This is a genomic window from Bacterioplanoides sp. (assembly GCF_965219715.1).
GTDB lineage: Bacteria > Pseudomonadota > Gammaproteobacteria > Pseudomonadales > Oceanobacteraceae > Bacterioplanoides.
In genome coordinates this window covers 2,391,715-2,449,385 of record NZ_OZ244785.1, presented here as the reverse complement: position 1 = coordinate 2,449,385, position 57,671 = coordinate 2,391,715, and the positions used below count along the sequence as shown (strand labels likewise).

52 protein-coding genes and 1 tRNA gene (2 of these 53 only partly in view) are annotated in these 57,671 nt (G+C 48.9%); 25 read left to right on the top strand and 28 right to left on the bottom strand.

The annotated features are described in order from the left end of the window. On the top strand, window positions 1–526 hold the 3' portion of the coding sequence (locus ACOQOZ_RS11585) for a substrate-binding periplasmic protein (protein ID WP_420588325.1). 230 nt of this gene lie to the left of the window's left edge; the window shows 526 of its 756 coding nt (coding positions 231–756); its start codon lies beyond the left edge, outside the window; the stop codon is at window positions 524–526. Between the two features lie 7 nt (window positions 527–533). Here the strand turns inward: ACOQOZ_RS11585 and ACOQOZ_RS11580 are convergent, their stop codons facing one another. Further along, complete coding sequence (locus ACOQOZ_RS11580) at window positions 534–983, bottom strand: YaiI/YqxD family protein (protein WP_420588324.1); 450 nt, start codon at window positions 981–983, stop codon at window positions 534–536. Window positions 984–1,177: 194 nt separating this feature from the next. On the opposite strand from ACOQOZ_RS11580, the gene ACOQOZ_RS11575 reads away from it, so the two are divergent. Beyond that, window positions 1,178–2,110 carry a metal-dependent hydrolase gene (locus ACOQOZ_RS11575; RefSeq protein WP_420588323.1) on the top strand — a complete coding sequence of 311 codons (933 nt, stop codon included), beginning with the start codon at window positions 1,178–1,180 and terminating at the stop codon, window positions 2,108–2,110. Between the two features lie 253 nt (window positions 2,111–2,363). On the opposite strand, the gene ACOQOZ_RS11570 is transcribed toward ACOQOZ_RS11575, so the two are convergent. The 6 genes from ACOQOZ_RS11570 to ilvD form a co-directional block, all read right to left on the bottom strand. Next, window positions 2,364–4,019, bottom strand: a complete 1,656-nt coding sequence (locus ACOQOZ_RS11570; protein WP_420588322.1) for an LruC domain-containing protein — start codon at window positions 4,017–4,019, stop codon at window positions 2,364–2,366. Window positions 4,020–4,027: 8 nt separating this feature from the next. Continuing rightward, on the bottom strand, window positions 4,028–4,486 hold the full coding sequence (locus ACOQOZ_RS11565; protein WP_420588321.1) for a hypothetical protein: 459 nt from the start codon (window positions 4,484–4,486) through the stop codon (window positions 4,028–4,030). Between the two features lie 166 nt (window positions 4,487–4,652). After that, window positions 4,653–4,898: a TIGR02647 family protein gene (locus ACOQOZ_RS11560; RefSeq protein ID WP_420588320.1), complete on the bottom strand. Its 246-nt coding sequence runs from the start codon at window positions 4,896–4,898 to the stop codon at window positions 4,653–4,655. Window positions 4,899–5,042: 144 nt separating this feature from the next. After that, window positions 5,043–6,275 carry a phosphatidylinositol-specific phospholipase C domain-containing protein gene (locus ACOQOZ_RS11555; protein WP_420588319.1) on the bottom strand — a complete coding sequence of 411 codons (1,233 nt, stop codon included), beginning with the start codon at window positions 6,273–6,275 and terminating at the stop codon, window positions 5,043–5,045. 282 nt (window positions 6,276–6,557) lie between these two features. After that, window positions 6,558–8,180, bottom strand: a complete 1,623-nt coding sequence (locus ACOQOZ_RS11550) for a hypothetical protein (RefSeq protein ID WP_420588318.1) — start codon at window positions 8,178–8,180, stop codon at window positions 6,558–6,560. 128 nt (window positions 8,181–8,308) lie between these two features. Next, a complete protein-coding gene (gene ilvD / locus ACOQOZ_RS11545; RefSeq protein WP_420588317.1) occupies window positions 8,309–10,144 on the bottom strand; it encodes a dihydroxy-acid dehydratase in 1,836 nt (611 codons plus the stop codon). A 587-nt stretch (window positions 10,145–10,731) separates the two neighbouring features. Between ilvD and ACOQOZ_RS11540 the strand changes: the two genes are divergently transcribed. After that, a complete protein-coding gene (locus ACOQOZ_RS11540; protein ID WP_420588316.1) occupies window positions 10,732–12,882 on the top strand; it encodes an ATP-binding protein in 2,151 nt (716 codons plus the stop codon). Then, window positions 12,882–14,270 carry a hypothetical protein gene (locus ACOQOZ_RS11535; RefSeq protein ID WP_420588315.1) on the top strand — a complete coding sequence of 463 codons (1,389 nt, stop codon included), beginning with the start codon at window positions 12,882–12,884 and terminating at the stop codon, window positions 14,268–14,270. Before ACOQOZ_RS11540 ends, ACOQOZ_RS11535 begins: the two co-directional genes overlap by 1 nt. A 28-nt stretch (window positions 14,271–14,298) precedes the next feature. Here the strand turns inward: ACOQOZ_RS11535 and ACOQOZ_RS11530 are convergent, their stop codons facing one another. Further along, window positions 14,299–15,450, bottom strand: coding sequence for a restriction endonuclease (locus ACOQOZ_RS11530; protein ID WP_420588314.1), 1,152 nt, complete (start codon window positions 15,448–15,450; stop codon window positions 14,299–14,301). A 19-nt stretch (window positions 15,451–15,469) separates the two neighbouring features. After that, on the bottom strand, window positions 15,470–16,543 hold the full coding sequence (locus tag ACOQOZ_RS11525) for a DNA cytosine methyltransferase (RefSeq protein WP_420588313.1): 1,074 nt from the start codon (window positions 16,541–16,543) through the stop codon (window positions 15,470–15,472). 29 nt (window positions 16,544–16,572) lie between these two features. On the opposite strand from ACOQOZ_RS11525, the gene ACOQOZ_RS11520 reads away from it, so the two are divergent. Continuing rightward, window positions 16,573–17,046, top strand: coding sequence for a very short patch repair endonuclease (locus tag ACOQOZ_RS11520; protein ID WP_420588312.1), 474 nt, complete (start codon window positions 16,573–16,575; stop codon window positions 17,044–17,046). Here ACOQOZ_RS11520 and ACOQOZ_RS11515 read toward each other — a convergent pair. The 5 genes from ACOQOZ_RS11515 to ACOQOZ_RS11495 all read right to left on the bottom strand — a co-directional run bounded on the left by ACOQOZ_RS11515 (window position 17,043) and on the right by ACOQOZ_RS11495 (window position 21,282). Then, a complete protein-coding gene (locus ACOQOZ_RS11515) occupies window positions 17,043–17,369 on the bottom strand; it encodes a branched-chain amino acid transporter permease (protein ID WP_420588311.1) in 327 nt (108 codons plus the stop codon). The two genes, ACOQOZ_RS11520 and ACOQOZ_RS11515, sit on opposite strands and share 4 nt — an antisense overlap. Further along, the gene (locus ACOQOZ_RS11510) at window positions 17,366–18,085 is read right to left on the bottom strand and encodes an AzlC family ABC transporter permease (RefSeq protein WP_420588310.1); all 720 of its coding nucleotides are present in this window, start codon (window positions 18,083–18,085) and stop codon (window positions 17,366–17,368) included. The genes ACOQOZ_RS11515 and ACOQOZ_RS11510 overlap by 4 nt, the downstream gene beginning before the upstream one ends. 121 nt (window positions 18,086–18,206) lie before the next feature. Then, window positions 18,207–19,022, bottom strand: a complete 816-nt coding sequence (locus ACOQOZ_RS11505; RefSeq protein ID WP_420588309.1) for a nitrate- and nitrite sensing domain-containing protein — start codon at window positions 19,020–19,022, stop codon at window positions 18,207–18,209. After that, the gene (locus tag ACOQOZ_RS11500) at window positions 19,019–20,188 is read right to left on the bottom strand and encodes a methyl-accepting chemotaxis protein (protein WP_420588308.1); all 1,170 of its coding nucleotides are present in this window, start codon (window positions 20,186–20,188) and stop codon (window positions 19,019–19,021) included. The genes ACOQOZ_RS11505 and ACOQOZ_RS11500 overlap by 4 nt, the downstream gene beginning before the upstream one ends. Window positions 20,189–20,403: 215 nt before the next feature. Continuing rightward, window positions 20,404–21,282 carry a YicC/YloC family endoribonuclease gene (locus ACOQOZ_RS11495; RefSeq protein WP_420588307.1) on the bottom strand — a complete coding sequence of 293 codons (879 nt, stop codon included), beginning with the start codon at window positions 21,280–21,282 and terminating at the stop codon, window positions 20,404–20,406. 167 nt (window positions 21,283–21,449) lie between these two features. On the opposite strand from ACOQOZ_RS11495, the gene rph reads away from it, so the two are divergent. Continuing rightward, a complete protein-coding gene (gene rph / locus ACOQOZ_RS11490) occupies window positions 21,450–22,166 on the top strand; it encodes a ribonuclease PH (RefSeq protein ID WP_420588306.1) in 717 nt (238 codons plus the stop codon). A gap of 118 nt (window positions 22,167–22,284) precedes the next feature. Here rph and ACOQOZ_RS11485 read toward each other — a convergent pair whose 3' ends face one another. Further along, window positions 22,285–23,058, bottom strand: coding sequence for an exodeoxyribonuclease III (locus tag ACOQOZ_RS11485; RefSeq protein WP_420588305.1), 774 nt, complete (start codon window positions 23,056–23,058; stop codon window positions 22,285–22,287). A gap of 71 nt (window positions 23,059–23,129) precedes the next feature. On the opposite strand from ACOQOZ_RS11485, the gene pyrE reads away from it, so the two are divergent. The 7 genes from pyrE to ACOQOZ_RS11450 all read left to right on the top strand — a co-directional run bounded on the left by pyrE (window position 23,130) and on the right by ACOQOZ_RS11450 (window position 30,468). Continuing rightward, window positions 23,130–23,774 carry an orotate phosphoribosyltransferase gene (gene pyrE / locus ACOQOZ_RS11480; RefSeq protein WP_420588304.1) on the top strand — a complete coding sequence of 215 codons (645 nt, stop codon included), beginning with the start codon at window positions 23,130–23,132 and terminating at the stop codon, window positions 23,772–23,774. 3 nt (window positions 23,775–23,777) lie between these two features. After that, complete coding sequence (locus tag ACOQOZ_RS11475; RefSeq protein ID WP_420588303.1) at window positions 23,778–24,449, top strand: hypothetical protein; 672 nt, start codon at window positions 23,778–23,780, stop codon at window positions 24,447–24,449. 187 nt (window positions 24,450–24,636) lie between these two features. Next, entirely contained in the window at window positions 24,637–26,322 is a 1,686-nt protein-coding gene (gene argS / locus ACOQOZ_RS11470; protein ID WP_420588302.1) for an arginine--tRNA ligase, read from the top strand. A gap of 172 nt (window positions 26,323–26,494) precedes the next feature. Beyond that, window positions 26,495–27,031 (top strand): SPOR domain-containing protein, encoded by a 537-nt coding sequence (locus ACOQOZ_RS11465; RefSeq protein WP_420588301.1) that lies wholly within the window; start codon window positions 26,495–26,497, stop codon window positions 27,029–27,031. Between the two features lie 155 nt (window positions 27,032–27,186). Next, a complete protein-coding gene (locus ACOQOZ_RS11460; RefSeq protein WP_420588300.1) occupies window positions 27,187–29,187 on the top strand; it encodes a RecQ family ATP-dependent DNA helicase in 2,001 nt (666 codons plus the stop codon). Window positions 29,188–29,223: 36 nt separating this feature from the next. Continuing rightward, window positions 29,224–30,096, top strand: coding sequence for an alpha/beta fold hydrolase (locus tag ACOQOZ_RS11455; RefSeq protein WP_420588299.1), 873 nt, complete (start codon window positions 29,224–29,226; stop codon window positions 30,094–30,096). A gap of 204 nt (window positions 30,097–30,300) precedes the next feature. Continuing rightward, complete coding sequence (locus ACOQOZ_RS11450; protein WP_420588298.1) at window positions 30,301–30,468, top strand: hypothetical protein; 168 nt, start codon at window positions 30,301–30,303, stop codon at window positions 30,466–30,468. A gap of 10 nt (window positions 30,469–30,478) precedes the next feature. On the opposite strand, the gene ACOQOZ_RS11445 is transcribed toward ACOQOZ_RS11450, so the two are convergent. From ACOQOZ_RS11445 to ACOQOZ_RS11430, 4 genes are all read right to left on the bottom strand, one after another. Next, window positions 30,479–30,985 carry a GAF domain-containing protein gene (locus tag ACOQOZ_RS11445; RefSeq protein ID WP_420588297.1) on the bottom strand — a complete coding sequence of 169 codons (507 nt, stop codon included), beginning with the start codon at window positions 30,983–30,985 and terminating at the stop codon, window positions 30,479–30,481. A 255-nt stretch (window positions 30,986–31,240) separates the two neighbouring features. Continuing rightward, window positions 31,241–31,975 (bottom strand): nucleotidyl transferase AbiEii/AbiGii toxin family protein, encoded by a 735-nt coding sequence (locus tag ACOQOZ_RS11440; protein WP_420588296.1) that lies wholly within the window; start codon window positions 31,973–31,975, stop codon window positions 31,241–31,243. A gap of 411 nt (window positions 31,976–32,386) precedes the next feature. Continuing rightward, window positions 32,387–32,962 (bottom strand): recombinase family protein, encoded by a 576-nt coding sequence (locus ACOQOZ_RS11435; RefSeq protein WP_420588295.1) that lies wholly within the window; start codon window positions 32,960–32,962, stop codon window positions 32,387–32,389. Window positions 32,963–33,203: 241 nt separating this feature from the next. Next, window positions 33,204–33,983 carry a rolling circle replication-associated protein gene (locus ACOQOZ_RS11430; RefSeq protein WP_420588294.1) on the bottom strand — a complete coding sequence of 260 codons (780 nt, stop codon included), beginning with the start codon at window positions 33,981–33,983 and terminating at the stop codon, window positions 33,204–33,206. Between the two features lie 115 nt (window positions 33,984–34,098). On the opposite strand from ACOQOZ_RS11430, the gene ACOQOZ_RS11425 reads away from it, so the two are divergent. Continuing rightward, window positions 34,099–35,097, top strand: coding sequence for a phage integrase (locus ACOQOZ_RS11425; RefSeq protein WP_420588293.1), 999 nt, complete (start codon window positions 34,099–34,101; stop codon window positions 35,095–35,097). Here the strand turns inward: ACOQOZ_RS11425 and ACOQOZ_RS11420 are convergent. The 7 genes from ACOQOZ_RS11420 to ACOQOZ_RS11390 form a co-directional block, all read right to left on the bottom strand. Then, on the bottom strand, window positions 35,078–35,572 hold the full coding sequence (locus tag ACOQOZ_RS11420) for a DUF3060 domain-containing protein (protein WP_420588292.1): 495 nt from the start codon (window positions 35,570–35,572) through the stop codon (window positions 35,078–35,080). The genes ACOQOZ_RS11425 and ACOQOZ_RS11420 overlap by 20 nt on opposite strands. 116 nt (window positions 35,573–35,688) lie before the next feature. Continuing rightward, window positions 35,689–35,764, bottom strand: a tRNA-Phe gene (locus ACOQOZ_RS11415). An 84-nt stretch (window positions 35,765–35,848) separates the two neighbouring features. Beyond that, a complete protein-coding gene (locus ACOQOZ_RS11410) occupies window positions 35,849–36,127 on the bottom strand; it encodes an oxidative damage protection protein (protein ID WP_420588291.1) in 279 nt (92 codons plus the stop codon). A 12-nt stretch (window positions 36,128–36,139) separates the two neighbouring features. Further along, window positions 36,140–37,186 (bottom strand): A/G-specific adenine glycosylase, encoded by a 1,047-nt coding sequence (gene mutY, locus ACOQOZ_RS11405; RefSeq protein ID WP_420588290.1) that lies wholly within the window; start codon window positions 37,184–37,186, stop codon window positions 36,140–36,142. A 72-nt stretch (window positions 37,187–37,258) separates the two neighbouring features. Then, entirely contained in the window at window positions 37,259–39,670 is a 2,412-nt protein-coding gene (locus tag ACOQOZ_RS11400; protein WP_420588289.1) for an EAL domain-containing protein, read from the bottom strand. A gap of 271 nt (window positions 39,671–39,941) precedes the next feature. Continuing rightward, window positions 39,942–40,562, bottom strand: coding sequence for an MlaC/ttg2D family ABC transporter substrate-binding protein (locus ACOQOZ_RS11395; RefSeq protein ID WP_420588288.1), 621 nt, complete (start codon window positions 40,560–40,562; stop codon window positions 39,942–39,944). 123 nt (window positions 40,563–40,685) lie between these two features. Next, complete coding sequence (locus ACOQOZ_RS11390) at window positions 40,686–41,087, bottom strand: acetyl-CoA sensor PanZ family protein (protein WP_420588287.1); 402 nt, start codon at window positions 41,085–41,087, stop codon at window positions 40,686–40,688. A gap of 97 nt (window positions 41,088–41,184) precedes the next feature. On the opposite strand from ACOQOZ_RS11390, the gene hisB reads away from it, so the two are divergent. From hisB to ACOQOZ_RS11370, 4 genes are all read left to right on the top strand, one after another. Beyond that, window positions 41,185–41,793: an imidazoleglycerol-phosphate dehydratase HisB gene (hisB, locus tag ACOQOZ_RS11385; protein ID WP_420588286.1), complete on the top strand. Its 609-nt coding sequence runs from the start codon at window positions 41,185–41,187 to the stop codon at window positions 41,791–41,793. 3 nt (window positions 41,794–41,796) lie between these two features. Then, complete coding sequence (gene hisH, locus ACOQOZ_RS11380) at window positions 41,797–42,444, top strand: imidazole glycerol phosphate synthase subunit HisH (protein WP_420588285.1); 648 nt, start codon at window positions 41,797–41,799, stop codon at window positions 42,442–42,444. A 240-nt stretch (window positions 42,445–42,684) separates the two neighbouring features. Continuing rightward, window positions 42,685–43,473, top strand: a complete 789-nt coding sequence (gene hisF / locus ACOQOZ_RS11375; RefSeq protein ID WP_420588284.1) for an imidazole glycerol phosphate synthase subunit HisF — start codon at window positions 42,685–42,687, stop codon at window positions 43,471–43,473. Window positions 43,474–43,742: 269 nt separating this feature from the next. Continuing rightward, the gene (locus tag ACOQOZ_RS11370) at window positions 43,743–45,992 is read left to right on the top strand and encodes a TonB-dependent receptor plug domain-containing protein (protein ID WP_420588283.1); all 2,250 of its coding nucleotides are present in this window, start codon (window positions 43,743–43,745) and stop codon (window positions 45,990–45,992) included. A 91-nt stretch (window positions 45,993–46,083) separates the two neighbouring features. Here the strand turns inward: ACOQOZ_RS11370 and serA are convergent, their stop codons facing one another. Then, window positions 46,084–47,313 (bottom strand): phosphoglycerate dehydrogenase, encoded by a 1,230-nt coding sequence (serA, locus tag ACOQOZ_RS11365; protein WP_420588282.1) that lies wholly within the window; start codon window positions 47,311–47,313, stop codon window positions 46,084–46,086. Window positions 47,314–47,594: 281 nt separating this feature from the next. Between serA and ACOQOZ_RS11360 the strand changes: the two genes are divergently transcribed. Together ACOQOZ_RS11360 and ACOQOZ_RS11355 are read left to right on the top strand one after the other, a co-directional pair. After that, window positions 47,595–48,998 carry an FAD-binding oxidoreductase gene (locus ACOQOZ_RS11360; RefSeq protein ID WP_420588281.1) on the top strand — a complete coding sequence of 468 codons (1,404 nt, stop codon included), beginning with the start codon at window positions 47,595–47,597 and terminating at the stop codon, window positions 48,996–48,998. Between the two features lie 109 nt (window positions 48,999–49,107). Next, on the top strand, window positions 49,108–50,247 hold the full coding sequence (locus ACOQOZ_RS11355; RefSeq protein WP_420588280.1) for a PilT/PilU family type 4a pilus ATPase: 1,140 nt from the start codon (window positions 49,108–49,110) through the stop codon (window positions 50,245–50,247). A 39-nt stretch (window positions 50,248–50,286) separates the two neighbouring features. On the opposite strand, the gene ACOQOZ_RS11350 is transcribed toward ACOQOZ_RS11355, so the two are convergent. After that, entirely contained in the window at window positions 50,287–52,806 is a 2,520-nt protein-coding gene (locus tag ACOQOZ_RS11350; RefSeq protein WP_420592388.1) for a penicillin-binding protein 1A, read from the bottom strand. Window positions 52,807–53,017: 211 nt separating this feature from the next. Between ACOQOZ_RS11350 and ACOQOZ_RS11345 the strand changes: the two genes are divergently transcribed. The 5 genes in view from ACOQOZ_RS11345 to pilQ are tightly spaced (at most 5 nt apart) and all read left to right on the top strand, a layout consistent with a single transcriptional unit that may run on beyond the window. Further along, window positions 53,018–54,079 (top strand): pilus assembly protein PilM, encoded by a 1,062-nt coding sequence (locus tag ACOQOZ_RS11345; protein ID WP_420592414.1) that lies wholly within the window; start codon window positions 53,018–53,020, stop codon window positions 54,077–54,079. Next, window positions 54,079–54,639: a PilN domain-containing protein gene (locus ACOQOZ_RS11340; protein ID WP_420592387.1), complete on the top strand. Its 561-nt coding sequence runs from the start codon at window positions 54,079–54,081 to the stop codon at window positions 54,637–54,639. Before ACOQOZ_RS11345 ends, ACOQOZ_RS11340 begins: the two co-directional genes overlap by 1 nt. A 1-nt stretch (window position 54,640) precedes the next feature. Then, window positions 54,641–55,279, top strand: coding sequence for a type 4a pilus biogenesis protein PilO (locus ACOQOZ_RS11335; protein ID WP_420592386.1), 639 nt, complete (start codon window positions 54,641–54,643; stop codon window positions 55,277–55,279). A 5-nt stretch (window positions 55,280–55,284) separates the two neighbouring features. Then, window positions 55,285–55,812 carry a pilus assembly protein PilP gene (locus ACOQOZ_RS11330; RefSeq protein ID WP_420592385.1) on the top strand — a complete coding sequence of 176 codons (528 nt, stop codon included), beginning with the start codon at window positions 55,285–55,287 and terminating at the stop codon, window positions 55,810–55,812. A 3-nt stretch (window positions 55,813–55,815) separates the two neighbouring features. After that, window positions 55,816–57,671: the 5' portion of a type IV pilus secretin PilQ gene (gene pilQ, locus ACOQOZ_RS11325; protein ID WP_420592384.1), read on the top strand. It continues 244 nt past the right edge of the window; only the first 1,856 of its 2,100 coding nucleotides appear in the window; the start codon lies at window positions 55,816–55,818; its stop codon lies off the right edge, out of view.

The window sequence follows — 57,671 nt, the reverse complement described above, 5'->3', positions numbered from 1 at the left end:
CGGCAACTGTGACGTAATTTCTGAATTATATTTTGATCCGGAGCGTAAACACTGGGCTGACTTCAGTGATGCTTACGGCGATTTATCCATGACGCTGTTTGCCCGCAGTGACCGCAATCTCCGTTATCAACAACTCAGCGATCTGACTCAATACCGTGTTGGTTTATTACGTGGCGCGAATATTTCGCCGGAATTTCATCGTACCGAAGGCATGCAGCTGGTGCCGCTGAAGTCGGTTAAGCAGGGTCTGAAGCTGGTGTATTCTGGTCGCATCGATGCTTTTGTCACCGGCGAAAAAGCCATCCGTTATGCCATGTATAAATTGCAAAACGAATTGCCGGAAATTTCCAACGTACTGGTGCCGGTCTACCCGGCGATCCACACTAACGAGTTGTTCCTCGGCTTTAACAAACTGGGCAGCAACAATCAGGAATGGCGCCAGCGTTTTAATAAAGCGTTGCAACAGCTGAAGGCATCCGGCCGTTATCAGCAAATCCTGCAGGAACAACACCTGGTCTTTAAATAGCGCTCTGCTATTTCTGTTTTGCCAGCCAGCGATCCAGTGAGTTAGCGAAACTTTGTTTATCGCGATCTGAAAACGGTGCCGGGCCACCACTCTGAATGCCACTGGAGCGCATCGTCTCCATAAAATCACGCATGTTCAGTTTCTGGCGAATGGTTTCTGGTGAATAGGGTTCGCCACGGTTATTAATGGCTTCTACCTGATTTTCCATTACCTCAGCCGCCAGAGGAATATCCTGGGTGATGACCAGATCTGACTGGCCTGCCTGCTGCACAATAAAATTGTCGGCGACATCGAACCCGGCTTCGACCTGTATACATTTGATAAACGGCGACGGTGGCAGCGGAATCACGTGGTTGGCAACAAAGCGGGTAGTGGTTTCGGTGCGAATCGCAGCACGACAGATAATTTCCCGGACAGCTTTCGGCGTCGCATCTGCATCAACCCAGATGGTGGTCATAGTGGTGCCTGTTTCAATTAAGGATGCGCGGCAATGTACCTGACGGCAGCGCGGCTGTCACAGTCTGGCGCGAATTCACCCGCAATTTTTGTCCTGATACCACCTGTGCTTTTACTGGCGCCGGGAGCATAGTGCGCAACAATTAAAGAACAATAAATCCGAACCTGAAGAACAATAAGTCCGAGGACGTAACCATGGCTCACACATCTGATCTGGGTGGTAAGGTCGACATCAAACCACGTCGTATGTCGTTCCCATTTAAAAACATGCGTGATCGTTTTTTCTATAAAGGCAATTCGGTGATCTCTGCGTTTGGTGCAGCGTTATCGTCTACCTTTCCGCCGGGTGAAGCTGAATTTATTGCTTCGGTGCGTTTATATCGCGACAAAGTAAAAGACGAGCAACTGTTACAACAGATCCGTGGTTTTATTGGTCAGGAAGGTCATCACAGTCATCAGCATAAACGAGCCAATCAGGTACTGACCGATTTAGGTCTGGATGCGGTGCGACTGGAAAAACACCTGGAAAAAGACATTAAGAAATACATCGGCCGCAAACACGTGACGCCGAAATTCCGCTTAGCGATGACGGTGGGCATGGAACATATCACCGCAATTATGGCGGAGTTTATTCTGAATAATCCGGAAGTTCTGGAGCCGATGGAAGAGTCGGCGCGTGAACTGCTCTACTGGCACGCCGTGGAAGAGATTGAACACAAAGCCGTCGCGTTTGATGTGTTTATGTTGTGTGAAAACGACCAGAAATACCTGCGCCGTGTTTTACGTCTGGTAACGGCGATGTTCACCATCCGGATTTTCTTCTACATGATTGCTTTGTTGTGGTGGTCACGCAGCATGCCAAGCTGGCAGGAATTAAAAGGTTTCTACCGCTTTATGTGGGGCAATAAAGGTGTGATTACCAATATCCGTAAGCCTTACCGCGATTACTTTAAAGAAGGTTTCCATCCTTGGGATCATGCCAACCAGGAGCTGGTGGATAAATGGAAAAATGAAATGTACCGCCCGGAACATGATCTGGGTGTTCAGAAAGCTCAGGAAAAAGCCGGTGCTGACAACCCGCACGGCGATAACCAGAACGACGGCGATCTGAAGGGTGCATTAGCCTGAGATTAGTACCGAACATTTTACTGAATTGACTTAGAGTGCTATGTCACGTTCGCCGGGATTTATCCCGGCTTTTTTATGCCTGGAATATGGGCGTCTGGGCTTTAGGTGTTTGGAATAGAGGGGCTGGTGTTTGGATTGAGCTGTTGTTGTCAGTGCAAGGTGATCATCAGATAAAAAAACACCGCCTTGGTGCTTCCTTCCCGGAAGCAGGCGGTGAACCAGAGGGTGCAGTTTTAATCTTTTATGCTGTTTATTACTCGCCTATGTATACCCGGTTGGAGTTGTAGTTTTTGGTGTACCAGTCGGTCGAGGTTAAGCCGCCACTCTCTGCCCATTGGCGATAATCGTTGTATACATTAACAATGTTGTCGCCGGAGGTTGGGTGCAGCCAGCTGTATGGCATGTTCAGTGCCCATGGCAGATTGGTCGCCGTTTCATAGGTTTTGCTGAAGTCGAATAAATTCGAGTCGTCGTCGCCACTGCCGAAGCGGTTCTGGTCAGCCCGGGCGGACGGACGATGGTTTGGCAGGTGCACTTCACGGCCACGGTCGAAGGTCGCAAAAATATACGGATTGTACGGTGCGTTGCCGGTCTGGCTGCGGGTTTTCGCCGCATCAAAAGTAATGCTCAATGTTGCCGGTATTTCCGGGCTGGTCGGACAGTCGGAGTCGGTATTGTAGAACTGACATCCAGCCGGTGTTGGCATCAGAGTTTCAGTGTTTTCCACCACCACAAAGTTGAGGTGCGAGCTTTGCTCATCACTGACGATGGTTTCGCTGTCGCCACCATTAACTGTGCGACTGGCGGTGTAATTGGTGGTTGCCAGAATATTATTCAGCGCCATGGCAAAACCGTTGGCACGTGATGCACCCCGGGCGGTAAAGGTGTAATCAACGTTAATGTCTTTAATACGGCCTAAGCTATTACGGGTTTCTTTGTAGCGGTATTTCACCACCAGATCGTTTAAATCGTAATCGCCTTCTACCGGCCAGTTATCTTCGAATGCCAGGGTTCCCTGACCTTCTTCACTGGGATAATAAACATCAAAGGCACGTTCGCTGTCGTTGGGGTAATCGTCGTTAGCATCCAGAACACCGTCGCCATCGGTATCCAGATTTTCAGGAAGAATGGTCATATTGGTATTGTCGATGGCGGTAGACGGATTGGCCGACACCATAAAAATCACGTCGTTAAAGTCGTGGTCACAACCGGCGTTGGTGCGCAGAATATCTTCCAGGCCCAATACGATGTTGCCGCTTTCATCGTCGTACAGCATCACGGTGTGGGCTTTTAATTCATCGTCATTTTCGGCATTTAAATCTTTAACTGTGTAGAACACCCAGTCATCACTTTGCCACGGTTTAATACCGTAGTTAGGATAAAAGCCGTTCGCTATGACGAAGAAACCAATTTTAGTACCGGCCGTGTGGGTACCCAGACTGACGGTATCACCAACGCGCATACCGTTGCTGTCGCCGCCGCTGTTGAAGAAAGAAGCGTTAGGAATTAACACAATTTCGTTAATGTCATCGCGGCTGGTGGGCTCGTCACCGGTGTAAGTAAAATAACCAAAACCGTTACGGTAGCCTGCACCTTCATGTAAAAAGGTGACAAAAACTTCACCGGTCTCTTTGACCGTAATGTTCGCCCCGGCATCGTTGGTGATGTAATCCGGATTGGTCAGAGTAACGTTACGGCTTTCTGGCAATGCGGTGGATATTTTATTTAATAAATCCGATGACACAGCCACGTCATCCGCCATGCTTAACGGAATACCGCCATAACTGTAATTGCTGTTGTAGTCACCCAGTGCATACGTCCAGGCCTGACTGTTAGTTGCTGTCAGCGACAGGCTGGCCGCTAATAATGCCGGGCATAATTGTTTTGCAGATGGTTTAAACATGGTCATGGCCAACCTCACTTAAATTCGTGGAAAATGGTGTCGGTATTTATTTCCAGCTCGGCGACGTTATGAATGCCAAGCTGAGATACCTGAACTTTTAAATGAGTCAGATGGCCTGGCAGGCGAATCTGCTGTTCGAAAAAACCCTGACTATCGGTTTGACCACGACTGATTAAATCCGGTAACGGTGCCGCCGCCGGTGTTGCCTGGTCCGCTTCCGACAGTTTGAAATTGTCAGGCTGGTAAACCTGAACGCCCACCTGTTTTCCCGGGTTACCGTTGTGGTCAAGTACCTGAACCCGCAACGTGATATCGCGGTTCATGTTGTAATCAAAGCCGTCAGGCACCACCAATGGCTTGGTTTGCTGGGTGGCGTTTTTATCAGTGGCATCCGATTTAGCGGAATCTTCACCACAGCCGCTAAGTAATAAAGCAGCGCTGCAAATCAGTAGGGGAGCGTTTCTGAATTTCACAACCAATCTCCGACGAGGAACTCTGTTGTGGTTTTTGCAGGCTTCGTACCAGTTTTTTAAGTCGCTGATTTATAAGGGAAAGGAGAGATTTTCAGGCGTTGTGTAGCAATTTTGAGATTGCATTCTGCAATTGCAGCGGCGCTGTCTGCAGAATGCAAAGGAAGAATCAGGCGGGGACAATATCCAGCGCACTGACCAGCTCATGTGCGCGTTCGGCCAGTTCTACACCACGGTCGGTTAAATAGCCGCCGTCGGTTTGAGTCGTCAGACCTTTATCAAATAAACGTTTGGCCGCAGCAACCATTTCCGGTGCGGCGTCGTGATGCACTTTAATACCGGTTTGCATACTGGAGTGACGATCAAACTTCACCAGCAGGTTCAGTTCATCAACAATGTCAGCGCGATAGGGCATAGCAACTTCCTTTTTTAGTGGGAATATCCAGACTACTCCGGCCTGCCCGGTGCAGCAACGAAAAAGCGGGCCAGCAAGGCATAAAAAAAGCCGGTTATGACTCAGGTCATAACCGGCTTTTTTATTCAGGTTTTAACGGGTTGTTTAATGAACCACCCAGGTACCTTCATTGCTGCGGTCAGAAGCGTTCAGCCAAACGTGAGTGATACCACCTTTCGCCGCTTTCAGCGCTTCGTTATCTTTGCTGTTGGTTGGTGCCGCAAACTTATAGTTGCCTAACTGGGCACAAGCCTGAGCGCCGCCGGTCCACTGACCTTTATAGGTAGAGATGTTCCAGCTGCCGTCAGAATTGCTCTTACAGGCGAAGTGATGGCTTGAACCACAACCTGCGTCATCCCAGCGACCATTGCCCCACTGAACAGCACAGTCCTGATTGCCGCCCCAGTTGTTCGGCTCATTTCTGTCCCATGACCAGATAGCGGCTTCGATGCGGCCATCGTTATAGGTCATATCATCCAGATTGACGATGTTGCCGCCGTTCTTAAACGCCTGAGTAACATCCGCTGCTTCAATCTTTTTCACTTTACCGCCGGTGAAGAAGGCACCAATAGCACCTACCGCTGTACGGTCTTCCCAGATACGGTCGATTTTGCCTAAGCCGGTGAAGGCCAGATTTTTCATGCCGGTGTTACCGGAACAGCCGCCGTCTTTCCACAGCACAATCTGTTTACCAGCAGCACGCACCTGCGCTTTGGTCAGGCTGTCGGGAATGTTTTTACAGCCGTTAGAGGCGTAAATTTTGCCGGACAGTTTATCGTTAATAACGTTTAACAGTTCCTGATGATGGCCATCGGTGTGATCTTCAAAATACAGAATAATCACTTCATTCGGGTTTTCGTTCAGCCAGTTACGTACTTCCTGCAGACCGTCTTTTACGAAACGATCTGTCAGGCTACAACCAACGTGCAGGTCACCAACGGATTTACCAATACCGGAGTGACACAGCAGCAGATCCGGACCCCATTCCCAGAACTTGGCACCGTGGGTTTGTGCTGTCCAGTGAGCATCCAGTTCGATAAAACGTGCGCCTAAACGCAGCTGGTCGTAGATCGAATGTTTCTGTTGTGGATCCAGATAACGTGTGGCGTTGCGATACGCTTCCGAGTTATAGGTGTTGTGGGAACCGAGAATGTTGTTGTCGATCATCGGGCTGTTCACATCCAGATTACGCTGATGTGCCAGTGCTTTACCGGCCCAGCTGTTCTGGAAATCTTTGATCGGATCCGGTGGTGGCGCAGAAGGCTTGGAGCTCATGGCGAAACCGGAAGCAGAGGCCAGCAGACCTGCCGCAATTGCGATGGACTTAGTCAGATTCATGAAATTATCCTGTAGTGGCTATGCCGTGGATCGGCTTATTATTATTGTTATTATTAATTTTTATTAGTGCCTGTTAAGGTAACTGCACGTTCGTTTTACCCGATGGCAGGAATGTGAGTAAAGTCGCACTTTTGTATTGGCTCGAAAAGTTCACCGATTGATTCAGAATCTGACTTAATGGCTCATAAAACCCGGAAATTGCGACAAAACTGAGTTTTGAGTTAGTTACAAAACAAAAAAAAGCCTGCAATTGCAGGCTTTTTTGTGGTCACCGGAAAGTGATCAGTTCGCTTCGGCCGTGGTCTGACCTGGAACAATGATCGAAGCTTCCGGCTGGCTCTGTACCACTGGCTGCTGTGCAGCAGGCTGTGGTGCCGGTTGCGGCTGGCTGGCCGGAGCCTGTTGAGCCGCAGGTTGTTGTACTGTTGGTTGTTGTACTGCGGTCTGCTGCACAACTGGCTGTTGAGCTGCAGGCTGCTGAGTTGGAGCAGGCTGAGGTGCTGCTGCGGTTTGCTCGGTAACTTGTTCTGCAACCTGCGGCTGTTGTTGAACAGAGGGCTGGGCAACGGGCTGAACTGCTGGTTGTTGTACAACTGGCTGAGCGACAGGCTGCTGAGCAATCGGTTGTTGAGCTGGAGTAACCTGAGTTGCTACGGGCGTTTGTTGCGGAGCACTAACCGGCTGCTGCGCCACGGCTGGCTGTTGTAATTGAGCTGGTGCTGGTGCCGGTACAACAGCTGGTTGCTGCGCAGCGGTCGCTGCCGGAACCTGGCCATTGGCTGCCGTTTGGGCAGGCTGGTTTACGGTAATAGAGATATTGGCCGGTTGCTGAGTGGCTGACTTTTCCAGTTCCAGCTGGGCTTTCTCTGCGGCGGCTTTTTCATTAGCGGCAATCTGATCGTTGGTGATCTGCTCAATCTGAGCATTCAGGTTAGCGATCTGTTGTTTGTATTGCGCGGCAACTCGGGCGTTCTGTTCTTCGGCAAATTGCTTCAGTGCCAGGGTCTGATCCTGCAGCGACATATGACGCACATCGTCGGCTTTAATAGCACTGCCAATCTGACCGAGATAATCTTCAAACTGCAGCGCGACCGTTTCTGCCTGGGCCTTGTTCATGCTCACCAGGGTGGCAACTTCACGTCCGATAAACAGCGCGTGCTGGGCCGCACGTAAAGCGTCTTTACCGGTTTTTTCCACCAGTTCGCGGTCGGTGTAGCTCTGGCGAATAATGCGCTCGGCGTTCTGCACCAGGTTCTCGGCGTATTCGAAGGTTTTGGTGGCGTTGGAGTCGGCGTCTTCTTTTTCCGCTTTATCCAGTGTCTTTTTGGCTGGCTGCCAGTGTTGAGTCAGCATGACGTCCAGTTCGATCGCCTGCAGGTCTTTTAATACGGCTTCTGAGTCTTTTGCGGCTTTGGCTTCATCACCGGTTTCGATCAGGCTGATCAGCTCTTTAAAGTCATCCATCGCCGTCTTGTATTCACCTGGCAACACGTTGTTGGCTTTAATCTCATCCAGTGTGGCTTTTTGCTGAATCAGGGCCGGTAGTTGGCCTTCGGCTTTTTGTTTGTTCTGCAGGCCACCTTCGTACAGGGTAACGACTTTGGCCGACACCTTAACGGTTTCTGTGGTTTTGCCTTCCAGCTCCAGTGCACGGGCCTGTTTTAACGCGTCGCGCAGTTGTTCCATATGTAATGGTGCGTAGAAATCCAGCTCGGCATCTTTGGCGCTTTTGTAAGCTTGTTCGGCGTTATCTAAGGCTTTTTCGCTGTCACCGGCAAACTGTTCAGCTTTGGCGGTTGCCAGTGAATCGAAGGCATCCTGATTGGCGAGTTTTTTACTGGCACAGCCGGTGGTTGCCAGTGTTGCAGCTAACATCGCTGCAAGCAGAAAATTATGGCGGAACATATCAAATCCCTGAATTGAATGATGAAAGGCGGGGGCTAAGGGAGGAAACGGCACAATCATCTCCCTGATAAAACAAAGCCGCGCCAATCGTAGAAAATTGGAGCGGCTAGTTTATCAAGATGGCGTGATTAATCCAGCAGGGACTTATCGCGAACAGCACCTTTATCAGCAGAAGTGGCAAATTTGGCGTATACCTTCAGCGCCGTGCTCACCTTACGTGGACGTTCTTCGGCAGGCTTCCAGCCTTTAGCATCGCGAGCGGTGCGACGAGTCGCTAATTCTTCGTCACTCAGCTGTACATTGATGCTGCGGTTCGGGATATCGATGATGATGTCATCACCTTCTTCCAGCAGACCAATGGCACCACCGGAAGCGGCTTCCGGAGAACAGTGACCAATCGATAGGCCGGAAGTACCACCGGAGAAACGACCGTCGGTTAACAGGGCACAGGCTTTACCCAGGCCTTTGGATTTCAGGTAAGACGTTGGGTACAACATCTCCTGCATGCCCGGGCCACCTTTTGGTCCTTCGTAACGGATAATCACGATATCGCCTTCTTTCACTTCATCCGCCAGGATGCCAGCTACGGCGCTGTCCTGAGATTCAAAGATCTTGGCTTTACCGTGGAATACCAGAATTGACTCATCCACACCGGCGGTTTTAACCACACAGCCGTCTAACGCGATGTTGCCGTACAGAACCGCCAGGCCGCCTTCTTTAGAATAGGCGTGTTCAATAGAACGGATACAACCATTTTCACGGTCGCCATCAACCGTTGGGTAACGGGTGCTCTGACTGAATGCGGTTTGGGTTGGAATACCAGCAGGGCCGGCGCGGAAGAACTCGATCACTTCTGGCGACGGGTTACGCATGATGTCCCACTTATCCAGCGCTTCTTTCATGGTTTTGGAGTGAACCGTTGGCAGTTCATTGTGTAATAAACCAGCGCGATCGATTTCACCCAGAATACCCATGATGCCACCGGCGCGGTGAACGTCTTCCATGTGGTACAGCGGCGAGTTTGGCGCCACTTTACATAACTGAGGAACAACACGAGACAGACGGTCGATGTCTTTCAGGTCGAAGTCCAGTTCTGCTTCCTGAGCGGCTGCCAGTAAGTGCAGGATGGTGTTGGTGGAACCACCCATCACGATATCCAGCGTCATGGCGTTTTCGAACGCTTTAAAGCTGGCGATAGAACGTGGCAGAACCGACTCATCGTCTTGCTCGTAATAACGCTTGGCGTTCTCAACGATGCGACGACCGGCTTCTAAGAACAGGTTTTCACGATCAGCGTGGGTCGCCAGAGTCGAACCGTTACCTGGCAATGCCAGACCTAACGCTTCGGTTAAACAGTTCATCGAGTTCGCGGTGAACATACCGGAGCAAGAACCACAGGTAGGGCAGGCGCTACGCTCGTATTCAGCGACTTTCTCGTCAGACGCATCATCGTCTGCGGCGATAACCATGGCATCAACCAGATCCAGCTTGTGCTCAGACAGCTTGGTTTTACCAGCTTCCATTGGGCCGCCGGAAACGAAGATCACAGGGATGTTCAGGCGTAATGATGCCAGCAGCATTCCCGGGGTGATCTTGTCACAGTTAGAGATACACACAATGGCATCGGCGCAGTGTGCGTTCACCATGTATTCCACCGAATCGGCAATGACTTCACGGCTTGGCAGGCTGTACAGCATGCCGTCGTGGCCCATCGCGATGCCATCATCCACCGCAATGGTATTGAATTCTTTTGCTACACCACCGGCTTTTTCAATCTCACGGGCAACTAACTGACCCATATCCTTCAGGTGAACGTGACCCGGAACAAACTGGGTGAAGGAGTTAGCAACGGCAATAATCGGCTTGGAAAAGTCATCATCTTTCATTCCGGTTGCACGCCACAGCGCACGGGCACCGGCCATATTACGACCGCCGGTAGAAGTCTTGGAGCGATACTCAGGCATGGGAGTCTCTCGTCATCAAATCATTAGCTAAGAATACTGGCTGGCATTGTATCAGCACGTACGTGTTGCTGTCGCCACGCGCGTACGAACCAAAAGTGTCGAAAACTGTATATCCCTCAGGTCGTTACGGGATAACCGCAGCAACCTTGAAGAGGAAAACTCACAGTTATCCCGTATTTCTGTGGATAAAATTGGGAATAACTTTGGGGCAAACGTCGCTAGCCCAGACTACATGCGCCAGGTTGTTAAATTGGTGAAAAAATAAACGTTTGTTTGAACGCCGCTGAAATCCATAAAAAGCCAGTACTGGCAAGGGTTTTCTTCAAATTTTTCAGTGGCTTGGAGAGAGTGGTCAGAGGGTATAAGTCAAGAGGGAAAAGTACTGTGGATTTTAACAGTGTTGTGGAAAACTTTGTGGGTAAGGTGAGGGGAAGTTGTGTTTTGAAATTGATCTATGTGTCAATTATAATCATTGTTGGTCATATTGAGACGATTTATATTCAGCAGGTGGATACTCGATAGGTGCGACAGGGTAGTATGGCGGAGCACATTTCTCTGAATGTACAAAGAGGCTATAAGGGAAAGTTATGACAAAGCCAGTGGCGTTTAAAGCTCGAGCGCATCTCCTCAAATTGTTAGGAGATGAATTGATAGGTGATGATCGGTTAGCAATTTTTGAATTAGTTAAGAATGCCTACGATGCTGATGCAGACCGCGTTGATGTAACGTTAGATTTACATTCGGGCCAGCCGAAAATTGTAGTACAAGACTTCAATGGCGATGGTATGGATACAGAAACCATTTTGAATAAATGGATGGAGATTGGTACCAATAGTAAAAGGGGAAGTAATCGAGAACGTACTAAAAAATATGGTCGTTTACCGCTTGGTGAAAAAGGCGTTGGCCGATTAGCGGTGCACAAGCTTGGGAACGATTTGAAAATCAATACTCGTTCGAAAGATAAGTGTGAAATTGAAATTAAGATTAATTGGCCCTCTTTAATCGATAATGCTCAGTACATTCAAGATACTAAAGTAAAAATATCAGAACTTGAAACTCCTAAGTTTTTTAAACAGAAAAAAACAGGTACCAGGATTGAAATCACCAATTTGGTTAATGATAACTGGTCTAGAGGGGAATTTAGAAGATTAAAACGTTTGCTAACAAGCTTGGTTTCACCATTCGATGGTGTATCAGATTTTGATGTTAACTTATTTATTCCAGGCCATGAAAAGGATATTCAGGATACCCTTGAGGCTGGTGATATTCTAGAGCGTTCAATCTGGAAGTTTGATTTCAAGTTAGATAAAGATGGCTGTTTCTCTTATGAGTATTGCTTTACACCCCCGTCTCTATTTAAGGAATTGTCAGCTCGAGAAATAGTTTCTAGTGACGATAGATTGGAATTGACGGAACCTAATAAGAATAGGAAGAAATTACGTAGGAAATCTGACGATGATAAACTGTTTGTGAGGTCTTCAGATCTCGATGGTATTGGTTCTATAGAAGGGAGCTTTTTTATATACCTCAGAGATCGAAAAGTGCTAAATGCAACTGGATCATATCAAACTGTTAAAGATTATTTGGATGAGCAATCTGGAGTCAGGATTTATCGAGATGGAATTCGAGTTTTTAACTATGGTGAGAAATATGATGATTGGCTGGATCTAAACCTGTCTAGGATTAATAGGCCAGGAAAGAAAGTTGGCACGAATATGGTTATTGCAAATGTATCCTTAGACCTTGAACAAAGTTTTGGGTTAAAGGAAAAGACTAATAGGGAGGGTTTTGACAATAACTTAGTGTATCAGCGATTCAAATGGATAGTAGGCAGTGCCGTAGACAAATTTTATGAATTACACGATGTTGATAGGGAGAGAGTGACTGACTATTTAAAGGGAATTTCTGAACAATCTAAGCCTGATCCAGCATCTAAGTTTTCAGATAATTTAGGCGCTATTAGAAAGAGCCTAAAAAAGCACGGGCTAGAGAAAGAAATCGGAGGTAAGGTCGATCAAATTGAAGCTGATTATATGCAGATGAGGGATGTAACTCTTACATCTGGGATTGCGGGTATTAATCTTGCTGTAATTTTTCATGAAGTTGAGAGAGGAATTGACGACTTAAATCAGGCAATTAAGAATAAAGAGCCACGTGAAAATTTACTGATTCAATCAAGTCATCTGGCTAGCTTGTTAGAAGGCTTTGCTCCCTTGCTTCGTAAGAATGAACAAAAGAAATTCTCAATTAGCAAACTTGTTTCAAGAGTTGTCGCTCTTTCGGAGCATAGGTTCAATCATCATAATGTAACAATTTCTAATCCTATTGATACTTCAGAATGCGAAGATTTTAAAATTCGTGCTCCATTTGGATTGCTTCAGGCTTGCTTAACTAACTTAATAGATAATTCTATTCATTGGACGAAGTATAAGTTAGAGAAAGAAGTAACGGAGTACAAACCTGCTATTCGTATATTTACATTGCTTGATTGGTTTAAAGAGGGGCCTGCGCTTGTTGTTGTAGATAATGGCCCAGGTTTTGAGATATCTCCCGAAGAAGCTGTTAAGCCTTTTCGTACAACTAGGCCCGCAGGAATGGGAGTTGGTTTGTACTACTCTGATAAGGTTATGGAGACAATTGGGGGGAGGCTTCTGATTACTTCGGGGGAGGATTTGGAGCTACCACCAGCATATTCAGGCGCTGCTGTTGTACTTATATTTAAAGGAGTAAAGGATTAATGTTTATTGTTCCTGGGATTGTTGCTGTAGATGATAACCCTAAAGAGCTTGAGCAATTAAAAGAAGGGCTGTTTTCAGCAGGGTTAAGCTGCTTTCCTGTGGTTTATGATGAGGTTTCTGGGATCGATGATGTAAACTTTGAAGAGTGCTCAGGCATAAGAGTCGTGATCTCTGATCTAAATTTAACGGAATCACAATCTGTCGAAGCTCCTCAGTTAGTCGGACCATTAGGAGAAATGCTCAAATCTTTGCCTTTAACTGGCCCTTATATCCTGTGTATATGGTCAAAGATCGAGGACAAGGTTGCTGAGGTCATGGAACTTTTGGAATCGAGATATAGTAATAAAATAAACCTGCCACTACGCTGTGTTGCAATATCAAAAACAAAATTTCTAACAGATCCTGACGGATTGAAAGAGCGTTTGATTGAGGAGATATCAAGTAGTCCACTTTTAAATGCGATTATAAAGTGGGAGAAGAAAGTAACAGAGTCTGCCAATGCAGCGGTGGATAATTTATATCGACTATCTCGACCGCGTGAAGAATTTACTACTGTTGAAAAGCAGGGTGAAGCATTTGATATGTTAATGAGTGCAATCGCAAATGAGTCGTTAGGTGCAAAAAATGCACTTGAGGAACCTTCTGTTGCTGTAGAGTCGGGGCTTTTCCCAATTGTAGAAGATCATTTGAGATCTCAAAAAAATAATGTCAGTTTATGGAAGGATGCTCTAACTAAAGTTGGTGGAAGAATTAGCCTTGATCAAGAAATTAAATCAACTCTTAATACGTTCTATAGTGTTGAAGAGGTTGAGGATAACTTTAGTCGTGATTCTCGAGGAGTTTTTCTAGAGTTAAATTTATCTTATTTAAGCGACAAAGATAACTTGGAAAAATTTCAAAAAAGGTTTGGTAATAATATTACTGATATAGTCAATCAAGAGTTCATTCGACCAATAGGAAAAAAGTCTAAGCAAGAGGATAAGGACAATTATAGTGCATCATTCCAAAATTGTGTTGTTGGGTTTCTTGAGAGTTCTGCGGCATGTGATTACGCTCAGCGAAAAGTGAAGCTTCCTCGATATATTCTAGGGATACTTATACCTGAAGAATTGAAATCTTTTGCGAGGTTTAAGTTCCAAGATACATACAAAGAAGCCCATGACGGAATATATCGACTCCCTATTGTTAACTATAAAGGGAAACCTTATATACTAAAGTTTAGTTTTAAATATCAAGTAGGAGCTCAACCAGAAGATCACAAATGGTTCGGAAGGCCCCTGCTCCGTTTGAGAGATCAAGTGATAGCATCAATTAATTCAAGAAATGCTAACTACTCATCTCGATTGGGTGTGATGAGTTTTCACGATGATCCAGTTCTAGAAGAATAGGTAAGGTATTTATAGATCGGTAATCCAATTACACTCTCTGTAGCCAGCGTTCAATAGCGGATAGCGACCCTATCCGCTTCTTCAATAAAGCGGCAATGTCGCTTGCTGAAATAACTACCACCGGATGACCATCCTCTTTCAATTCATGGTATGCCTGATTTCCTAAATATGATGTTGTGACCAGAATCCCGAACTGCCTGTGACGTAAGCGGGATATCAGTCGTGATAGCTCTTTAACTCCTACGCCTGAATTGCTTTTATAACACTTAGCTTCAAGGGCTAATTCAACATCAATGCCGCAGACTCCTTCACCAAGACGGTAGCTCCCGGTAGCATCACGACCGCCATCACGCCATGGCCTTGTTACATCACATTCCTTTATATTCGGCATCATTAATCTGGCGATTTCTACAGCGCACTTTTCGAACCCGTGCGGGTTTTCTTTATACGTTTCGTAGATCAGATCGAGAACTTTCTGATCTTCAGGCGTTTGTGGAAGTTGCTGATCTTTTGTCCGGATTTCAAGGCTGTGCGTTGCCTGGAGAGGTGAGTATTTCCGGCTTTTAACCCAATCCAGCCAAACTTTTGGGGCATGTGGAGATGATACTGTTTTCCCTTCTTTTATATCGTTTAGCCACTCGCGTTTTATCTCCGGAACATCCAGTACCGTAAACGTCGATTTATAGTTCTGAAAACGTCTGTTATCTGCTCCTTTAGCTCTCCAGATCGCCACTAAGTCTTCATCTGGCCCGAGAATCTGAGCGCCGGGAACAGCTAATCCCAGGAAACGTACGTCCCGGTAAATACCAGTGCCGCCAAATAAAAGAATAACGGGGAAGTGATCAAACTCCGTATCTGAATGACGTGTATCAAACAGGTTGCGTAGCATTAAGTTGCCCTGACGGGGTGTATCATGAATCTCTTTAACTTTCTTATTATCACCGTAATAAGTGAAAGCACCTGTTTCCGTATCAAGAGAGTCAGGCCAGTCGGGGTCATTAAAGTTTGTTTTTAATACGAGAAGGTTGAGCGTATTTACTTCGGGGCGTTTGCCCAGGTGCCGGAAGCCCGCACCATTATCAACACCGAGTAATTTTGGGAGTGGATCATCGGAGGCATTGCCGTTGCGTGAGCCTCCGTAGATTTCGTCTATTAACAGATTACAGCTTGATAAATCCATTTACTGCGAGAAACCTTATTCAGGATGCGATTTTTACTGCCTCACTTTCAGTCTGAATAATTTTCTTGAAGATAATTTCCAATACTGGTGAGCAAACACCGTTACCGCATAATTTTACTTTGTCACGTCGATTGCCATGGGGAAGCTTATGTTTTGGCCCTGTGCCCATTGCTTTCATCAGCTCTGGTGGTTGTAGCATACGCAAATATGGCGTTTTGCCTTTCCAGGTAACTAAGCCAAATCGGTCGACCGTAGTGATTGTGCGAAGTGGGGCATCTAGAGATTGCCAGCCTCCGGCATAATCTGAGCTGTAGTAAACGATAATAAAATCTTTACCTCTTCCCAGCTCTTTCATTGCACGTTCTGCACGATCGATGGTTGCCTGAGCCCTGCCTTCTTTATAAAGCGGAGTGCTTTCGTACTGACCAGTCCAATCGATAATTGAACGAGCGTCTCTGTTTTTTCGATTGTGAAGCTTTAACAGATCTTCGCGAGTAATTTTGCTCCCTTCAAGATCGCAAACCAGGAACATACGTTTGCGGGCTTGAGGCGCTCCAAAATCTGCTGCATTTAACAGCAAATCATTTACCCGATAGCCGTAAGATTCGATTGTCTCGATCAGCTCGCCATGCCTGCCCCAGCTCTTCATTCTATTAACATTTTCAACAATAAGCCAGCGGGGTCTCATTGCTTCTACCCATGGAACGATACCAATAGCTGTCTCTTTGCTTTTTTCACTGCCGGGCTTTGAGCCCCGGGCAATAGAGTGGGATGTGCACTCAGGAGATGTCAGCAATACATCTGGCAGAAAATCTTTTGCCAATTCCTGAGGATCAAGATCTTCGATTGGTGAGCATATAACTTCGGCACCCGGGAAGTTGCTTTTATACGTTTCAGTAGCAAGCTTCCAGGCGTCGACGGCAAGTATCGGTTCCGCTCCTGCGGTGACTGCGCCGCGGCCACCAAATCCGCCGCCACAGAATAAATCCACAAATTTTATCATTGTAATACTGCCCCAATTCCCATCGCGGCGAATACTACCAGGTTTGCTATCTGATTTCTTTATCAATCGAATATTGGCCGCGAATGACACGGACTTTGGCAGTATACCGTGTCGGTAAAATGCTGTTTCATTCTGAGATGACTGACGTTCACGACAAAGCCACACGCAGCCGCAATATGGCGGCGATTCGCGGCAAAAACACTAAGCCCGAGGTATTGCTTCGAAAAGAGCTGTTCGCCCGTGGCTACCGTTATCGCCTGAATGATAGGAAGCTTCCCGGCAAACCGGATCTGGTGTTGAAGAAATACAAAGCAGTCATATTCGTTCATGGCTGCTTCTGGCACCTGCATGGATGTCCTTTGTTTAAATGGCCATCCACGAGAGCAGAGTGGTGGAAGGAGAAGCTTGAAGGTAATCAGGCGCGTGACCAAAGGCAGCTCAGAGCACTTCAGGAGCAGGGTTGGCGGACTTTAGTTGTCTGGGAATGTGCAATCAAAGGCAAGCATCGCTTACCTTTGAATGAAGCTCTGGATCAGGTAGAGAGCTGGTTAAAGTCTGAATCTGATTCGCGAGAAATTGAAGGCCTGCCTTAACCTAACCCCATCTGCACCAACACCATATAAACCGCCGTACCGCCAACAATGCTTAGCAGCGATTGGCGGAACGCCAGGTGCAACGCGGCAACCAACAACAAACAACCCATCTCCGGGGCGAACTCCAGCGAAATCGCCGCGTCGTTTTTAAACGAATACACCACCAATAACACCATCACCATGGCCGGTAAAAAGCGACCTAAATGAGTCAGCAGCGGATGGTCGGCCACTTTATACAGCAGTACAAAGGGCAATACCCGGGTGAAGAAAGTTACGCCGGCTAACACGGCAATCACACTGGTGAGATACCAGAATTCGTTCATGACTCCACCTCCACGCGGGCGGAGCCGGTTCGGGCACGTGTTGCGTATTGCATCATTAATACACTGAGGCTGAGCAGAATAGCGATCAGCAACATATGTTCACGGCTGATCAGCACCAGAGTACCAACACCAATCACCAGCGCGACCAGAAACGGACGAACGTCCTTCAGGTGTTTAAATTGCTCAATGGTTAACACCATAAATAACGCCGGTAATACAAAGGCGATGCCGTCGGTGGAAAACTCCAGCTGGCTGCCCAGCCAGGCACCCAGAGTACAGCCCATCACCCAATAAAACTGGTGAATGGCGGTTACCCGTAACTGGAACTGGCTGCGATTAATACCATCGGGAACCTGGGTTGACGTCACCAGCGAATAGGTTTCATCGGTTAAACCAAAGATCTGATAAAGACGACGCCAGCCTTTCGAGTTCATATGACTCATCACCGACAAGCCATAAAACACATGGCGTGAATTCAGTAATAAGGTGGCAATCGCCATCTCCATCAGAGTTGCGGAATTCGCCAATAAGCCCACCGCCAGAAACTGCCCGGCACCGGCGTAAATAAACAGGCCCATCGCCGTGGCCCACAGCCAGTGATAGCCAAGTTCGCTGAATAACACACCAAAGGCGGCGCCCAGCGGTAAATAACCAAACATTACCGGCAGCGACGAACGCAGCACCAGTGCATTTAACGGAGATAAGGAAGACAACATGAACAATGGATCGGAGGAGTAAAACAGATAGGGATATTAGTTGTCTGGGTGGTCAGAAAGCAAGTTCGGCGTTAGTGGCAGACTGATATTCCGGTAAACAAGCGGCGCGAAACTGCGCGCCTCAGGTCATTTGCTTCAGGCGGCCAATACCTGCGTCCATGCTGGCGAAAAACGGCTCCATCGCCCGGCTGCTGAGTTCAAAATAATCGTTGGCGTTAAGTACAGGAGCGCCGTTTTGCTGAGCGGCGCCATCGGCCAGAATCTGCTGATCAATCACGCTGACTAAATGCTGCAATGCTTGTTCACTGTTTTGTTCGGCATCGATGTATTCCTGCAATTTGCCGCGGACAAAGCGCATGCGGATTTTATCCACGGTTCCGGCTTTGCCTTCCGCCAGAATACCGGAGCCTAAAACACGGGCCTGGCCGACCAGTTCTGCGGTGCGTGGCAGGTCGCGCCAGATGCTGGTGAGGCTGTGAATATCGGTTTCTTGGCTGGCCAGTTCGTCGAGGTTGGCCTGCTCCGCCACGTCTTCAATTAAATACAGCAATACAGAAATTAACCGGTTGTGCTGTTGCAGATTATTTTCGGCTTCCAGCTTCAGATTATTGCTGTGCAGACGCTGCCAGTGATCGCGGTAAGCCAGCCAGTGATCCTGACAGGCGAGCTGTGGCAAACAATCAACCTGTGCAATTGCCTGGTTAATCGCGGCAGCGACACCCGCGAGAGATTGCTTTAGCTGTTGGTCGCCGTTTAAGGCGCCATAACTGGCACCGCGATGTTTCTGGGTGTGTTGCAACAAGGTGCGCAGCTGGATCAGTAATTCGACACCATCACGTTGGCGCTGACGGATTTGTTGCCGACGGTTTTTGTGTATCAGAATCGCTACCAGAGAAAGCAGCAACACAGCAGTGGCGATTATAAGTGCGTCGTTCATCGGGATTCTCCTGTGCGGCTCAGCTGAGTTAAGTGAATGGCAACCGATGCGGTTTGTTGTGCCTGTTCGCTGTTCTGGTTGGCGGCCAGGTGTACTTCTTCAATGCGTTGCGACACTTCATTGCTGGCCTGACTTTGCTGCTCGCTGTTGCTGGCAACAGAGATCATATGGTCTTTCAGCAGATGGGTTTGCTGCTGGATATCGGTCAGCGCTTCGCGGGCGTTTCGTGCCAGCGATACGCTGCGGGAGGTTTTTTCCTGCATGGCGCTGATCTGTTGTTCGGCGGCAATAATGCCGCTGCTGATCTGCTCCACCTGGGTGGAAATATCATTGGCGGAATCGTGGCTGCGTTGTGCCAGGGTACGCACTTCGTCCGCCACCACAGCAAAACCACGACCGTGTTCTCCGGCCCGTGCCGCTTCGATGGCAGCGTTTAATGCCAGCAGGTTGGTCTGTTCGGAAATCGCCCGGATCAGATCGGTAATGCTGTGAATCGCTTTGGACTGCTCGCTGAGCTGCAGCATGGCGCTGGCACTGTGCTGCGCTTCCTGCTCCATGGAACTGATGTCATTCGCGGCGGAGCTGACGGCGTCGGCACCACTGATGGCCAGCTGGTTTGCGGTTTCTGTCATGTCAGCGGCTTCACGAATTAAGGTGGCGATGTTTTCCACACCCTGGCTCATTTCCACCATAGCCGTTGCGCCGGATTCCACCGCCAGCGATTGCTGCCCGGTATTGGTGGCCAGCTGATGGGCGTGGTGCTGTAACTCTCTTGCGGAAAAGGCGATTTCTTCGCGACGGTCGTTGGTTTGTTGCTGCTGACGTTCAACGTCGCGCAACAGATGTTGCAGAGTTTCTGTCAGTGGCGATAACCGCTGATGGTGCAGTAATAACGGCTGATGACTGAGTTGCTGTGGGTCGATGTGCTGCAGCGCCTGGATCAGCTGATGTTGTTCCTTGTGGGTTTGCAGCCAGGTGCCTGTCATCAGATAGCTTGCCAATAGCGCGGGCAAAATCAGCAACAGCGGTGGCAGATCTGACAGCAGGCCGAAAAACAGACTGAGTAATACCAGCGACACACAACTGATCAGTAGCAATTGCTCGCCAGCGAGATTGGTGAGTTTTTGCGCCGGGTAAAAGACCGGCGAGAGAACAGAATTAACCATGATGTTTCCGCTCCGGAGGAGCTTGTCGGATATCGGATTAATTCAGTGTACAAAGGATCGGCGGCGCCATTGCAACGGCCTGTAACAGGATGTCGTTGTTTGTGAAAAATAACGGTAAAACAAAGGTTTAGCGGGATTTTAGGAGATTGATCCGGCTGCCAATGCGGACAAATGGGCAGCCGGAAATGCGCAAAAAGCGAAGAAAACAGTGGTGGTTATTCGATGTTTTGTATCTGTTCACGCATCTGTTCGATCAGAACTTTTAAGTCCACCGCATGTTGGGTGATTAACGCCGTCAGCGATTTTGACGACAGGGTGTTCGCCTCGCGATTCAGCTCCTGCATCATAAAGTCGAGGCGGCGACCAATAGGTTCGCGACTGGTCAGAATACGTTTCACTTCATTGATGTGGGTGTTTAACCGATCCAGTTCTTCAGCGACGTCGGCTTTTTGGGCCAGCATCACCATTTCCTGTTCCACCCGGTCGTTATCCAGATTGCCGCTCAGCTCATCCAGCTTGGTTTGCAGCTGCTGACGCTGGGCTGCTAATGCTTCCGGCATCTGTTCGGAAACGATGGCAACGATGTCGTTCATCTTGTCCAGACGGCTGGTGATCATCTCTGCCAGATCAGCCCCCTCACGGGCGCGGGTATCTTTTAACGTTGCCAGGCTGGCATCAAACGCTTGCAGGGCCGCTGCCTGTAGTGCTTTGCCATCGACTTCTTCGCTGGCTAATACACCCGGCCATTGCAGAATCTGTAGGGCATCCAAGGCATTGCCGGGGCCAATGATGGCATGAACCTGGTCCGCTGCGTGGTTCAGTTGTTCCACCAGTTCGCTGTTCACGGTTAACTGGGCATTACCCTGGGTTGGCTGGAAGCGTAAGGCACATTCAATCTTGCCACGGCCGAGTTGTTTTTTCAGACGCTCACGCAGGTGAGGTTCGAGATCACGAAACGCTTCCGGCAGACGAAAATGTGGCTCCAGATAACGGTGGTTAACGGAACGGATTTCCCAGGTAAAACGGCCATGCTCACATTCGCTGGAATTGCGGGCGAAGGCGGTCATGCTGTAAACCACGGCGGCGTTGCTCATAGATAAATCCCGAAAATAATTGATTACTGAATAAATAGTTATCGTATTGTACGGCCTGTCACCTTCGCCCGCTATCTGTCATCTGCTTGCTATCTATCGGCTGACGCCGGGAGTATACTGCCGCCTTTATTTGATTGTGTTTAAGAAAACCGGAAGGACTTATCTCTATGAGACCAAGTGGCCGCGCGCTGGATCAGTTACGTGACGTTAAAATTACCCGCAATTTCACCAAACATGCCGAGGGTTCGGTGCTGGTGGAGTTTGGCGACACCAAAGTAATTTGTACTGCCAGTGTGGATAACGGTGTTCCGCGTTTTATGCGTGGCGAAGGCCGTGGCTGGGTAACCGCAGAATACGGCATGCTGCCGCGTTCTACCGGTTCACGCATGATTCGTGAAGCCGCTAAAGGTAAGCAAGGTGGTCGTACGGTGGAAATCAGCCGTCTGATTGGTCGCTGTTTGCGCGCTGCTGTCGATATGGAAAAACTGGGCGAGCATACCATTCAGCTGGATTGTGATGTGATTCAGGCTGACGGTGGTACCCGTACCGCGTCAATCACCGGCGCTTGTGTTGCTCTGGCGGATGCCATTAACGGTCTGCTGGAACAGGGCCGTATCAAAGAAAACCCGATCAAGAGCATGGTGGGTGCGGTATCTGTGGGTATTTATGAAGGTCAGCCAGTGTTGGACCTGGATTACCCGGAAGACTCCGTTGCTGAAACCGATCTGAACGTCATTATGACGGCCAAAGGTGGTTTTGTTGAAATTCAGGGCACCGCAGAACAGGAAGCGTTTTCGGATGATGAGCTGGCCAGCATGTTAGCTCTGGCGAAAAAAGGCATCGCCGAACTGTGTGAAATTCAGCATGCAGCGCTGGCGAGCTAATCGCTGCCGCTGTTTCGCTGAAACAAAAAAGCCGCTGTCAGAGCTCTGTGTGAACAGGGCATCTGAGCAGCGGCTTTTTTATGTCTGTTGTTCGTGAAGAGCAGACCTTAGCTGGCCGTTAGTCTTCGTCGAATTCGTATTCCACCATCACGGCGGCATGGTCACCAAACTTCAGGTTGGTATCCAGTTTGGCTTCCACCACGTACTGGCGCACGTTTGGTGTACAGATCTGGTAATCCTTACGCCAGCCATTCTGATTACGGCGAGCGCTTTCTTCATCCGGCCACCAGGTGAACTGATTTTCACCAAAATTGGCTTCACGGAAGGCATCGACATAACCGGCCGGGCCAAACATCTGATCAAACCAGGCCCGTTCCTGTGGTAAGAACCCGGGGGTTTCCTGGTTCGCCTGCCAGTCGGACAGATCGAAGGTTTTGTGCGCTGCTTCGAAATTACCACAGAAGATAAAGTCGCGACGTTTGCGTCGGGTCTTGTTCAGATGGTCTAAGAAAGATTGCTGAAATGCCAGTTTATCTTCCAGTGTGTTGTGTTCATCAACCGCCGGGAACAGGATCGAACCAACGCTCACGTGGTCGAAGTCGGCCTGAATAAAACGCCCCTGAATATCACACTGATGAAACGCCAGGCCGGTCATAATGGCTTTTGGCATTTCTTTGGTCAGGATCGCCACACCAGAATAACCGTCGGCTTCGGCATCAAAGAAATAAGCGTTGTAACCGTCGGGATAAATCACGCTATCCGGCAGCTGGTATTCTTTGGCCTTCAGGTTCTGAAGCGCAACAACGTCGGCATCGGCGGTTTGCAGCCAGTCATACAGACCTTTTTCTACGGCCTGCTGAATGCCATCAAGGTGTAAACTGATAATCCTCATACGTGGTTCCCGACTAGTGAAGCGTGTATCATACCGCATACTTTTCAAAGCAGGTATCACCAGAGTTGACTATGCAAGCGTATCAGAAAGAGTTTATTGAATTTGCCATCGAGCAAGGCGTACTGAAATTTGGCGAATTCACCCTCAAATCTGGTCGCGTCAGCCCCTACTTTTTTAATGCGGGTTTATTTAATACCGGCTCTGCGCTGGCTAAGTTAGGTCGCTTTTACGCTGCAGCGCTGGAAGCTTCCGGCGTGGAATACGACGTGGTATTTGGTCCGGCCTACAAAGGCATTCCGTTGGCGACTACTATTACTGTAGCCCTTGCTGATCAATACAATAAAGATATGCCTTACGTGTTTAACCGTAAGGAAGCCAAGACTCATGGTGAAGGTGGCAACCTGGTGGGTTCACCATTAACCGGTCGGGTGTTAATTGTTGATGACGTAATCACGGCGGGCACTGCGATCCGTGAAGTGATGGCGATGATTGAAGCAGCAGATGGTGCAACACCGGCGGCGGCACTGATTGCACTGAACCGTCAGGAAAAAGGCAATGGCGAGTTATCCGCCATTCAGGAAGTAGAGCGCGACTTTGGTATGCCGGTAATCAGCATTGTTGGACTGAACCAGGTGCTGGATTATGTGTCTGAAAAACCAGAGTTGCAGCAATACGCGGATGCCATCAGTGCATACCGCGATCAATACGGGGTTTAATCTATGAAGTTGTTTGTCTGGTCGGCAGCCGTTTGTTGTCTGTTGCTTACAAGTGTTAGCCATGCAAGCAAGTTGTATCGTTTTACCATTGATGGCCGGGTTGTGGTGAAAGACCACGTTCCGGCGCAATACTCCCACCTGGGTTATGAAGTTCTGAACAGTTCAGGTCTGGTGATTAAAAAGGTTAAGCCAGCGCCAACCGCGGCTGAGCTGGCTGAACGCCGGGCCGCTGAAAAGGCGAAAAAAGAACGACTGGAACGAATCCGTGCCCAGCGTAAGCAAGATATGGATCTGCTGCGGTTGTACGCCAAGCCGGGCGACGTTGAGCGTGCGCGTAAGCGTAAAGCCGACGAAATTGAATCTTATATCCAGCTGCAGCGCCGTCGTATTGCCGATTTGGAAATCAAACTGGAGCAGTCCCAGGGGGATGCCGCTGATATCGAGCGCCGTGGCGTTGAAGTACCGGTGGACCTGCGTCTTGAGATTGCTCAGTTACAGAACCGTATTCGCGAAAGCCACGCCAATATCAAAAGCCGTCAGCAAGAGCTGATCGACAGCACCAAAGAGTACTCAACCCAGTATGAGCGGGTGCGTATTCTGCAGGTTTATAAGCCTGGCGCGCTGTCGGAAGAGATCGATCTGGACAAGGTTGATCGCGAGTTGGGCAGCCTCTGATCTGGCGCTGCCTTTTGTGGCAGTCTGGTTAAATACCGGCTGTTGCTCTGATGGCTGGCAAAAATAGTGTTATTCATACAAAACAAGGCCGCAGCGGCTTCACCCGCTGCGGCCTTTTTGCGATAATCGCGCCCTTTTTCTGTATTTCGAAATTCACGATCAAACTTTGCCGCTGAGGCCAGATTCTATGAAACCGCAAATTGCCGAGTTGTTATCCACCGTTGTTGCCACCCTGAAGTCTCAGGATGTGATTCCTGCTGAGCTGGAGCCACGCATCAATGTGGAGAATACCCGCGATAAAGCACACGGCGATCTGGCCACCAACCTGGCGATGATGCTGGCCAAACCGGCGAAGAAAAATCCACGCGAACTGGCACAACTGATTGTTGATGCATTGCCGGAAAGCGAGCTGGTGGAAAAAGTAGAAATCGCTGGCCCGGGTTTCATCAACTTCTACCTGTCGGATGCTTCTACCAACAGTCTGATTAAGGCGGTACTGGAGCAGAAAGAACAATACGGTCGCTCAAACGAAGGCGCAGGTCGTAAGGTTCAGGTGGAATTTGTATCGGCTAACCCAACTGGTCCGCTGCATATCGGTCACGGTCGTGGTGCGGCAGTGGGTGACTGCTTATGTCGTCTGCTGGATGCCAATGGCTGGGATGTGACCCGTGAGTTCTACTACAACGATGCCGGTGCTCAGATTAACAATCTGGCGCTGTCTGTTCAGGCGCGTTGTAAAGGTTTAACGCCAGACGACGCCAGCTGGCCGGAAGACGGTTACCGTGGTGATTACATTAAAGATCTGGCTGACAGCTTTATGGCCGGCGATACCGTGGTATCCGAAGACCAGAGCTTCACCGGTACTAAAGATGCTGACGACCCGGAAGCGATTCGTCACTTTGCCGTGGCTTATCTGCGTCGTGAGCAGGATCTGGATTTAAAAGCCTTTGCAGTCGATTTTGATGTCTACTTCCTGGAGTCATCGCTGTACTCCGAAGGCAAGGTTGAAGAAGCGGTTCAGAAGCTGATTGCTAATGGTCACACGTACGAAGATGGCGGCGCGCTGTGGTTACGTACCACCGACTTCGGTGATGACAAAGACCGCGTGATGCGTAAAACCGACGGCGGTTACACCTACTTTGTTCCAGACGTGGCATATCACCTGGACAAGTGGCAGCGCGGCTTTGAAATGGTGATTAACGAGCAGGGCGCTGACCACCACAGCACCATTACCCGTGTTCGCGCTGGTCTGCAAGGTTTGGATGCCGGCATTCCAAAAGGCTGGCCAGACTACGTGCTGCACCAGATGGTGACCGTGATGCGTGGCGGCGAAGAGGTGAAAATCTCCAAGCGTGCCGGTAGCTATGTGACACTGCGTGACCTGATTGACGAAGTCGGTCGTGATGCGACCCGTTACTTCCTGGCAGCGCGTAAAGCCGACAGCCAGCTGACGTTTGATATCGACCTGGCGCGTTCTCAGTCGTCGGATAACCCGGTTTATTACATCCAGTACGCGCACGCGCGCGTATGCTCGATTTTCCGTAAACTGGCAGAAGCAGGTCAGAGCTGGACGCTGGAGCAGGGCATCGAATCGCTGAGTGCATTAACACTGGATAGCGAAAAAGATCTGATCGTAAAACTGGGTCGTTACCCGGAAGTGGTTAAAAACGCTGCGAATAACCGCGAGCCACATCAGATTGCCAATTACCTGAAAGAGCTGGCGGCTGAGTTCCACACCTACTACAACTCTGAGAAAACGCTGGTTGAAGAAGATGATGTGCGTAATGCGCGTCTGACACTGGCTGAGGCGGTGCGTCAGGTGATCAGCAATGGTTTGGATTTGTTGGGTGTTTCTGCTCCGGAAGAGATGTAATGTTCGCTTGCGGAGCTTAACAATACGGCGTTAAAACTGGCCTTAAAGTACTCACTTGCAACAGCAAGCTCCGTCTTTTCGGCCACTTTTGACTTGTCTTGTTGGCGCCCGCTGCACGACCAACGCTTTTGCAGTAATAAATAGCAATAATAAATTAAGAACGGGAATTAAAATGTCTGAAGGCGCTAGCAAAATCCCTAAGTGGGTGTGGATTACCACGCCAACCCTGGCGGTGGCTTTTGTGGCATTTATTATGTTCTTAACCACCATCCCTACCGGTGATGAATTAAACGCGGTAAAAGGTGATGCTAAAAAAGCATTGCAGTTAGGCATTGAACAGGCGAAGAAAAAAGCCGCTGAAGAATTGCCTAAACACAGCTATGAGTTTTATAAGCTGCTGGAAAACCAGACAGTCGAAGTGCCGGAAGTGGAAGAATATAAATCCACACCAAAAGACGCGGCGACTAAATACGAGTACCGCTTGCAGGCTGGTTCTTTCCGCTCTGAAGACGATGCTGAACGGTTACGTGGTGATTTAATTCTGCAGGGCTTACGCGCTTATCGCGAAGAGAAAGAAGTAAACGGTACCGTCTGGCATCGTATTCTGATTGGACCTTTTACCAACCGCTCTAAGCTGAATAAGGCACAAGATATTCTGGTATCCAACAATATCAGTCCGCTGGTTCATAAAACCAAGTTGGCGAATTAATTCTCCAGACTGAAATGTAGGCCGGAAAAGCGTAGCGTCTTCCGGATAAACCTCCCCTTGTATACATTATCTGTTGTTCTTATTGGTGGATGGCGTTGCGCTTATCCACCCTACATTTATCGATTCTTTTGCCTTACGAAGAAAAGGAATTTCTGATGACTGGTAATAATCTGAGTTCTGCCTGGCAGCCTGTTCTGCAACAAACTTTTGGCTTTGATGGCTTACGTCCCGGCCAGCAGCCGGTTGTGGAAGCACTATTAGCGGGTCGCAGTGCTGCTGCGATTTTTCCAACCGGCTCCGGTAAGTCTCTGTGTTATCAGCTGCCGGCGTTAATGCTGCCGAATCTCACCTTAGTGGTGTCGCCATTGTTAGCGCTGATGCAGGATCAGGTGGCGTTTCTGAAGAGCAAGGGCATTGCTGCTGCCAGTATTGATTCGAGCCAGAGTCGCGAAGAAGCCCAACAGATTCAGGCCGATGTGCGCAGTGGCAAAATTAAAATTCTGATGGTGTCGGTAGAGCGCCTGAAGAACGAACGCTTCCGTCAGTTTATCGAACAGATTCCGATTTCCCTGCTGGTGGTCGACGAAGCCCATTGTATTTCTGAATGGGGTCATAATTTCCGTCCGGATTATTTAAAACTGCCGGATTACTGTGCTGACTTTAAAATCCCGCAGGTGCTGCTGTTAACTGCAACGGCCACTAAAGCGGTAATTGAAGATATGTGTGGTCGTTTTCAGATTCAGCCACAGGATGTTGTCACCACGGGTTTTTATCGCCCGAATTTACGTTTATTAGTGCAACCGACAGCGGAAGCTGAGCGTAAGCACAAATGCCTGCAATGGCTGCAGCACCTGCATAAAAAGCAGGCAGAAAAAGCCGAACAGTTTGGTGGCATTATTTATGTGACGCTGCAGCAAACGGCTCACGAAGTTGCTGATTTTCTTGCACCGAATCTGCCGTTTGCGGTTAAGGCGTATCACGCAGGCTTAAGCAGTGAAGAGCGCGAACAGATTCAGCAGGAATTTATGGCTGGCACCACGCCGTGTATTGTTGCCACCATTGCTTTTGGTATGGGTGTGGATAAAAGCAATATCCGTCAGGTCATGCATTACGACTTACCCAAGTCCATCGAGAATTACAGCCAGGAAATTGGTCGGGCCGGGCGTGATGGCAAACCGTCTGACTGCGTTATGCTGGCTGACAGCTCGGGTTTTCAGGTGCTGGAAAACTTTGTTTACGGTGATACGCCTGAATTAACCGGCATTGACATTGTGCTGCAGCAGATCCGCAATAATCTGACGGCCCACTTTAATGATCAACGCTGGGAAGTATTGATGACGCCATTGTCGGCGCTCAGTAATATCCGTTTATTGCCATTAAAAACTCTGTTGGTGAATCTGGAAATGCGCGGCATCTTAACCGCACAATTCAGTTATTTTGCCGAATATAAATACAAGCTGCATATCAGTGAAACGGAACTACTGGCGAACTTTGATGAGTCGCGCCAGCAGTTTTTGCAGCAAGTATTAAACACCAGTAAAAAAGCACGCAGCTGGATTACCCTGGATACCGATGAACTGGTGAAACAAAGTGGTGACAATAATTCCCGCAGTCGTGCAATTACGGCACTGGAGTATTGTCAGGAGCATGGCTGGCTGGAATTACAAAGCAAACAAATGACCGATGTGTATCGCGTCGATACGAATAAATTGAATCAGCCTGATCTGGCACAGCAACTGGCTCATCATTTTGCCGATAAAGAACGCAGTGAAATTCAGCGCATTCAGGCCATGCTGCAGTTGCTGCAACAGCCGAGTTGTTTAAGCAGATCACTGGCACAGTATTTTAACGATACCAATATGGATCGGGATTGTGGTCACTGTTCTGTGTGTATCGGTAAACATCAGGCCTGGCCGCAGCCTGCACTGTTAGCGGATCTGTCTCAGTATCAGGCGCAAACATTGTGTCAGCCGTTGCAGCAGGGAATTCAGCAGCAGTTTGGCCAGCCAGCTTCAGTTGATTTATTAACCCGCTATTTAACCGGTATCACCGCTCCCTGGTTAACCAAGGCGAAAGCCCGTCAGATGGGCAATATGGGGCTGCTGGAGCAGTATCCCTATGCACAGGTCAAAGACTGGCTAAATAAAAGCCTGTAAGCTCAGGGAATCAGCCCCGGATTTAAGGAAAAAGACATGGCGATTCTGCACAGCGAACATTCACTGGTGATCACCACCCCGGAAGGGGAAAAGGAAATGGTTTATCAGCGATGGCAGCCGATCGCGCAGCAACCGAAACGAGTGGTGATTTGTGTTCATGGCCTGACGCGCAACAGCCGCGATTTCGATTTTTTAGCCCGAGAACTGGCGATGGACGCGCTGGTGATTTGTCCTGATGTATTGGGGCGTGGCGGCAGTGACTATATGAAAGACCCAAGTCATTACGGTTACCCGCTTTATCTGCAGCAAATGACACAATTACTGGCGTTTATTCAGCAGGAATATGCACCACAACAATGTGATTGGGTAGGCACGTCGATGGGCGGTTTAATTGGCATGATGGTGTGTGCCACTTCGGCAGATCAGCTGCCACTGACCATCGATCGTCTGGTACTGAATGATGTGGGTTATTTTATTCCGCGTAAGGCGCTGTTGCGTATTGCCATTTATGTCGGCATCAGCAAAACCTTCCATTCATTAACCGAAGCCGAGCTGTATCTGCGGGATATTGCCAAGCCTTTTGGCTTATTAACCGATGAGCAATGGCAGCACCTGGCAAAACATGGCACACAAGCCCTGGGTGATCAGCTGACGCTGCGTTACGACACGGGTATTGCTGCGGCATTTAACGAATTAAACGGCGATGTCGATTTATCGCCGATCTGGTCTCAGGTTCAGCAAACGGTGTTATTGCTGCGTGGTCAGGACTCGGATTTGTTGCTGCCAGAGACAGCCAACGAGATGGCCGGGCAAAGCAATGTCACTCTGGTCGAGTTTGAAGGCGTTGGTCACGCACCGATGTTTATGGACACGGAACAGATAAATACTGTTAAGCAATTTATTAAGTAATTAACCGGTTTTTATAAGCCAGGTTTATAACGAATTGCGTCATCTTACGACTTTGGTCTTAAGTTGTTCCTGTTTGGAAACACACCTTATGTGAAGCCGTTCAAATAATTACAAACAGGAAACAAATTGCAGCAATAACTACAAGGAGATCTGGCGCACCCCGTCCTATCATGGAACTATCAATAAACTGTTCTGGACAGGGTAGTGAACAAATTCCTGATCGATCACAGTAACCCCGTTGGTTCGCCTGAAGTTGCGTTTTCCGACATCGGTTACACCGAAGCTGAACCCAGCGAAAGCGAAGTGCTGCACGTGCATATGTACGCGGCACTGGCGGCGGCTGTTCTGGTTCTGCTGGTTTGGCTGATCTGACTGCCTCTTATTAAACGCTCTGGGCTGCACTGCCAGCCAACTCACCCACCACAATTTTAGAAAGATCCGCCAGCAGGCTTTGCTGTTGTGACGAAAATTTTCTTGGCTCATGATCAATAATGCACAGGGTTCCCATATTGTGTCCCGATGGCATGGTGAGTTGCGCTCCGGCATAAAAACAAATATTCGGCGGACCAAGTACCAGAGCGCTGTCTTTAAAGCGTGGATCGATACTGGCATCTTCCAGAACAAAAATATCTTCCTGCAGAATGGCATGGCTGCAACAGGAGTCCTGGCGGCCAATTTCATTCACAGGCAAACCAACGTTGGATTTAAACCACAGACGATCGCGATCAATCAGGCTGATAACGGCGATGGGCACATCAAATAATGCCTTGGTGATACGGGTAATGCGATCGAAGCGTTCTTCGGGTGGGGTTTCCAGAATCAGCAGGGCATGCAGTTCAGCCAGTCGCTGTTCTTCATTTTCCGGCAGATCGGATATGGAAATAGGCATCGGTGTTATCTCAGTAGCTGCGGCATACTCAGCATAGATGGATATTAACCGGGGGTTGCTGAGCTTAATCCTAATGGCTTAGCTCTGACGGGATATTTTTCAGGCATAAAAAAACCGCATTCAACGATGCGGTTTTTTAAGAATAAGAATGGTGCCCAGAGGCGGAGAAGCCACCCAGTCACCCAAAGCCCCGTATCATGGGCCTCTCAGGCCGCTTCACTGTACGAGTTGAACGAAATGTGTGCCAAAAGTGTATCACACTTCCGCTTCTTTAATTTGGGTCTCACTTAATAGGAGTTCAGACACATCGTCGATAAGCTCATTTGCTAAATTTTCTTCTATTTTTAAGCTATCCACAGCTGTTTCTATGGCTGAGTCTGATTCATCCATTAATTTGGATAAAGCTCCGTACAGCCCCTGAAATATAGTAGGGTAACCATAAGTTCGGTCTGCATTTTCCCATGCTTCAACTGGTATCTCTCCCCATTCCCTTCTCATCATACAAAGATCAAAGATGTCTTTACGACTGGGGTTATCAAATCTATCTGCGTTGGCCAGTAGCTTTGTTGTGAAGCAGGTAGCTCTATCTACGACTGGCACATTAAATAGAGTATCGCCCTCATCTTGAACGATGTCACAGATGTCGAAATGGACAAACTCAAGTTTAATGGGAGTGCCGTCTTCCGGGGTTCGAACGTATGTTCTTACGGCGTCTCTGTCAGCCCGTATATCCCTTAAGAACTCAAGCCCAGAGTTTTCGTTAAGTACATGACCTAAAGATGAGTTTGTAGTCTGGCTTCTGACTGCTCTATAAGATGATCTCCCAGCACAAAAAAAATCGATGTCTGTTGATTCTCGATACTCTCCAAGTTCAAGAGCAATTCGAGTTCCGCCACCGAATAGTATGTTGTTAGCTTCTAGATAGCTGGAGTCAAAATGAGATAGAGCATCCCAGATTAGCTGATGATGGGTTCTGACTAGCTCAATCATGCAGCCAGAAACAAGCCGTTTCCAACGCTTCGAGTTAAGCGCTGAATTAATGTGCTCTCAGCGGCTGTTAGTTTACCTTGATCAATATACTTCCATCGCTGTTCATAGGTAGCGTACGCGTCCTTTTCTGCAATGTATCGGTCAGCACGATCCCACAGAAGCAAATTTAGCTCCGGGTATATCGTACGATCAATTTGTTTACGATCTGTGCGTAACATGGCCCTAACCTCAGATGGCTCTTCTCGATGAAGAGCCTTATCACGTGTGCGCACACTGTACACACTGTACACACTGTACATTGTGGCACATTGCTGCACATTGTTCCACATAGATCATTTAGGCTTTGCGCCTATCTATTAGAGTAGTTAACGCAGATATATGGCCCAACTATTTTGCTGTCAGTTCATTCCTTTATGTTTTATTTGCACATTGTTCCGACATTGCTGCGACATTGTCTAATAGTCTGTACACACTTGATTCGCTAATCCCCAGTTCTGATGCGGCTTGGCGCTTACTCATACCGTTAGCGATCAGTTCTAACAGCTCGGTTTTCTTGGCCTGAGCTGTTGGTTTTCTGCCCTTATAACGCCCGTCCTGCTTGGCTTTAGCGATCCCTTCGGCCTGTCGTTCCAGCATAATCTCACGCTCAAATGTGGCGATAGCACCGATCATTGTCAGCATCAGGCGGCCCGTTGGGGTGCCAGTGTCGATGCCAATATTTTTGATCTGAAGCGTCACGCCTTTGGTCTCAAACACCTCGACCAGCTCCAGTAGGTGTGCGGTGTTGCGTGCTAGTCGGTCGAGCTTGGTCACTATCAGAACGTCTCCGTCCCTGACGTAATCCAGCGCAGCATCCAGAGCCGGGCGCTCACGTTTGCTGCCGCTGATCTTCTCCTGAAATATTTTGTCACAGCCGTTCAGGGCTTCGATTTGTGCGTCCAGTGATTGCCCAAACGTCGATACGCGGGCATAGCCGATAGTTGCCATATCAGTCTCCTATTAGGGTTAGACCCTGTGGGAATTCTCTTTCAAAAGGTGGGATATGACCCTATTGGGAGAGATTCGGGGTGGGGTGAACGTCGCTCAATAGGGCATGGTTTATTGGTAGATCAGATTAGGCCTCGGGCCTGCATCGCCTTTAGAGCGCTTATCAGTGCGGATAGGGCGACGCTGATGATCTGGATGATCCTCAGTATCTGGCTCATGGTTGTACCTCGTTGTTAATGTTTTAGTGCTTATAACGACAGGGGGTAGAAAAATTGGTCTTTTGCGGTTCATTGCTGTTCATCGACCTTAAAATATCGGTATGAACATCAAAAAAAGGACTTGGTATGTACGCCCCGGCTTTTTCCGGCTCTTTGATTTTTTCCAGATGAGCAAACCCCTGACCCCAGAGGCGTTCGATACGCTGAGCCCATGCAGGGAAATCACTGAACGGCACACGCCAGCGCATCAAGATATGAGCGTGCGGGTTATCTTCCCCGGCTTCGTTCTTCGGATTTTCAACTACCCAGCAGTAATCAAACGGCGCATTCCCATGAGCTTCGCCCCGGTGGGTAATGGTTTCGTGATAGGTGTGGCCCTTGCGCTTGCGTTCGTGGGTGAATTCTTCCACCCAGCCGCGCGACCACATTTTCTTGAGGGCATCGAAAAAGCGGCTGATTTCCTTCTGAACCGTTGCGCCCTCTGCAACACGTTCGCGGGCAGCTTCGTCCAGGGTGAGCGTTAGGAAGGTGCTATAACCACCGCGATCTTTGGCAACAAAGCGGCAGGATTCTGCAATTTTCTTCGCTCCGGACAGACTCCGGGTCTCGGTTTTGCGCTCACCAGTGTTTTCTGGTGGCAGACTGGTGACCGGGGTTTTGGTGCGGACCCGGTACTCATCGCACCACGATTTATGCTCAACAATGGCCTTGGTGTTATGCAGAACCGGGCGATCTTTGATGATTTCCCCGGTTTCCAGATCAATCCGGCCGTCGCTGAAGTGGATGCAGGTATCAGGCCCCAAAATGCCCCACTTTCCTTAGACCCAGCAGAGCTAATGAAAGCCCTAACTACTGACCCAGCTATGAAAGCAGAATTCCAAAAGATGATGATTGAGATACTTCAGCAGGGGCTGAACAGTGACGGTAACTAAGCAGGAGAACGGAAGCTATCAAGCCCGCTTTCAGTGGGACGGCAAGCGCTACAAAAAGAATTTCCCAAAGGCACACCTTGCCCGGACATGGGAAGCCGACACCCTGCGCCGACTGGCGGCAGGGGAGACGGTACTCAGAGAGAAGGACAAGCGCCGACTAACTGAGCTGGCTCAACTCTGGTTCGATCTGCACGGCCACACACTCAAGGATGGGGATAAACGCTTATCCAAGCTGTTTTACTGCGCAAAGCTTTGGGGCAACCCAGAGGCCCACAGAATTGGCCCATCCACTTACCTGCAATACCGCAAAGCCCGGCTCACCGCTGGCAGCAGTGAAAACAACTGCAACCGCGAACTGACCTACCTGAAGGCGATCTTCAACGAACTAAGCAGGGCAGAGGAGTGGCACACCGACAACCCGCTCAAAAACGTCAAGCCGCTCAAGTTTGATGAGAAGGAAATGCGGTTTCTGTCATCCGATGAAATCAGTCGTCTGCTGATCCAGTGCGAGCAGAGCAAAAGCGAGCACCTAACACAGGTCGTTAAGTTATGCCTGGCAACCGGAGCACGCTGGAATGAAGCAGCTCAGCTGGACAGGTCAGAGCTACAGGTAATCAATGACCGGGCAAGGGTGATTTATCAGGGGACAAAGTCGGGCAAGGTGCGCCGGATACCCATCGACATGGAACTGGCGCGGGAACTACTGGAGAAGGGCAACCCGTCCGGCTGGTTGTTCTGCGACTGCATGAGCGCATTCAGGCGAGCCGTGGAAGCGGCAGAGATTGGATTGCCAGCAGGGCAGATGACACACGTATTGCGACACACGTTTGCAAGCCACTTTATGATGAACGGCGGGGATATTTTACAACTGAAAGAGATTTTAGGGCATTCAACCCTGAGCATGACGCTACGTTATGCACACTTAGCGCCGGATGCTTTAGATCAAGCGCTATCGTTTAATCCACTTAACGTCGGAATGAGCTGATTGGCTGAGTCTTAGAATTACTTCCAGTAATATTGCTGCTGCCAGCATCGCCAAATACATCGACGTTCGACCCTGATACTACTAGTTTATCTACGCGTCCCCATAGGTACAGCTTAGAGCGAGATCCACTTATGTTTGCAGATGTGACGTTGCTAGAAATGTATACCTTATTATCCTCACCGGTAATTTCTAGGTCCGCAACGCTCCCTGTTATGCAGATTACGTTGTTTGCTCCCGATATAGATACGTTTGCTTTATCGTCTGTGATCGACACCGCGAGCCTTGAGGCTGCTAGGTTATGGTTGTAATTGCTACCAACGCTAATTGCTCCAGTAGCATTGCACAGCGAGTTGCTGAACTCTACTGATGAGCCGGTTGACGGTACTACAGGTGCTGGTGAACTACCACCAGAGCTTGACCCTCCGCCACAAGCTGAAAGAGCTATAGTCAGAGTTAATAAAGTAGTCTTCTTCATTGCTCTCATCCTGTTAGTAAATTCGATTATGTGGCCCAGAAGTGGCCCGGAGATAATTGGGCATAGAAAAACAGCCACCGCGATGACGCTAAGTGGCTGTTTTTTTAAGTAATAAGTGGTGCCCAGAGGCGGAATCGAACCACCGACACGGGGATTTTCAATCCCCTGCTCTACCGACTGAGCTATCTGGGCACTTCAGAGAAGCTTTGCTGCTTGCCTCTCAAGTGGCGCGTATTAAACCCTTTGCCGGATCAGCTGTCAACACTTGTTTTCACTTTATTTGTCTTTATTTTCAGGCACATAGCCTTCAGCCTGATCAAACTCCTCGCCACTGAGGAATTTGTCGCGTTGTTCGGTGATGTATTTGCGTGCCTGCATGTCCATCATGTTGAGATGTTTTTCGTTAATCAGGCGGGTCTGGTGCTCGGTCCATTCGTTCCATGCCTGTTTCGAGGTGTTGTTAAATACGTCTTCACCTTTCGGGCCCGGAAACGGAATGTTATCCAGTCCTTCCATTTCCTGTTGGTACTTTTGGCAGAATACGGTGCGGCTCATAGGGTGTCCTCGTCAGATGTCGCTCAGGTGCAGCAGCTTTTTAACCGGTGCAGCCAGGCCCAGTTCGCTGGGGTTAGCGGGATTGTACCAGTGGCTGCTGTGTTCACCTATTTGCTGTTGGCGGGTTGGCAATGAAAATTTCAGCGGCTGAATATGCAAATGGTAGTGGCTGAAGGTATGACGGAAGTTATCCAGCCATACAGCTTGTGCTTCACTCCCCAGATGCTGTTTCAGCCAGGTGTGGGCCTCGGCTTCGCTGCTGACTTCCGGGAAGCTCCATAAGCCGCCCCAGATACCGGTTTGTGGTCGTTGCTGCAGATACAGCTCACCGTCCGGGTTTTCAATCATGAGCAGAATGGTGTGCTTTTCCGGCTTTTCTTTTTTCGGCTTGGAATTCGGGAACTGAGTTGGCTTGCCGGTTTTGTAGCCTTCGCACTGCGGTTGTAGCGGGCAGATTCCGCAGGCTGGCTTACTGCGGGTGCACAGAGTGGCGCCCAGGTCCATCATGGTCTGAGTGTACTCACGATGGCTGTGGGCAGGTGTCAGCTGCTCAGCAACCTGCCACAGCTGCTTTTGTACGGCTGTGGTGCCAGGCCAGCCTTCTACGGCATAAAAGCGGGTTAATACGCGTTTGACGTTACCATCCAGAATCGGGGCGCGGATTCCCATACTGATTGAGGCAATGGCGCCAGCGGTAGAACGGCCGATTCCGGGCAGCTCCGAGAGCTGATCAACGGATTGCGGGAACTCGCCGCTGTATTGTTCCACCACTTTCTGGGCGCAGGCATGCAGATTACGGCCTCGGGCGTAATAACCCAGGCCAGTCCAGAGATGCAGCACTTCGTCCTGCTCGGCCTTCGCCAGGCTGAAAACATCCGGAAAGCGTTGCATAAATCGTTCGAAGTAGGGGATTACTGTGGCGACCTGGGTTTGCTGCAGCATAATTTCTGACACCCAGACCCGATAGGGGGTGATGTCTTGCTGCCATGGCAAGTGCTTTCGGCCATGTTTGTGGTACCAGGCAAGTACCACGTCGCTGAATTGGAACTGCTCACTCATCTGCTTTTTATCACTGGTTTTTATGCGCCGCAGTATACCTGAGTGTGGCGCTCGGACTAATAGCCGTGATGGTCAGATTTCGTAGTGATTTGCCTGGCGCTGGCGTTCGTTTTCCTGCAGAAACTGATGCAGTTGACCGAGGGAGAGTGGTCGGCTGAAGAGGTATCCCTGGCCTTCGTCACAGTTATTGCGACGCAGGAAGTGCAGCTGCTCCTGGGTTTCGACACCTTCGGCAACAACTTCCAGGCTGAGCTTGTGAGCCATGGCGATAACCGCTGCTGTGATTGCCATATCGTTCTGGTCTTTGGGAATATCCATCACAAAAGAACGGTCGACTTTCAGTACGTCGATTGGGAAACGCTTGATATAAGCCAGTGATGAATATCCGGTACCAAAATCATCAATGGCAATTGAAACGCCGGTCTTTTTGATTTCCTGCATGGTGTGAATGGCGCTTTCAACGTCATCCATCAGGGTGCTTTCGGTGATTTCCAGCTCCAGACACTGAGCCGGAATCTGGCTGACTTCAATCACATTACGAATCTGCTTCACCAGATCCGGATCGGCAAACTGTTTCGCTGACAGGTTAACCGCGACTTTAGCAGTTTCCGGTAAGACTCCTGTGCGTATCAGAGAGCTGATCTGGCGACAGCTTTGTTCCAGCACCCAGCTGCCGATTGCCAGAATCTGGCCGGTTTCTTCAGCAACCGGAATAAACCGGTCCGGAGTAACCATGCCTTTTTCCGGGTGCTCCCAGCGAATCAGGGTTTCGACACCGGTTACGCCGTAATCAAACAGGCTGACTTTGGGCTGAAACATCAGTGTGAACTGGTCGCGCTGAATCGCGTCTTTTAATTCTTTTTCCATCGCCAGATGTTCGAGGATGGAGTGGTTCATATCTTCAGAGAAGAACTGGAAGTTGTTACGGCCGAGTTCTTTGGCGCGGTACATCGCCAGGTCGGCGTTCTTCATCAGGGTATTTACGTCGCTGGAATCTTCCGGCGTCATGGTGATACCAATACTGACGGTGGTGACAATGTCCTGGCCTTTGATACGGATCGGCTTCGCCAGCGAGTGCAGCAGTTTTTCCGCGACAATCAACACGTCTGCGGTCTGGTGCACATCGGTCAGCAGGATGGTGAATTCATCGCCGCCAATACGGGAAACGGTGTCGTTTTCACGCACCGTGGCGTTCAGCCGGGAAGCGACTTCTTTCAGCAGAATATCGCCGGCATCGTGGCCTAAGGTATCGTTAATGCGTTTGAACTGGTCCATATCGAGGAACATCAGTGCCATCGAACTGCCGGAACGCATCACACTTTTTACTGCCTTCTCCAGGCGATTTTTGAACAGGCGACGGTTTGCCAGCCCTGTAAGCGGATCGTAGAACGCCAGGTTCTCCATCTGAATCTGTGCGGCTTTCAGCTCGGAGATATCAGAGATCGCTCCCAGATATCCCAATAGCTCGCCATTCCGGTCATGCAAAGCACCAGCTAACAGATGAATCCAGGTGTGGCCGCCTTCACGGGTTGCGAGGCGCAGTTCCAGCGCAATACTTTCCTGTTCACAAACCAGTCGGTTCCAGGCTTGTTGCACCAGCACCAGATCAGCCGGGTGTACTAACTCGAACCATTCCTGCAGCGTTGGATCGTCTTTCAGCAGGCCATGAATGTCACGCCAGCGCTGGTTGACGTATTGCAGCTTTTGACTGGTATCAACCTGAAAGATACCCACCGGGGATAATGCGGTTAATTTACGGAAGCGTTCTTCACTGGTTTTCAGCGAGCTGTTTTCTTCTTCGATGGTGCCGAGCAAGCCATTAAACAGGTCAACCAGATCACCCAGTTCATCATTATTTTCTTTGGCTGCACGAATCGAATAGTCCTTGTTATTCATAATGCTCTGCAACGTGTTGCTGAGCTCCCGCATTGGCCTTACCACGACGTCCTGCAGCTGGTTTGCCAGGAACACGGCGAGCACGACGGCCACCGCAAGAATCAGTATGGAAAAGACCAGAAACTGGTTAAAGCGCTGTAATAAGTCGTCACGACTGTTTTCGATATACAGGGTGCCGATATGTTGTTGATCAAGGCGGATAATAAAGTACTGGCTGAAATTATTGTTCTTGGCCGCTTGTAGCTGAGCAAGAATCGTCGGGCAGCTGTTTATTTCGGTATTACTGATGTATTGCGCTGCAAGCTTCTGATGTTCGTCGTAGATACAGCCACGCACGACGTTACTATCAGCTTTGAGGGTGTCGAGATTGGTTTTCAGCAGATCAAAATCGTTGAAGGTCAGTGCGGTGGTGGCGCGATTGGCAATCACTTCACCAAGCACGGACAGTTTGTCCTGAGTATCCTGGCGGCTGAGGTAATACTCTAATGACATATATGCCAGATTGGATAACAGCAGGGTCAGGCCGGTTGTTATCAACGAAATGATAACCAGCTTACGTCTGAGTGACTGTGTCTGAAGTGCCTGCATGTAACCTACAACTCATATCCATGGTGTCGTGCATCATGGGTGCTAAAGCGCTCCCTGCACCTGTCCCCGAATGCGTTTCAACCCGTCTGCATCAATGAATGATTAGTTTAACGTTAGTTGAATATACTAAACAGGCAATGTCAGAGGTTAATTCCTGAAGGTCGAGTATCGGGCAGGCGCAGAGTTCTGGCAATCGTTGGGGCAAAAAAAAGCAGCTTCGTTGCCGAAGCTGCTAAGACCGTCTTATAAAACGGGGATTGGAGAGAAGCGGTTAGCGCTGAGCCTGCTGAATTTCAGACTGTTGCAGTTCTTTCAGCAGTTCTGCAATGGATACACTCTGTAAGCGTTCACTCAGCTGCTGACGGTAAGTTTTCACCATACCCAGGCCAGCGACGATGGCGTCGTAAATCTGCCATTGCTGAGTCTTTTTGTTGCGGTACAGGCGGAAGTCGATTGGCACTGTACTGCCGTTGTTCTGAATCAGGTTACCTTTAACCAGTGCGCGATCGCCGCGGCTGTTGAATTTCGCGTCTTCAAAGGTGAACTTCTCGCCGTTGAACGCTTTAAAAGCACCGGTGTAGGTACGGATCTGCAAATCACGGAAGCTGTCGATAAAAGCAGCGCGCTGTTCTTTGCTGGCACGGCGCCAGTGTTTGCCCAATGCACCTTTGGCAATCTTCTTCTGATCGATAGCCGGAACGATGTATGTCATCACCAGACGACGAATCTGCTCGTCGGTACGATCTTCTTTGTTGAGTTTCTTCAGCTCGCTGATCACTCCCAGTGTTGCGGTTTCGACCACTTCATTGGGTTGTGATGCATTCGCACTGCCTGCGGTCAGCAGTGCCAGAAAGATAAAAAACGAAACCAGAGACTGTATAGCGATTTTCATTACGACGCTCTCCACCAGTGATTATGTAACTGGTGGAAAGTATGGTCGGGAATCTGGCTAATGAATAGACAGGATATGGTTAATTAATTGTTCCATGAATGGAACATGTTAAGGAAGTGTTAACTAATTATGTTTCCAAATGTTGTCTTTTTGGTCGAATCTACGGCGGCTTGCAGGGGCCTGTAATTCTTCAGGAAGTGATTGAATTATAAGGGTTTTTCCCTGTTCTTTGGCCCACTTTTGGGTGTGGTGTAACAGCTGGTGAATCACTCCACGACGCTGGGTTATTTTTCGTACAGCAGCCTGTTCTAGCTGAATGCCTTGTTCAGTTTCGCTGGCGATGATTAAACCTATAATTCTGTCATTAAAACGGCCTGCCAGAATCCAGCTGTTGTTGGCTAATCGTTCAGCCAGTTGCTCAGGGCTGTCTGTCAGACCAGATTCAGCGGTTTCCTGATGGATTTTGCCAATGTCCTGCCAGTCTGCATCGGTTGGCTGGTGGATGTGTTCTAAACGCACTGGCATAACGGTTACCTCTGATCTGACGACTTATCTAAAAGCAGGAGTTTTTTATCTGGCTGCTTTATAATGCGTTTTTCAAAATTTTGCGAGAGTTGAGTTCATGGCCACGACTGCAAGTTCTGGGCGCAGTGCGACCGTCGAGCGTAATACGCTGGAGACGAAAATCCGCGTCAGTATCAATCTGGATGGTACTGGCAAAGCCAAGTTTGATACCGGTGTGCCTTTTCTGGAACACATGATGGATCAGATTGCCCGACATGGTCTGATTGATCTCGACATCTATTGCGACGGCGATACCCATATTGATGATCACCACACAGTAGAAGATATAGGTATTACTCTCGGTCAGGCATTCGCTGAAGCCATCGGTGATAAAAAAGGCATCGTCCGTTATGGCCACTCTTATGTGCCATTGGACGAAGCTTTGTCACGCGTGGTGATCGACTTCTCTGGCCGCCCACACCTGGATATGAAGGTGGAATTTACCCGCGGCAATATTGGTCGTTTTGATACTCAGCTGTTCTGGGAGTTTTTCTACGGTTTTGTGAATCACTCTAAAGTCAGCCTGCACATCGATAACCTCAAAGGCTTTAATGCGCATCACCAGGCTGAGACCATTTTTAAAGCGTTTGGTCGTGCATTACGTATGGCGGTTGAGCAGGATCCTCGTATGGCGGGTGTAATGCCTTCGACTAAGGGAACGCTGTAACTCATGGCTGCGAGTAAAGTATGTGCCGTTATCGATTATGGCATGGGCAATCTGCACTCCGCTCATGGTGCGTTACAAAAAGTTGCGCCTGAAACTCAGGTGTTGGTGACCTCTAAGCCGGAAGAAATTCTGGCGGCAGACCATGTTGTATTACCGGGTGTTGGTGCAATCCGTGACTGCGTTGGTGAAATTAAAGCCCAGGGTATCGATCAGATTGTCGCTGAGGTGATGAAAAGCAAACCGCTGTTAGGAATCTGTGTTGGCCTGCAGGCGATGATGACTCACTCCGAAGAAAACGGCGGTGTTGATTGCCTGAATCTGTTTGAAGGTGAAGTGAAATACTTCGGTGATGACCTGACTGAAAACGGTGAGCGTCTGAAAGTCCCTCATATGGGCTGGAATCAGGTTGAAACGCTGGACCACCCACTGTGGACTGATATTGCTGACGGCAGCCGTTTTTATTTTGTGCATTCTTATTACGTGGATGCCAAAAATAAAGATCAGGTTAAAGGCCGTGGTTTTTATGGTAAGCCGTTTGATGCGGCACTTGGTCAGGATAATGTGTTTGCTGTGCAATTCCACCCGGAAAAAAGCCATAAAAATGGTTTGCAGTTATTAAAGAATTTCCTGAACTGGGACGGTCAGGCGTAATTATCAATCTGCTGTAATACATCATTTACGCAACACGCGGTTAACACGTCCCTGTACGCTCGGCTGCTGCGTCCTGCAGCAGACGGTTGCTTAAAATGATCTACAACAGCAGATAGCGAAAGCGATGAAGTCAACACAGACGACAGATAACAGGATGTTATCTACGAGCCTACAGGGATGTATTTACGGCGCTCTGGGTGACTTTATCGATTTTGGTATTTGCATGCTGGAATTAAAAAGATGGCACTAGCTAAACGTATTATTCCATGTCTGGATGTTGATCAGGGGCGCGTTGTCAAAGGCGTTAACTTTGTTGGCATTCGTGATGCCGGTGATCCGGTTGAAGTCGCCAAACGTTACGACGAACAAGGCGCTGACGAAATTACCTTTTTAGATATTACCGCGACCCATGAAGATCGTGGCACGACAGTGCAGATGGTTGAAGCCATTGCTGAGCACGTATTTATTCCACTGACGGTTGGTGGTGGCATTCGCGAAGTCGACGATATTCGTCGTATGTTAAATGCTGGCGCCGATAAAGTGTCGATCAACTCGGCTGCGGTTTATAACCCTGAGTTTGTTCGCGAAGCATCGGAAAAATTCGGTGCTCAGTGCATTGTTGTTGCGATTGATGCTAAACGTGTTGCCGGTTCTGGCGAGCTGGGTGACCCGGAAAATAGATGGGAAATCTTTACCCATGGTGGCCGTAAACCAACTGGCATCGATGCAGTTGAGTGGGCGATTAAAATGGCTGATTACGGCGCTGGTGAAATCCTGTTAACCAGCATGGATCGTGACGGCGTAAAAACCGGTTTTGATCTGGGTGTAACCCGTGCCATCAGCGATGCAGTGAATATCCCGGTAATTGCTTCCGGTGGTGTTGGTAATTTAGAACACCTGGCTGAAGGCGTTACCCTGGGGCATGCTGATGCGGTATTGGCAGCGAGTATTTTCCACTTTGGCGAATATACCGTGCAGGAAGCCAAACAGCATATGGCAGATGCCGGAATTGAGATGCGTCTCGATTGAGAATGTTACAGTATAAAAAAGGCCCCGTTTGTACGGGGCTTTTTTGTATCTGCTGATGGCAAGTATCTTCTGGCCCCTGAATATATGTAATTTTCGGCCAGCTATTCAGCCGTAAAATTCGGCTGCAATACCGCTAATCATGGAAAATCACGACAGCAAAATGAACAGTGATTGCTTTGCCGGAATTTAACCGGCTGATGCAGTGAATTCGTCTTGCTTTTCCCTGTCGTTGCTGTGTAATTGCTCTATTGATTTGTTGGATAGGGATTATGGATAACTTGGCGTCCGGCTGTTTAATAACCTCTTTGGTTTTGTTAGGGACAATTTCCGTTCAGGCATCTGAATTGGGCTTTGATGAATTTGAGCCTGATGTTCCTCAGGTGCTGACCCCCGTGCGTTTGCAGCAGCCTCAGGTTGAAGTGCCGGCCAGTGTCACCGTGATTACTGCTGAGCAAATTCGTCTTTGGGGAATGAAAGACATTGCTGCTGTGCTGCGTATGGTGCCTGGCATGTTTGTATCGAAAAGCCTGGATACCAATTCTTCGAACGTTGTTTATCACTCCGGGGCTTCCTCTCTTGCCCGTCGCTTAGAAGTTCTGGTCGACGGTCGCTCGGTTTATCAGGCTGCATTTGCCACCGTTGATTGGCAACAACTTAATATCGCTTTGGAAGATATTGAGCGTATCGAAATCACCCGTGGACCCAGTGCGGCCAGCTACGGATTAAATGCATTTCAGGGGGTAATTCATATTATTACCCGTCACCCCGCTGATAGCCCTGATGTGGCTGTGGTTGCAGCATACGGCAGTCAGCAACGGCGTCATGGGTATGCGTCGGTGGCATTTAATGGTCGACCGCAATGGCATAATCGGGTGTCGGTGTTTGCCGATCGTGAAGGGGAATTTGGTGGATTTCATGCTAACTCTGGCAGAGTTGGCGGCTTACCGGACTTAAGTCAGGTAAAAGGCATTAACTGGTCATCGTCATTGGATGTTGATGATCGCCATGAATTTTCCTGGCAATTAAGTCGGCAGCAAACGCAGCGTGAATCATTAGCCGACTCTAATTATCAGGTCACGTCGCCACGTATTGTTAATACCAATGATGTTGCCTGGGGGCGCTGGGATTTTAATGCATCTGCAGAACATCAGGTGCGTTTACAGGCCTATTGGCAGAGTGATGACCGTGAAGAAAGTTTTCGCGCATGTACGCCAACATTTGGTTTTGATCCTCAGCTGAGTCTATTACATCGCGAAAATCGCGGTCTGGCTGAAGGGCTGGCCTATGGCATTTTACCTTTATCAGATGACCAGGTACCTGCAGCGCGAAAACAGCAGATTACACAGATATATCAGCTGCTTGCTGCGGGCCAGCTGACCCCTGTTACGCTGCAAAGTGCGATAGAAACGGCTGGTGGCAATAAGATTGATGCCATTACTCAGAGTCAGTTTGATCGTGCGCAACAAATGGTTGCGCGGATGGTGGCGGGTAATGCATTAACGGAAGTCAGTTGTGGCACTGGCGATCTGGATATTTATCAACAGCGTACCGATATCGAACTTCAGGACACTGTGCGCTGGAGCGAAAACTGGCGTTCGGTGCAGGGTGTCAGTTACCGTCGCGATGAAGTTAATTCAGAAACCTATTTTGGTCGTCGTCTCAGCTCTGAACAGTGGATGGCATTTATTAACAGTGAATATCGCAGTGGGCCTGACTGGTTGTGGTCGGCATCGTTGCAATACACCCATGATAAAGACAATGGTTCGTCTTATTCGCCCCGACTGGCTCTGAATTATTTATTGTCGACCGAGCAGAGTGTGCGGTTGCAGTATGCTAAAAGCCATCGTTCTCCGGACCTGGCTGAACGTTATCTGGATGCTACGTCAGCCGTGCATGATATTTCCCAACCCAATTATCTGAATATTCGTAATGGGCGGCTATTTTTGCGAGCCAGTGCCGATGGCTGGCGCGATACTCTGAAGAATGAAGAAGTGGATGCCTGGGAGTTTGGCTATTTCGCCAGTCTCAGTCGTTATCGTTTGCAGTGGGATATTAAAATCTTTCGTGAGCAGCTGAAACGTTTAATTGGCAGCCAGGCATCGCTGGCAAATACCGATTTACGTAACGCCGGCAATATGGAAAACCAGGGTGTTGAAGCTCAGTTGCAATGGCAGCCAGTTAACGGCCATTCGCTGTGGCTGACATTATTAAACCAGCGACGTAAGGCGGATAATCTCAAAGAGTTGTATATCGGTGCCGATCAAAGTGTACGGTTTATCTGGAGCCGCAGTGGCGATGTAATAGAGTCCAGTTTTGGTTTTATGGTGGATGAGGATTCTGGCGCAAGAAAAGACCCTCGTTTCCGGCTACGCAATCAGGTTTTATTGGCGCGCCTGGGGTGGAAAACGGCCTGGGGCGATTGGTCGGTTACCTCTGAATATGACTTGTTGTCAGAGAATCTGAGAACTGAGCGTGATCCGAAATGGCTGGTCTGGGGTGAATATCGCTTAAGCTGGTAAGAGGCATTCGCGGGCAGTGATAAATAAAAAAAGCCGCGTGTTGTATTTCACAACACGCGGCTTTTTTATTGGCTGAAAATCAGTGAATCGATTAGTACAGAACGCGGGCGCGGATAGTACCTTCAACCGTTTTGATTTTTTCCAGTGCCAGTTCGGAAGCGTCTGCAGCAACATCAATTACCACGTAGCCAACTTCTTCAACGGTCTGCAGGTACTGACCTGAGATGTTGATGTTGTTTTCAGCGAAAATGCTGTTGATGGCATTCATTACGCCAGGCACGTTGTTGTGGATGTGCAGGATACGGTGAACGTCCGGGTTAGATGGCAGAGCCACTTCAGGGAAGTTCACAGAAGAAGTTGTGGTGCCGTTATCGCTGTATTGAGCCAGCTTCTCACCCACTTCTTTACCGATGTTTTCCTGAGCTTCCATGGTGGAACCACCAACATGCGGAGTCAGGATAACGTTATCGAATTCACGCAGTGGCGTAACGAACTCTTCGTCGTTAGAGCGAGGCTCAACCGGGAATACGTCGATGGCAGCGCCCAGTAGTTTTTTGCTGCGAACAGCTTCGGCCAGCGCATCGATATCAACTACGGTACCGCGTGAAGCGTTCAGCAGGATAGAACCTTGCTTCATTTGTTCGAACTGTTCCGGGCCCATCATCCACTTAGTCGCAGCGGTTTCCGGTACGTGCAGGGAAACCACGTCAGCGATGTTCAGCAGCTCGTTCAGAGAACCAACCTGAGTGGCGTTACCAATCGGCAGCTTGGTCACTACGTCGTAGAAGTAGACTTCCATCCCCAGGCTTTCTGCCATTACCGACAGCTGAGTACCAATGCTGCCGTAACCGACGATACCCAGTTTTTTGCCACGGATTTCGTAAGAGTTAACCGCAGACTTGCTCCAGCCACCGCGGTGACATTCGGCGTTCTTCGCCGGTACACCACGCATCAGCATAATGATTTCAGCAATAGACAGTTCAGCAACAGAACGAGTGTTGGAATACGGTGCGTTAAATACTGCGATACCACGCTTGGTCGCAGCTTTCAGGTCAACCTGGTTGGTGCCAATGCAGAAACAGCCAACCGCAATCAGCTTCTCAGCAGCCGCGAAGATTTCTTCGGTCAGCTGGGTGCGGGAACGAATACCGATGAAGTGGGCGTCTTTGATGCGCTCTTTCAGTTCATCGTCCGGCAGCGAGGTTTTCAGGTACTCGATATTGGTGTAACCGGCGGCGTTCAGAGTATCTAACGCGGACTGGTGAACACCTTCTAACAAGAGAAGCTTGATCTTGCTTTTGTCGAGAGACGTTTGAGTCATGGTGGTACCTATTTACAGTCAGTGATAAACGAATTCAGTCGTTTGCCTGGTGTGGAAATTCGGGTAACGACGTCACACCAGCGGCCGGAAGCAGTTAGTGAAAGTTGTCTAACTGGTCAGCTCTGCTTCGGGCTTCAGAGTTGAAATCACTCTGAAAAATAAGGCGCGTATGCTAGCATACGCTGCTCATAAAGTGAGCCTCAAAGTCGTTGTTGTCGGCGAAATAGTCGCGAAGATTCTTCAATTTGAGGTGAATTTGATTCATTTAGCTGGACGAAATCATGACCACTCTGACCCAGGAAGCCCTGATAGAACAATTATCTGCCATCGTTGGTGATGACAAAGTGCGCACCGACGCCGATTCGCTGGAAACCTTTGGTAAGGACTGGACCAAGATTTATCCGCCAAAACCAACCGCGATTGTGTTCCCGAAAACCACGGAGCAGGTGCAGCAGGTAGTTAAGCTGGCCAATGAACATCAGCTGGCGCTGGTGCCGTCTGGTGGTCGTACCGGTTTAAGTGCCGGTGCTGTGGCAGCGAATGGTGAGATCGTAGTGGCTTTCGACTATATGAATCAGATCAGTGATTTTAATGCCACCGACCGTACGGTTAAGTGTGGCGCTGGAGTGATCACCGAACAGCTGCAGACCTTCGCTGGAGACAATGACCTGTTTTACCCGGTGGACTTTGCATCAGCAGGTTCCAGCCAGATTGGCGGTAATATCTCCACCAATGCGGGTGGCATCAAGGTGATCAAGTGGGGCATGACCCGTGATTGGGTCGCTGGCCTGACGGTCGTTACCGGTAAAGGCGACGTCCTTGAGCTGAACAAAGACCTGATGAAGAACAACACTGGCTATGATATGCGTCAGCTGTTTATTGGTGGTGAAGGTACTTTGGGTTTTGTGACCGAAGCGACGATGCGTCTGACCCGTCAGCCAAAGAATCTGACCGTATTGGTGCTGGGTATTCCTGAGCTGGATAACGTGATGAACGTGTTAAGCCAGTTCCAGTCGAGTATGGATCTGACGGCGTTTGAATTCTTCTCCGATAAAGCCATGCAGAAGGTTCTGGCGCGTGGTGATGTTCCTGCTCCGTTTGAGACCAGCACCGACTTCTATGCTCTGATCGAATTCGAATCTCTGACGGATGCCGATATGGATCAGGCGATGACCATGTTTGAGCAGTGTGTTGAGCAGGGTTGGGTAGTTGATGGCGTGATTAGTCAGTCGGAGACCCAGGCAGCAAACCTGTGGCGCCTGCGAGAAGATATTTCAGAAACCATTTCTGAATGGACACCGTACAAAAACGATATTTCGGTTGTGGTTTCTAAAGTGCCACCATTCCTGCGTGATATCGACGAAGTGGTTACCCGCGAATACCCGGACTTTGAGATTATCTGGTTCGGTCATATCGGCGACGGCAATCTGCATCTGAATATTCTGAAGCCGGAAGGTCTGGCAAAAGAAGAGTTCTTCGAAAAATGCGCCAAGGTATCGACATGGGTATTTGAAATTGTCGAAAAATACCAAGGTTCGGTATCCGCTGAACACGGTGTTGGCATGACCAAAAAGCCATATCTGGAATACACCCGCTCTGCCGCTGAGATGGCTTATATGAAAGCGGTTAAGCTGGCATTTGATCCAAATAATGTGATGAATCCAGGTAAGTTACTGGATGTATAACAAGTAACGTAATGTAAGGCCATTAATGAGAATTAGTGGCCTTTTTTATGTCCTAAAATAAATAAAAATAAAGAAACGGATGTCATAAAAATCAGGAAACCTTTTCTCAATGACAATCACAAAATTATTGCAGGTTCTCGCAAAACACGGTGGTTCGGATTTATACCTGAGCACCGGCGCCGCTCCCAGTGCTAAGTTTCAGGGTACTCTTAAGCCTTTGACCAAAGATGCGTTGAAGCCGGGTCAGGTTGAAAACATGGTGTACGAAGTACTCGATGCCGAGCAAAAGCACGAGTTCGAAGAAGAGCACGAATTAAACTTGGCAATCAGTATTCCCGGCGGTCGTTTCCGTTTGAATATCTTCCGTCAACGTCATGAAGTCTCTGTGGTGGCTCGTAATATCGTCGCTGAGATCCCTAAGTTTGAAGATCTTGGTCTGCCTGAGATTCTGAAAAAGGTGATCATGGCCAAGCGTGGCCTGATTCTGTTTGTTGGTGGTACCGGTTCTGGTAAATCGACGTCGCTGGCGTCGCTGATTGATTACCGTAACAGCAACTCTGCGGGTCATATCATCACGATTGAAGACCCGGTTGAGTACGTTCACCCGCACAAAAAGTCGATTGTGAATCAGCGCGAAGTCGGCACGGATACCAAATCCTTCCATGCGGCATTGAAGAACACCCTGCGTCAGGCCCCGGATGTGATTCTGATTGGTGAAATTCGCGATCGTGAAACCATGGAGCATGCGCTGGCGTTTGCTGAAACCGGCCATTTGGCGATTTCCACGCTACATGCGAACAGTGCTAACCAGGCGCTGGACCGCATCATGAACTTCTTCCCGGAAGAGCGTCGTCCGCAATTACGTCAGGATCTGGGTCTGAATTTACAGGCGATTGTGTCTCAACGGCTGGTACCAACCATCGATAATAAACGAGTGGCTGCGGTTGAAGTGCTGTTGGGCAATAAAACCATTGCTGAGATGATTCTGAAAGGCGATACCGCGGGTATCAAAGAAATTATGGCCAAGTCAGAGAATCTGGGGATGCAGACATTTGATGCGGCTTTATTTAAGTTACAACAGGCCGATCGGATTTCGATGGAAGAAGCGTTACGTAATGCCGACTCCGAGAACAATCTGCGTCTGCGCATTAAGCTGGATGGTGAGAGTAAGCCGGCTAACAGTGCCGGAGGCATGGTGCTGGAGCTGGAAAACGACGCAGAGGAGGAAGAGGAAGAGTTACCGGAGTAACACTTCCTCGGTATTAATCAGAGTTGAGCCCTAACCGGATCAGAACATCTGCTCCGGTGTGATTTCTTCATCGTCTTCTGCGCCAAACTCATCGATTTCCGGAGCCGCTTTTACCGGTTGCTTCGGCACATTCTCTTCACGGAAATATTCAAATAAGGTGTTGTTTTGTCCCGGTGCGGCTAACAGGCCTGTCTCGGCATCAATACGCACGCTGACCACACCTTCCGGCTGATTAAATGGCCGCTCAGGCACTCCTTTTAATGCGGTCTTCATATAATCAACCCAGATTGGCAGGGCGGTATTGCTGCCATAGGCCCAACGGCCCATTGTTTTAGGCTGATCGAAGCCAACCCAAACGGTGGTTACCAGATCGCGACTGAAACCTGAGAACCAGGCATCCTTCTGGTCGTTGGTGGTGCCGGTTTTCCCTGCCAGATCATTGCGTTTTAACGCCAGTGCGCGCTTACCGGTACCGCGACGTACCACATCCTGAAGCATGCTGACCATCAGGTAATGGGTTCTTGCGTCCATCACCTCCGGAGCAAGGTTTTCTGGCTGCTCATCTTGTGTCGTATCGTCGCCAAGGTTTAGTCCGAGAGATGCCTGCAGCTGGCGTTCAAGTTCAGACTCTTCAGAGAGCTGCTGGCTGGCTTCTTTAGCTTCGGCATCCAGACATTCCCGGCAAGCAATGACGGGGTCGGCTTCAAATAAAGTATTGCCGTTATCATCTTCAATCCGGCTGATCAGGTAAGGTTTGACTGCAAAGCCGCCGTTAGCAAGCGCCGCGTAGCCGGTTGCCAGCTCCAGAGGTGTCACCGCGGATGCTCCCAAAGCAAGCGATAAATCCTGATTCAGTTTGTTTTTCGGGAAGCCAAACGGGGCAATGTATCTGACTGCCTTACGGGGACCAACCTGTTTCAGAATCCGAATCGATACCAGGTTCTGGGATTTATACAGTGCTTCGCGCAATCGCGTTGGACCGTAGAATTTGCCACTGTGGTTCTGTGGGCGCCAGGTGTTTTCCAGACTGGCATCTTCAAAGACAACGGGAGCATCATTAATGATGCTGGCCGGAGTAAAACCATAATTCAGTGCCGAGCTGTAAACGAATGGTTTAAATGCTGAGCCTGGTTGACGGTCTGCCTGAATTGCGCGGTTAAATTCGTTGCTGCCCGCTGAGAAGCCGCCGACTAATGCCTGAATGGCGCCGTCTTTCGGACGCAGGGAGACCAGAGAACCCTCTACTTTCGGTTGCTGTGCCAGTTTCAAACCAGAACGGCTGCGCTCGACCCAGATCTCCTGGCCTCGTTGTAGCACCTCTTTGGCAGACTTAAGTGGGTTGCCTATGGTGTTAACATCTTTATAGGCTTTGGCCCATTCTAATCCTGAGAATGGCAGACGTTGCTCGCCATCTTCGGTGAGTACCCAAGCGTCACTATTGGTGACTTCAGTGACAATAGCAGGAGCAATAATGCCGTTGCTGCTGCGTTTCTTCAGCTGGTTTTGCCATTGTTCCAGTGTTTCCGGCCAATCAATATCAAAAGAGTTATCGGCTTGTTGCATCCATTCAAAGATAACCAGCTCTTCGTTTTTGAGCTGAAGCATTTGTGGTGTGTGTAATTTGACTGCTTCCGGCAGTTGACGCCAGCCATGATCGCGATCGTATTTCAGTACGCCACGTTGCAATGCGTCGTTTGCTGCCTGCTGACGGGTTGCATTGATGGTTGTGGTAACCCGGTAACCGGCGGTGTAAGCGCTGGAGCCGTATTGTTTTACCATCTCCAGACGAACCATTTCCGCAACATAAGGAGCGCTGATTTCTGATGTCGGGCCGTGGTAGCTGGCGGTAATGGGTTCGCGCGCCGCAGAGGTGAATTGTTCCTGGGTAATTTTTTCCAGTGTTCTCATGCGGGCAAGCACGTAGTTGCGGCGATCACGGGCACGTCTTGGGTTGTTGATCGGGTTAGCGGCCGACGGCGCCTGAGGGAGACCAGCAATCATCGCCAGTTGCGGTAAGTTCAGCTCATTGATGGATTTGCCGTAATACACTTGCGCGGCTGCTTCGATTCCATAAGCACGCTTACCAAGGTAAATCTTATTGATATACAGCTCTAAAATTTCTTCTTTGCTTAGTGCTTGTTCGATTTTCAGGGCGAGCAGGATTTCAGTGAATTTACGGGTGAAGGTCTTTTCACTGCTGAGATAGTAATTTTTGGCAACCTGCATGGTGATGGTCGAGCCGCCGGACTTCTTCCGGCCAGTCTTGATCAGTTCAACCACTGCCCGTGCCAGGCCTTTGAAGTCGACACCAATATGCTGGAAGTAAGCGTCGTCTTCTGACGCCAGTAAGGCATCAATAAACTGTTGTGGTACTTCATCATAGGCAATAGGTGCCCGGCGTTTTTCGCCAAATTCGCTGATCAATAAGCCATCTTCCGAATAAACCCGCAGTGGCGTCTGCAGGTCAATATCTTTTAACTGGTCAGCGTTGGGCAGGGTCGGAGCCAGGTAGAGATAGACGCCTAAAATGACGATGCCCGAACCAGATATGCCGGACAAAATAAGCCAAAATAAAAATTTTAGTGCAGGGTGTGACGTACGCATAGAAATTGAAAGCCAAATCCGTGAAAAAGCCAGCTATTATGCGGGCTGGAGCATTATAAGGGTTTTTTGTCCTTTTAATAGGATTGTGCTTATAATGACTCCAACTCTATAGGATCTGAGTGAGCTTGCGTCTGCAAGTTCGCGAAATTGCGGGGATTTTGTCGTGCTGGCTAGCCTGTTTAATAAGAAAAGCAAGGCTTTGATCGGGGTGGATATCAGTTCCACTTCAGTCAAAGTACTGGAGCTTAGTCGCAATAACGACCGATATCAGGTCGAAGCCTATGCGACTGAGCCATTACCTCCTAATGCCATTGTCGAACAGGCAATTAACAATGATGAAGCGGTTGGCGAAGCGATTCGTAAAGCGCTGGGGCGCTCTCGTTCATCAGCAAAACGTGCCGCGATTGCGGTTGCGGGTTCTGCAGTAATCACCAAAACCGTTCAGATGAGCGGCAAACTCAATGACGATGAAATGGATATGCAGATTCGTGCTGAGGCTGATCAGTATATTCCTTACCCGCTTGAAGAGGTTGCTCTGGATTGGGAAGTTCAGGGTGAATCTGAGCAGGGCGTTGATCTGGTTGATGTTATGTTGGCTGCCTGTCGTTCTGAAACCGTTGAACGTCGTAAAGATGCGGTTGAATACGCAAATCTGGAAGCAGGCGTTGTTGACGTTGAAGCATTCTGTACCGAGCGAGCGTTCGAATTGTTAAGTGCACAGCTGGATAGCGATGATGTGGAAACGGTCGCTGTCCTCGATATCGGCGCAACCATGACGACGTTAAGTGTGCTGCATGAAGGAAAATCCATTTATACCCGTGAGCAATTATTTGGTGGGCGCCAGCTAACCGAAGATATTATGCGTCGTTATGGATTGACGGAGGAAGAAGCAACCCGATCTAAACTGGAAGGTGGCTTACCGGATGACTATGAAAGTGAAGTGTTGGAGCCTTTCCGTAAAGCTGTAGTACAACAGGTCAGTCGTTCTCTGCAGTTCTTTTACTCTTCCAGCCAGTTTAATGATGTGGATTATATTGTTCTGGCAGGCGGTACTTCTTCTATCACTCAGCTTGCCGAACATGTCGAAGAGGATCTGGGTATTGCAACTGCCATCGCTAACCCGTTTGTGAATATGACGTTGTCACAAAAGGTGAATGCTAATCTGCTGGCTAATGATGCCCCGGCGCTGATGATTGCGTGTGGTTTGGCAATGAGGAGTTTTGACTGATGGCAAAAATAAATTTACTGCCGTGGCGTGAGGAACTCCGTGAGCAACGTAATCAGGAATTCTATGTTGCGATTGGTATTGTGGTATTTATCGCAGCAGCTCTGACCTATCTGGTTTCCAGTTACTACGACGGTGCGTTGCAGGCACAGACTTATCGCAACAACTTTGTAACTCGCGAGACGCAGGTACTCGATGAGAAAATCGCTGAAATCCGCGAGCTGCAAGACACACGAAAAGAGTTGATTGACCGCATGGAGGTGATTCAGAAACTCCAGGGTAACCGTCCGGTCATCGTCCGTGTATTCGATGATGTCGCTCGTTCAATGCCGGATGATCTATTCCTCACGACACTCAATATTGTTGGTGATCAGGTCACCATTGAAGGTCTTGCCAAATCTAACAACCGGGTTGCTGCCTTGATGCGAAATTTCGACAGCTCAGAATGGTTTGATGAACCTGAACTGAAGCGGGTTAAAGCAACCGATACTGGTGTTAACGAATTTGAAGTAGCGATGAAACGTATCGAGCCGAAGGCTGACGCAGATAAGGAGGCGCCGTAACATGGCAAATCTGAAAGATGTGAATTGGCAGGAGCTGCTGGAAAAAGTTAAAAACTTTGAACCTGATGATCTTAATAATATCGATTGGGAAAATATGGGCTCCTGGCCGCAGGCTGGTAAAGTATTTTTCCTGATTTTATGTTTTATCGGAGTGCTGGTTGGCGGTTATTTTCTGATGATTGACTCGGTGAGAACCTCTTTGGCTCAAGCTGAGCAAAAAGAGCAAACGCTGAAGCAGGATTTTGAGAAGAAAGCATTCCGTGGCGCGAATCTCGAAGAATATAAAGCTCAGATGCTGGAAATGGAGGAAGCGTTTGGCTCCCTGTTGCAGCAATTGCCTCGCGATACCGAAGTTCCCGGGTTAGTTGATGATATCAGTTCTGCAGCGCTGGGTGCTGGTCTGACATTAAGTGCAATCGACCCTGGTAGCATTAATAAGACTGAGTTCTACAACGAGTTACCTATTGATATTGAAGTATCTGGTGGTTACCACGAGATGGGCGGTTTTGTTTCTGCCGTCGCGTCTTTGCCACGTATTGTTACCCTGCATGACTTTAATATCAAAAAAAGCGACAAGCCAGGTGAGTTGGTAATGACCATCCGTGCTAAAACCTATCAGTACAGCGGTGATGAGGAGTGATGAGTATGAGAATTTTACTGATCATGATCACGGCTTTTATGGCGGGTTGCAGCTCAAGCTCTGATACATCGGATCTGAAAGTGTTTGTTGATGATGTGTTGAGTCAACCTCGTGGACGTATTACACCCATTCCGGTGTTTAAGCCTTACGAGGCATTCAATTACAGTGCAGCAGGTTTGCGCTCTCCTTTTGAATTGCCAGTCATTGTCGATACTGAAATAAAAATCGAAACGGCGGATGATGTAACTCCCGATTTCGATCGGCCTAAAGAGCACCTGGAACAATTCAATTTTGGTGAATTGTCGATGGTGGGTACCATGCAGGGTAGTGATGGTGCTCTGTGGGCATTAGTTAAAGACGGCAACAGCAGTGTCGTGCGTATCAGTGAAGGCCAGTTTATGGGCCAGAATCACGGTAAAGTCGTTTCTATTTCTGACACCCGCATCAGTGTCGTTGAGATTGTTCCAAACGGGTTGGGTGGCTGGCTTGAGCGCCCGAGAACATTGGCGCTTGAAGGACTGGGAGAGGGCTGATCAATGAAGAATATAAATAAAGGTATCTCAAAAATGCGGATTTTTCTGCTTGTCCTGATCAGCTCCCTGTCGAGCTCAGTGATGGCTCTGACGTTAAATGATATTCGCTTCTCATCATTGCCTGGTGATGTTACTGAAATCGAGCTGGAATTTGACGGACCTGCGCCTGAGGACGTGAAGGGTTATACCATCGAAAAGCCTGCCCGTATATCTCTGGATCTGATGGGTGTTAAGAGTGCTCTGAAAAGTAAGAAGCACGTCATTGGTTCCGGAAATGCACGTACAGCGATGGTGTTGGCAACTAAAGACCGTACTCGCCTGGTGATCAATATGACTCGCCTGGTTGACTATTCGACCAGTGCTGATAATCGCAAACTGGTTGTTCTGGTTGGTGGTTCAGAAGGCGGGAATGAGAAATTCAAACCTGCACCAGACGTCAATACTCCAGTTAACCTGGCAGCAGATTCTTCGGTGATGCAGGTTGTTAATATCGATTTTCGTCGTGGTGAGCTGGGTGATGGTCAGGTTCAGATTATGTTCAACAGTGATCAGGCCGCAGCCAATATTCGCCGTGAAGGTCGCAAGATTATTGCTGATCTGGAAGGCGTTAAATTACCTGAGTCTTTAAGTCGTCGCCTTGATGTGACTGACTTTGCAACCGAAGTGAAATTTATCGACTCGAAAGTAGAGGACGGATCTGCCCGTGTGATCATCGAGCCTCTTGGGGATGACTTTGATTACCTGGCTTACCAGACCGATAAGTTGCTATCGATTAACGTTTCTAAGCTGCCTGAAGAAGAAGTCGAAGAGCGCAGAAAGAAATTCCCGTTTACTGGCGAAAAGCTGTCTCTTAACTTCCAGAATATTGAAGTACGTGCAGTACTGCAGCTGATTGCAGATTTTACCGGCCTGAACCTGGTGGCATCTGACACAGTTCAGGGAAGCATTACGTTACGTCTGCAAAATGTACCTTGGGATCAGGCACTTGATCTGGTGTTAAAGACTAAGGCCTTAGGCAAGCGTCAAATGGGGTCTGTATTGCTGATTGCTCCGGCTGAAGAAATTGCTGCGCGTGAGAAGATTGAGCTGGAAGCTGTTAAGCAAGTTGAAGAGCTTGCACCTCTGGTAACAGAATACGTACAGCTGAAATATGCGAAGGCCGTTGATCTGGCTAAGTTGATGAACGACGAAGAAGGTCTGATGTCTGCTCGTGGCAGTGCTGTGGTCGATGAGCGTACTAATACACTGCTCATGAAGGATACAGCTGTGAATCTTGAGCGTGTTCGTGAAGCAGTTACTCTTCTTGATGTGCCGGTTCGCCAGGTATTGATTGAAGCCCGTATCGTGGTTGCGCAAACCAACGTTGGAGAGGAAATGGGCATTAAATGGGGCGGCGCTGGTTTCAAAAATAATGGCTCAAATCTGCAGACCTTTGGTGGTAGTCAACAGACAATTGCTGAGAGCTCCCAGATTCTGTTTGGTGATGAATCGCGCTCTGATGGTATTAATTTAGGCGCTGCCAATATTGTTGACCTGGGTGTTTCAAATGCGGCAGCCACTTCTTTTGCAGTTGGCTACCAGACGACGGATTATTTGTTAAATCTTGAGTTGTCAGCCATTGAGACTGACGGTAAGGCAGAGATTGTCTCTCAGCCTCGTGTTATTACCGCCGATGGCCAGACGGCAGCTATTGAATCTGGTACTGAATTACCTTATCTGAAGGCAGCTTCAAGTGGGGCAACCAGTATTGAATTCCGTAAGGCCGTTCTGAGGCTGGAAGTGACACCTCAGATTACTCCAGATGATCGCATTATTATGGATCTGGTGGTGAATCAGGACTCCGTTGGTCGTGATACTCC

What these genes read in the sequence shown, in the direction of transcription:
- ACOQOZ_RS11575 (WP_420588323.1), top strand. Translation starts at nt 1,178, where the DNA reads ATGGCTCACACATCTGATCTGGGTGGTAAGGTCGACATCAAACCACGT.
- ACOQOZ_RS11485 (WP_420588305.1), bottom strand. Translation starts at nt 23,058, where the DNA reads ATGAGGATTATCAGTTTACACCTTGATGGCATTCAGCAGGCCGTAGAA.
- serA (WP_420588282.1), bottom strand. Translation starts at nt 47,313, where the DNA reads ATGACTCAAACGTCTCTCGACAAAAGCAAGATCAAGCTTCTCTTGTTA.
- ACOQOZ_RS11395 (WP_420588288.1), bottom strand. Translation starts at nt 40,562, where the DNA reads ATGAAAATCGCTATACAGTCTCTGGTTTCGTTTTTTATCTTTCTGGCA.
- hisF (WP_420588284.1), top strand. Translation starts at nt 42,685, where the DNA reads ATGGCACTAGCTAAACGTATTATTCCATGTCTGGATGTTGATCAGGGG.
- ACOQOZ_RS11445 (WP_420588297.1), bottom strand. Translation starts at nt 30,985, where the DNA reads ATGCCTATTTCCATATCCGATCTGCCGGAAAATGAAGAACAGCGACTG.
- rph (WP_420588306.1), top strand. Translation starts at nt 21,450, where the DNA reads ATGAGACCAAGTGGCCGCGCGCTGGATCAGTTACGTGACGTTAAAATT.
- hisH (WP_420588285.1), top strand. Translation starts at nt 41,797, where the DNA reads ATGGCTGCGAGTAAAGTATGTGCCGTTATCGATTATGGCATGGGCAAT.
- ACOQOZ_RS11455 (WP_420588299.1), top strand. Translation starts at nt 29,224, where the DNA reads ATGGCGATTCTGCACAGCGAACATTCACTGGTGATCACCACCCCGGAA.
- ACOQOZ_RS11465 (WP_420588301.1), top strand. Translation starts at nt 26,495, where the DNA reads ATGTCTGAAGGCGCTAGCAAAATCCCTAAGTGGGTGTGGATTACCACG.
- ACOQOZ_RS11505 (WP_420588309.1), bottom strand. Translation starts at nt 19,022, where the DNA reads ATGAACGACGCACTTATAATCGCCACTGCTGTGTTGCTGCTTTCTCTG.
- hisB (WP_420588286.1), top strand. Translation starts at nt 41,185, where the DNA reads ATGGCCACGACTGCAAGTTCTGGGCGCAGTGCGACCGTCGAGCGTAAT.
- ACOQOZ_RS11440 (WP_420588296.1), bottom strand. Translation starts at nt 31,975, where the DNA reads ATGATTGAGCTAGTCAGAACCCATCATCAGCTAATCTGGGATGCTCTA.
- ACOQOZ_RS11400 (WP_420588289.1), bottom strand. Translation starts at nt 39,670, where the DNA reads ATGCAGGCACTTCAGACACAGTCACTCAGACGTAAGCTGGTTATCATT.
- ACOQOZ_RS11540 (WP_420588316.1), top strand. Translation starts at nt 10,732, where the DNA reads ATGACAAAGCCAGTGGCGTTTAAAGCTCGAGCGCATCTCCTCAAATTG.
- ACOQOZ_RS11390 (WP_420588287.1), bottom strand. Translation starts at nt 41,087, where the DNA reads ATGCCAGTGCGTTTAGAACACATCCACCAGCCAACCGATGCAGACTGG.
- ACOQOZ_RS11335 (WP_420592386.1), top strand. Translation starts at nt 54,641, where the DNA reads ATGGCAAATCTGAAAGATGTGAATTGGCAGGAGCTGCTGGAAAAAGTT.
- ACOQOZ_RS11500 (WP_420588308.1), bottom strand. Translation starts at nt 20,188, where the DNA reads ATGGTTAATTCTGTTCTCTCGCCGGTCTTTTACCCGGCGCAAAAACTC.
- ACOQOZ_RS11330 (WP_420592385.1), top strand. Translation starts at nt 55,285, where the DNA reads ATGAGAATTTTACTGATCATGATCACGGCTTTTATGGCGGGTTGCAGC.
- ACOQOZ_RS11475 (WP_420588303.1), top strand. Translation starts at nt 23,778, where the DNA reads ATGAAGTTGTTTGTCTGGTCGGCAGCCGTTTGTTGTCTGTTGCTTACA.
- mutY (WP_420588290.1), bottom strand. Translation starts at nt 37,186, where the DNA reads ATGAGTGAGCAGTTCCAATTCAGCGACGTGGTACTTGCCTGGTACCAC.
- ACOQOZ_RS11550 (WP_420588318.1), bottom strand. Translation starts at nt 8,180, where the DNA reads ATGTTCCGCCATAATTTTCTGCTTGCAGCGATGTTAGCTGCAACACTG.
- ACOQOZ_RS11570 (WP_420588322.1), bottom strand. Translation starts at nt 4,019, where the DNA reads ATGACCATGTTTAAACCATCTGCAAAACAATTATGCCCGGCATTATTA.
- ACOQOZ_RS11530 (WP_420588314.1), bottom strand. Translation starts at nt 15,450, where the DNA reads ATGGATTTATCAAGCTGTAATCTGTTAATAGACGAAATCTACGGAGGC.
- ACOQOZ_RS11435 (WP_420588295.1), bottom strand. Translation starts at nt 32,962, where the DNA reads ATGGCAACTATCGGCTATGCCCGCGTATCGACGTTTGGGCAATCACTG.
- ACOQOZ_RS11555 (WP_420588319.1), bottom strand. Translation starts at nt 6,275, where the DNA reads ATGAATCTGACTAAGTCCATCGCAATTGCGGCAGGTCTGCTGGCCTCT.
- ACOQOZ_RS11560 (WP_420588320.1), bottom strand. Translation starts at nt 4,898, where the DNA reads ATGCCCTATCGCGCTGACATTGTTGATGAACTGAACCTGCTGGTGAAG.
- ACOQOZ_RS11460 (WP_420588300.1), top strand. Translation starts at nt 27,187, where the DNA reads ATGACTGGTAATAATCTGAGTTCTGCCTGGCAGCCTGTTCTGCAACAA.
- ACOQOZ_RS11370 (WP_420588283.1), top strand. Translation starts at nt 43,743, where the DNA reads ATGGATAACTTGGCGTCCGGCTGTTTAATAACCTCTTTGGTTTTGTTA.
- pyrE (WP_420588304.1), top strand. Translation starts at nt 23,130, where the DNA reads ATGCAAGCGTATCAGAAAGAGTTTATTGAATTTGCCATCGAGCAAGGC.
- ACOQOZ_RS11495 (WP_420588307.1), bottom strand. Translation starts at nt 21,282, where the DNA reads ATGAGCAACGCCGCCGTGGTTTACAGCATGACCGCCTTCGCCCGCAAT.
- argS (WP_420588302.1), top strand. Translation starts at nt 24,637, where the DNA reads ATGAAACCGCAAATTGCCGAGTTGTTATCCACCGTTGTTGCCACCCTG.
- ACOQOZ_RS11580 (WP_420588324.1), bottom strand. Translation starts at nt 983, where the DNA reads ATGACCACCATCTGGGTTGATGCAGATGCGACGCCGAAAGCTGTCCGG.
- ACOQOZ_RS11420 (WP_420588292.1), bottom strand. Translation starts at nt 35,572, where the DNA reads ATGAAGAAGACTACTTTATTAACTCTGACTATAGCTCTTTCAGCTTGT.
- ACOQOZ_RS11510 (WP_420588310.1), bottom strand. Translation starts at nt 18,085, where the DNA reads ATGTTGTCTTCCTTATCTCCGTTAAATGCACTGGTGCTGCGTTCGTCG.
- ACOQOZ_RS11360 (WP_420588281.1), top strand. Translation starts at nt 47,595, where the DNA reads ATGACCACTCTGACCCAGGAAGCCCTGATAGAACAATTATCTGCCATC.
- ACOQOZ_RS11410 (WP_420588291.1), bottom strand. Translation starts at nt 36,127, where the DNA reads ATGAGCCGCACCGTATTCTGCCAAAAGTACCAACAGGAAATGGAAGGA.
- ACOQOZ_RS11355 (WP_420588280.1), top strand. Translation starts at nt 49,108, where the DNA reads ATGACAATCACAAAATTATTGCAGGTTCTCGCAAAACACGGTGGTTCG.
- ACOQOZ_RS11340 (WP_420592387.1), top strand. Translation starts at nt 54,079, where the DNA reads ATGGCAAAAATAAATTTACTGCCGTGGCGTGAGGAACTCCGTGAGCAA.
- ilvD (WP_420588317.1), bottom strand. Translation starts at nt 10,144, where the DNA reads ATGCCTGAGTATCGCTCCAAGACTTCTACCGGCGGTCGTAATATGGCC.
- ACOQOZ_RS11520 (WP_420588312.1), top strand. Translation starts at nt 16,573, where the DNA reads ATGCTGTTTCATTCTGAGATGACTGACGTTCACGACAAAGCCACACGC.
- ACOQOZ_RS11535 (WP_420588315.1), top strand. Translation starts at nt 12,882, where the DNA reads ATGTTTATTGTTCCTGGGATTGTTGCTGTAGATGATAACCCTAAAGAG.
- ACOQOZ_RS11515 (WP_420588311.1), bottom strand. Translation starts at nt 17,369, where the DNA reads ATGAACGAATTCTGGTATCTCACCAGTGTGATTGCCGTGTTAGCCGGC.